The organism is Nonomuraea sp. NPDC050691 (assembly GCF_040654455.1).
In the GTDB taxonomy this organism is placed as follows: Bacteria; Actinomycetota; Actinomycetes; order Streptosporangiales; family Streptosporangiaceae; genus Nonomuraea.
The window spans coordinates 57,303-102,962 of sequence record NZ_JBFAIA010000016.1; the positions used below are offsets into that span (position 1 = coordinate 57,303).

51 protein-coding genes and 1 pseudogene (1 of these 52 cut by a window edge) are annotated in these 45,660 nt (G+C 69.9%); 31 read left to right on the plus strand and 21 right to left on the minus strand.

All coding sequences use genetic code 11. From position 1 onward, the window contains the following. Together AB0H81_RS09880 and AB0H81_RS09885 are read right to left on the minus strand one after the other, a co-directional pair. Positions 1 to 818 carry the 5' portion of a glycosyltransferase gene (locus AB0H81_RS09880; protein ID WP_358371770.1) on the minus strand. 394 nt of this gene lie to the left of the window's left edge, so the window shows 818 of its 1,212 coding nt (coding positions 1-818); the start codon lies at positions 816 to 818; the stop codon falls past the left edge of the window. A gap of 690 nt (positions 819 to 1,508) precedes the next feature. Next, positions 1,509 to 1,997: a MarR family winged helix-turn-helix transcriptional regulator gene (locus AB0H81_RS09885; protein ID WP_358371774.1), complete on the minus strand. Its 489-nt coding sequence runs from the start codon at positions 1,995 to 1,997 to the stop codon at positions 1,509 to 1,511. Positions 1,998 to 2,108: 111 nt separating this feature from the next. Here AB0H81_RS09885 and AB0H81_RS09890 point away from each other — a divergent pair, with 111 nt between their 5' ends. The 3 genes from AB0H81_RS09890 to AB0H81_RS09900 all read left to right on the plus strand — a co-directional run bounded on the left by AB0H81_RS09890 (position 2,109) and on the right by AB0H81_RS09900 (position 3,626). Next, positions 2,109 to 2,957, plus strand: a complete 849-nt coding sequence (locus AB0H81_RS09890; protein ID WP_358371777.1) for an alpha/beta hydrolase — start codon at positions 2,109 to 2,111, stop codon at positions 2,955 to 2,957. A gap of 142 nt (positions 2,958 to 3,099) precedes the next feature. After that, positions 3,100 to 3,234, plus strand: a complete 135-nt coding sequence (locus tag AB0H81_RS09895; RefSeq protein WP_358371780.1) for a hypothetical protein — start codon at positions 3,100 to 3,102, stop codon at positions 3,232 to 3,234. A gap of 14 nt (positions 3,235 to 3,248) precedes the next feature. Beyond that, a complete protein-coding gene (locus AB0H81_RS09900; RefSeq protein ID WP_358371783.1) occupies positions 3,249 to 3,626 on the plus strand; it encodes a DUF4267 domain-containing protein in 378 nt (125 codons plus the stop codon). Between the two features lie 547 nt (positions 3,627 to 4,173). Here the strand turns inward: AB0H81_RS09900 and rox are convergent. After that, positions 4,174 to 5,619, minus strand: coding sequence for a rifampin monooxygenase (rox, locus tag AB0H81_RS09905; RefSeq protein ID WP_358371786.1), 1,446 nt, complete (start codon positions 5,617 to 5,619; stop codon positions 4,174 to 4,176). 444 nt (positions 5,620 to 6,063) lie between these two features. Here rox and AB0H81_RS09910 point away from each other — a divergent pair, with 444 nt between their 5' ends. Further along, positions 6,064 to 7,335 carry an aldehyde dehydrogenase family protein gene (locus tag AB0H81_RS09910; protein WP_358371789.1) on the plus strand — a complete coding sequence of 424 codons (1,272 nt, stop codon included), beginning with the start codon at positions 6,064 to 6,066 and terminating at the stop codon, positions 7,333 to 7,335. A gap of 486 nt (positions 7,336 to 7,821) precedes the next feature. Here AB0H81_RS09910 and AB0H81_RS09915 read toward each other — a convergent pair whose 3' ends face one another. The 5 genes from AB0H81_RS09915 to AB0H81_RS09935 all read right to left on the minus strand — a co-directional run bounded on the left by AB0H81_RS09915 (position 7,822) and on the right by AB0H81_RS09935 (position 12,586). Then, positions 7,822 to 8,763: a site-specific integrase gene (locus AB0H81_RS09915; RefSeq protein ID WP_358371792.1), complete on the minus strand. Its 942-nt coding sequence runs from the start codon at positions 8,761 to 8,763 to the stop codon at positions 7,822 to 7,824. Positions 8,764 to 9,025: 262 nt separating this feature from the next. Beyond that, positions 9,026 to 10,204: an alpha/beta hydrolase gene (locus AB0H81_RS09920; protein WP_358371795.1), complete on the minus strand. Its 1,179-nt coding sequence runs from the start codon at positions 10,202 to 10,204 to the stop codon at positions 9,026 to 9,028. A gap of 54 nt (positions 10,205 to 10,258) precedes the next feature. Beyond that, the gene (locus tag AB0H81_RS09925; RefSeq protein ID WP_358371798.1) at positions 10,259 to 10,624 is read right to left on the minus strand and encodes a hypothetical protein; all 366 of its coding nucleotides are present in this window, start codon (positions 10,622 to 10,624) and stop codon (positions 10,259 to 10,261) included. 93 nt (positions 10,625 to 10,717) lie between these two features. Continuing rightward, the gene (locus AB0H81_RS09930) at positions 10,718 to 11,500 is read right to left on the minus strand and encodes a MerR family transcriptional regulator (protein ID WP_358371801.1); all 783 of its coding nucleotides are present in this window, start codon (positions 11,498 to 11,500) and stop codon (positions 10,718 to 10,720) included. A 162-nt stretch (positions 11,501 to 11,662) separates the two neighbouring features. Then, positions 11,663 to 12,586 carry a helix-turn-helix domain-containing protein gene (locus AB0H81_RS09935; protein ID WP_358371804.1) on the minus strand — a complete coding sequence of 308 codons (924 nt, stop codon included), beginning with the start codon at positions 12,584 to 12,586 and terminating at the stop codon, positions 11,663 to 11,665. A 76-nt stretch (positions 12,587 to 12,662) separates the two neighbouring features. Here AB0H81_RS09935 and AB0H81_RS09940 point away from each other — a divergent pair, with 76 nt between their 5' ends. The 6 genes from AB0H81_RS09940 (at position 12,663) to AB0H81_RS09965 (ending at position 18,760) form a co-directional block, all read left to right on the plus strand. Further along, entirely contained in the window at positions 12,663 to 13,511 is an 849-nt protein-coding gene (locus AB0H81_RS09940) for an alpha/beta fold hydrolase (RefSeq protein ID WP_358371806.1), read from the plus strand. 338 nt (positions 13,512 to 13,849) lie between these two features. Then, positions 13,850 to 14,242, plus strand: a complete 393-nt coding sequence (locus AB0H81_RS09945; RefSeq protein WP_358371808.1) for a GntR family transcriptional regulator — start codon at positions 13,850 to 13,852, stop codon at positions 14,240 to 14,242. Continuing rightward, positions 14,239 to 15,126, plus strand: coding sequence for an ABC transporter ATP-binding protein (locus AB0H81_RS09950; protein ID WP_358371811.1), 888 nt, complete (start codon positions 14,239 to 14,241; stop codon positions 15,124 to 15,126). Before AB0H81_RS09945 ends, AB0H81_RS09950 begins: the two co-directional genes overlap by 4 nt. Beyond that, a complete protein-coding gene (locus AB0H81_RS09955) occupies positions 15,123 to 16,175 on the plus strand; it encodes an ABC transporter permease (protein WP_358371813.1) in 1,053 nt (350 codons plus the stop codon). Before AB0H81_RS09950 ends, AB0H81_RS09955 begins: the two co-directional genes overlap by 4 nt. Continuing rightward, positions 16,172 to 17,590: a S41 family peptidase gene (locus AB0H81_RS09960; RefSeq protein ID WP_358371815.1), complete on the plus strand. Its 1,419-nt coding sequence runs from the start codon at positions 16,172 to 16,174 to the stop codon at positions 17,588 to 17,590. The genes AB0H81_RS09955 and AB0H81_RS09960 overlap by 4 nt, the downstream gene beginning before the upstream one ends. 12 nt (positions 17,591 to 17,602) lie before the next feature. After that, entirely contained in the window at positions 17,603 to 18,760 is a 1,158-nt protein-coding gene (locus AB0H81_RS09965; protein ID WP_358371817.1) for an alpha/beta hydrolase, read from the plus strand. 87 nt (positions 18,761 to 18,847) lie between these two features. On the opposite strand, the gene AB0H81_RS09970 is transcribed toward AB0H81_RS09965, so the two are convergent. Next, the gene (locus AB0H81_RS09970; protein ID WP_358371819.1) at positions 18,848 to 19,453 is read right to left on the minus strand and encodes an alpha/beta fold hydrolase; all 606 of its coding nucleotides are present in this window, start codon (positions 19,451 to 19,453) and stop codon (positions 18,848 to 18,850) included. Between the two features lie 513 nt (positions 19,454 to 19,966). Here AB0H81_RS09970 and AB0H81_RS09975 point away from each other — a divergent pair. Genes AB0H81_RS09975 through AB0H81_RS09985 form a run of 3 tightly spaced genes read left to right on the plus strand, consistent with a single transcriptional unit; the run spans position 19,967 to position 22,598 of the window. Continuing rightward, a complete protein-coding gene (locus AB0H81_RS09975; protein ID WP_358371822.1) occupies positions 19,967 to 20,788 on the plus strand; it encodes a type II CAAX endopeptidase family protein in 822 nt (273 codons plus the stop codon). Then, on the plus strand, positions 20,785 to 21,942 hold the full coding sequence (locus AB0H81_RS09980; protein WP_358371826.1) for a histidine kinase: 1,158 nt from the start codon (positions 20,785 to 20,787) through the stop codon (positions 21,940 to 21,942). The genes AB0H81_RS09975 and AB0H81_RS09980 overlap by 4 nt, the downstream gene beginning before the upstream one ends. Beyond that, on the plus strand, positions 21,939 to 22,598 hold the full coding sequence (locus AB0H81_RS09985) for a response regulator transcription factor (RefSeq protein WP_358371828.1): 660 nt from the start codon (positions 21,939 to 21,941) through the stop codon (positions 22,596 to 22,598). Before AB0H81_RS09980 ends, AB0H81_RS09985 begins: the two co-directional genes overlap by 4 nt. 76 nt (positions 22,599 to 22,674) lie before the next feature. Here AB0H81_RS09985 and AB0H81_RS09990 read toward each other — a convergent pair whose 3' ends face one another. Then, positions 22,675 to 23,301, minus strand: coding sequence for a TetR/AcrR family transcriptional regulator (locus AB0H81_RS09990; protein ID WP_358371831.1), 627 nt, complete (start codon positions 23,299 to 23,301; stop codon positions 22,675 to 22,677). Between the two features lie 121 nt (positions 23,302 to 23,422). On the opposite strand from AB0H81_RS09990, the gene AB0H81_RS09995 reads away from it, so the two are divergent. Beyond that, entirely contained in the window at positions 23,423 to 23,722 is a 300-nt protein-coding gene (locus AB0H81_RS09995) for a hypothetical protein (RefSeq protein ID WP_358371834.1), read from the plus strand. A gap of 32 nt (positions 23,723 to 23,754) precedes the next feature. Continuing rightward, entirely contained in the window at positions 23,755 to 24,372 is a 618-nt protein-coding gene (locus AB0H81_RS10000) for an NAD(P)H-dependent oxidoreductase (protein ID WP_358371837.1), read from the plus strand. Positions 24,373 to 24,884: 512 nt separating this feature from the next. Here the strand turns inward: AB0H81_RS10000 and AB0H81_RS10005 are convergent. Then, the gene (locus AB0H81_RS10005; protein WP_358371840.1) at positions 24,885 to 25,781 is read right to left on the minus strand and encodes a LysR substrate-binding domain-containing protein; all 897 of its coding nucleotides are present in this window, start codon (positions 25,779 to 25,781) and stop codon (positions 24,885 to 24,887) included. A gap of 212 nt (positions 25,782 to 25,993) precedes the next feature. Between AB0H81_RS10005 and AB0H81_RS10010 the strand changes: the two genes are divergently transcribed. Then, positions 25,994 to 26,257 carry a hypothetical protein gene (locus AB0H81_RS10010; protein ID WP_358371843.1) on the plus strand — a complete coding sequence of 88 codons (264 nt, stop codon included), beginning with the start codon at positions 25,994 to 25,996 and terminating at the stop codon, positions 26,255 to 26,257. Here the strand turns inward: AB0H81_RS10010 and AB0H81_RS10015 are convergent. After that, positions 26,226 to 26,684: a carboxymuconolactone decarboxylase family protein gene (locus AB0H81_RS10015; RefSeq protein ID WP_358371846.1), complete on the minus strand. Its 459-nt coding sequence runs from the start codon at positions 26,682 to 26,684 to the stop codon at positions 26,226 to 26,228. The genes AB0H81_RS10010 and AB0H81_RS10015 overlap by 32 nt on opposite strands. An 86-nt stretch (positions 26,685 to 26,770) precedes the next feature. Here AB0H81_RS10015 and AB0H81_RS10020 point away from each other — a divergent pair, with 86 nt between their 5' ends. Further along, complete coding sequence (locus AB0H81_RS10020; RefSeq protein ID WP_358371849.1) at positions 26,771 to 27,460, plus strand: sigma factor-like helix-turn-helix DNA-binding protein; 690 nt, start codon at positions 26,771 to 26,773, stop codon at positions 27,458 to 27,460. On the opposite strand, the gene AB0H81_RS10025 is transcribed toward AB0H81_RS10020, so the two are convergent. Continuing rightward, positions 27,435 to 27,722: a hypothetical protein gene (locus AB0H81_RS10025; protein ID WP_358371852.1), complete on the minus strand. Its 288-nt coding sequence runs from the start codon at positions 27,720 to 27,722 to the stop codon at positions 27,435 to 27,437. The two genes, AB0H81_RS10020 and AB0H81_RS10025, sit on opposite strands and share 26 nt — an antisense overlap. Before the next feature lie 39 nt (positions 27,723 to 27,761). On the opposite strand from AB0H81_RS10025, the gene AB0H81_RS10030 reads away from it, so the two are divergent. From AB0H81_RS10030 to AB0H81_RS10050, 5 genes are all read left to right on the plus strand, one after another. Continuing rightward, on the plus strand, positions 27,762 to 28,412 hold the full coding sequence (locus AB0H81_RS10030) for a response regulator transcription factor (RefSeq protein ID WP_358371855.1): 651 nt from the start codon (positions 27,762 to 27,764) through the stop codon (positions 28,410 to 28,412). Positions 28,413 to 28,701: 289 nt separating this feature from the next. Further along, a complete protein-coding gene (locus AB0H81_RS10035; RefSeq protein WP_358371858.1) occupies positions 28,702 to 29,670 on the plus strand; it encodes a DUF418 domain-containing protein in 969 nt (322 codons plus the stop codon). A 607-nt stretch (positions 29,671 to 30,277) separates the two neighbouring features. Next, positions 30,278 to 30,412 (plus strand): hypothetical protein, encoded by a 135-nt coding sequence (locus AB0H81_RS10040; protein ID WP_358371861.1) that lies wholly within the window; start codon positions 30,278 to 30,280, stop codon positions 30,410 to 30,412. Positions 30,413 to 30,692: 280 nt separating this feature from the next. Beyond that, entirely contained in the window at positions 30,693 to 31,460 is a 768-nt protein-coding gene (map, locus tag AB0H81_RS10045; protein ID WP_358371864.1) for a type I methionyl aminopeptidase, read from the plus strand. Between the two features lie 23 nt (positions 31,461 to 31,483). Beyond that, positions 31,484 to 31,687 carry a LuxR C-terminal-related transcriptional regulator gene (locus tag AB0H81_RS10050; RefSeq protein ID WP_358371866.1) on the plus strand — a complete coding sequence of 68 codons (204 nt, stop codon included), beginning with the start codon at positions 31,484 to 31,486 and terminating at the stop codon, positions 31,685 to 31,687. A 288-nt stretch (positions 31,688 to 31,975) separates the two neighbouring features. Here the strand turns inward: AB0H81_RS10050 and AB0H81_RS10055 are convergent, their stop codons facing one another. From AB0H81_RS10055 to AB0H81_RS10065, 3 genes are all read right to left on the minus strand, one after another. Beyond that, positions 31,976 to 32,245, minus strand: a complete 270-nt coding sequence (locus tag AB0H81_RS10055) for a helix-turn-helix domain-containing protein (RefSeq protein WP_358371869.1) — start codon at positions 32,243 to 32,245, stop codon at positions 31,976 to 31,978. Between the two features lie 193 nt (positions 32,246 to 32,438). Further along, positions 32,439 to 32,666, minus strand: coding sequence for a hypothetical protein (locus AB0H81_RS10060; RefSeq protein ID WP_358371872.1), 228 nt, complete (start codon positions 32,664 to 32,666; stop codon positions 32,439 to 32,441). A 151-nt stretch (positions 32,667 to 32,817) separates the two neighbouring features. Continuing rightward, complete coding sequence (locus AB0H81_RS10065; protein ID WP_358371875.1) at positions 32,818 to 32,967, minus strand: hypothetical protein; 150 nt, start codon at positions 32,965 to 32,967, stop codon at positions 32,818 to 32,820. Between the two features lie 150 nt (positions 32,968 to 33,117). On the opposite strand from AB0H81_RS10065, the gene AB0H81_RS10070 reads away from it, so the two are divergent. Beyond that, complete coding sequence (locus tag AB0H81_RS10070) at positions 33,118 to 34,284, plus strand: hypothetical protein (RefSeq protein WP_358371877.1); 1,167 nt, start codon at positions 33,118 to 33,120, stop codon at positions 34,282 to 34,284. A gap of 121 nt (positions 34,285 to 34,405) precedes the next feature. After that, positions 34,406 to 34,564, plus strand: a complete 159-nt coding sequence (locus AB0H81_RS10075) for a hypothetical protein (RefSeq protein ID WP_358371880.1) — start codon at positions 34,406 to 34,408, stop codon at positions 34,562 to 34,564. Between the two features lie 210 nt (positions 34,565 to 34,774). Here the strand turns inward: AB0H81_RS10075 and AB0H81_RS10080 are convergent. Beyond that, positions 34,775 to 35,021: pseudogene (locus AB0H81_RS10080) on the minus strand (VOC family protein); the annotation flags it as partial. 165 nt (positions 35,022 to 35,186) lie between these two features. Here AB0H81_RS10080 and AB0H81_RS10085 point away from each other — a divergent pair. Continuing rightward, positions 35,187 to 35,345: a hypothetical protein gene (locus AB0H81_RS10085; RefSeq protein ID WP_358371882.1), complete on the plus strand. Its 159-nt coding sequence runs from the start codon at positions 35,187 to 35,189 to the stop codon at positions 35,343 to 35,345. An 835-nt stretch (positions 35,346 to 36,180) separates the two neighbouring features. On the opposite strand, the gene AB0H81_RS10090 is transcribed toward AB0H81_RS10085, so the two are convergent. Continuing rightward, positions 36,181 to 37,110 (minus strand): hypothetical protein, encoded by a 930-nt coding sequence (locus tag AB0H81_RS10090; protein WP_358371884.1) that lies wholly within the window; start codon positions 37,108 to 37,110, stop codon positions 36,181 to 36,183. 426 nt (positions 37,111 to 37,536) lie between these two features. After that, positions 37,537 to 38,139, minus strand: a complete 603-nt coding sequence (locus AB0H81_RS10095; RefSeq protein ID WP_358371913.1) for a DsbA family protein — start codon at positions 38,137 to 38,139, stop codon at positions 37,537 to 37,539. 236 nt (positions 38,140 to 38,375) lie between these two features. Between AB0H81_RS10095 and AB0H81_RS10100 the strand changes: the two genes are divergently transcribed. After that, a complete protein-coding gene (locus AB0H81_RS10100) occupies positions 38,376 to 39,050 on the plus strand; it encodes a tyrosine-type recombinase/integrase (protein ID WP_358371887.1) in 675 nt (224 codons plus the stop codon). Between the two features lie 153 nt (positions 39,051 to 39,203). After that, positions 39,204 to 39,716 (plus strand): hypothetical protein, encoded by a 513-nt coding sequence (locus tag AB0H81_RS10105; protein ID WP_358371890.1) that lies wholly within the window; start codon positions 39,204 to 39,206, stop codon positions 39,714 to 39,716. Positions 39,717 to 39,759: 43 nt separating this feature from the next. Here the strand turns inward: AB0H81_RS10105 and AB0H81_RS10110 are convergent, their stop codons facing one another. Next, the gene (locus tag AB0H81_RS10110; protein WP_358371893.1) at positions 39,760 to 40,218 is read right to left on the minus strand and encodes a hypothetical protein; all 459 of its coding nucleotides are present in this window, start codon (positions 40,216 to 40,218) and stop codon (positions 39,760 to 39,762) included. 182 nt (positions 40,219 to 40,400) lie between these two features. Further along, on the minus strand, positions 40,401 to 40,583 hold the full coding sequence (locus AB0H81_RS10115) for a hypothetical protein (RefSeq protein ID WP_358371896.1): 183 nt from the start codon (positions 40,581 to 40,583) through the stop codon (positions 40,401 to 40,403). Between the two features lie 335 nt (positions 40,584 to 40,918). Between AB0H81_RS10115 and AB0H81_RS10120 the strand changes: the two genes are divergently transcribed. From AB0H81_RS10120 to AB0H81_RS10135, 4 genes are all read left to right on the plus strand, one after another. Further along, a complete protein-coding gene (locus AB0H81_RS10120; RefSeq protein WP_358371899.1) occupies positions 40,919 to 41,704 on the plus strand; it encodes a DUF4158 domain-containing protein in 786 nt (261 codons plus the stop codon). An 870-nt stretch (positions 41,705 to 42,574) separates the two neighbouring features. Then, complete coding sequence (locus AB0H81_RS10125) at positions 42,575 to 43,645, plus strand: hypothetical protein (protein WP_358371900.1); 1,071 nt, start codon at positions 42,575 to 42,577, stop codon at positions 43,643 to 43,645. A 293-nt stretch (positions 43,646 to 43,938) separates the two neighbouring features. Next, positions 43,939 to 44,763, plus strand: a complete 825-nt coding sequence (locus AB0H81_RS10130; RefSeq protein WP_358371903.1) for a hypothetical protein — start codon at positions 43,939 to 43,941, stop codon at positions 44,761 to 44,763. A gap of 365 nt (positions 44,764 to 45,128) precedes the next feature. Beyond that, positions 45,129 to 45,554, plus strand: a complete 426-nt coding sequence (locus tag AB0H81_RS10135; protein ID WP_358371905.1) for a hypothetical protein — start codon at positions 45,129 to 45,131, stop codon at positions 45,552 to 45,554. Positions 45,555 to 45,660: the final 106 nt, after the last annotated feature.

Consider the following 45,660-nt stretch of genomic DNA (forward strand, 5'->3'; position numbering starts at 1 on the left):
AGGTACGGGGCGGTGAGCACGCCGTCGGGCAGCGCGAGCTCCTCGGCGAGATCTCCTACCGCAGCGATCACCTGAGCGCCGGTCGCCGCCGCCCCGGTGATCACCGTGCGCAGCAGGTCCGGCCGCCGGTAGAAGATCGTGCCGAAGGAGACGTACACCAGCGGACGGTCGGGGGCGATCCGATCCAGGCCCGAGAAGGCGACCTCGTCGCCGCGGGTCCCCGCCGCACCCGGCAATCCCACCAGCTGGACACCGTCGTCGGTGACCGCGTCGTCCCCGACGAGAGCAGGAATCGTCGGCATCAGATTGAGAATCGGCGAACGCGCCGAATGGGTCCGGGTCGACCACAACACCCCGTGCCTGGTCAGATAGTCGCCGACCTGCTCGTCGTACGGCCAGCGACCTCGTCGATGCTCGCTCGGGCATACTCCCCCCAGGTTGGCCCAGATCATCCCGTACGGCACGCCGGACGCGTGCGCGCCGACCATGGCCGACGCCGTGACCGGCAGCGAATCGACGAGCACGAAGTCCGGCGCCGTCGCACGGAGCGCGTCAGCCGTCTGCTCTGCCACCGGCGACGACTGGAGCATCGGGCCGATCTTCGCCGGGTCGCCGCTCCACGGCGCCATCTCGACCTGCCCGATCGCGTGAACATGCGCCTTGCCCAAGGCCCGACGACGCTGCTCGTCGAGCGCGCCACCGTCCGCGGACAACAGCAGCAGCGCAACCTCACTGCCGGCAGTACGGAGCGCATTGACCACCGGGACATACGGGTTCAGGTGACCGTGCTGGGTCGTGGTGAGGAGGGCGACGCGCATCAGATCTCCGATTCATCGAAAGAAGACGACCAGGCCGACTCAAGATCTGGCTATGGATGCACCACAGCAGCCACGACTCGCGACACCCTCCTGCCTTCAGACCCCCTGCCTTCGGAAACGAGTCGAGACGGCGACGCGCGAACGGCAGGACTCCGCCCCCGGACAGGCGAGAACGCCCGCCGGCGAAAGGGACCGTCGACGTACAGGTACTGCTAGGAGGCTCTACGCATTCCCACCATCGCTGAGGGGACATATCGATCGACGCTACTCGGAACAGCCGCGAAACAACCGGGTTCACCACCCGCCCCCAGGCAGTTTCGCAAAGCCTGCCGGGATATGCAATCGGTGAAAGTCTGACCTCGGGAGTGGCATTGCTTCTGCTGTGGGGCCCTTATTCCCGGGAACCATCGCAGCGCCCACTCCCCTTCCTGGGCAGAGCGGCGGGCGGAGAGAAATCGGACCCTTTGCCGGCTGATCCGACGGTCGCAGGTTTCGAATTCTGCCGTTGATCGTGCCACATACGCGCGCCGATTCAGTACAGGAGTCCCTCCGCCCGTCAATCGGCACGCCGGGGCAAGATCCCGCGCGGTGGATTCCTTCCCACACGAGCATCCCGGGTGCAGGCGGTGTACAGCGCGCGATACAGCCCGCGCGACAACCACACCCACGCCCGGCGCCGTGCCGGCACGCCTACTGCGGAGGGGATGCGTCCGAGGTGCTACCCGCCTCGAGGGCGATGACCTGTTCCAGAGCGCGCCGCAGCATGGCGACCTGGTCCCTGCCGAGCAGCCGAGACCATCGCTGCTCGACGTCCGCGAGGATCCGGGCGGCTGCCGCCTGGGCCATCCTGCCCTGGTCGGTGAGCCGGATGATCTTCGCGCGGCGATCGGCGTCGTCGGCGATCCGCTCGAGGTAACCGTGGTTCTCCAGTTCGCCGACAAGCTCGCCGATCGCCTGCTTGGTGAGCCCGGAGCGTTCGGCGAGCGTGGTCAGCCGCGAACCTTCGGCGTCGATGTAGCGGAAGACCGAGCCGTGGACATACCGGATCCCCTCGAACCCCTCGTCGGCCAGCTGCCGGTGAAGTCCCTCGAGCGCGATATCCCTGACCTGTGTGAGCAGGGCGGGGAGCGGCACCTTCGGCTCCTGTCGCCGCTCCCCCGCTCCTGAACGCGTCGTCATAGTCGTGCGGTCCTTCTTTCGCCGAGTTCGTCAGGCTGCTTGACGATACCAGCCGGCACGATGGTAAGGTCGCCTGACTGTTAGGGAGCTTGACCAACTTGGGGGGACGAAATGCCCAACATTGCCGAACGACGCGAGCAGTTCGCGGCGATGTTCACCCGGCCCTTGCCTGCGGACGTCGACTCGTCGGCGACGACACTCGGCGGGCGACCGGCACTGGAGCTGCGGACCACGGCACCGGGCACGGCGGGCGAGGACGTGCTGCTGTATTTCCACGGCGGTGGGTTCGTGGTCGGGTCGGCGCGTGTCACCGCACACGTCTCCGCCGCGCTGCTGCGGCACCTGGACGGCCGGGCGGTCTCGCTCGACTACCGGCTGGCGCCCGAGCATGCGTTCCCGGCCGCGCCCGATGACTGCCTGGCGGCCTATCGCGAGCTGATGGACTCCGGTGTCGACCCGCAGCGGTTGGTGGTCGCGGGCGACTCGGCCGGTGCCGCTCTGGCTGTCGTCACCATGATCCGCGCCCGGGACGCGGGCCTGCCGATGCCGGCGGCGGCGGTCCTGTTCTCGCCGGCGGTCGATCTGACCCTCAGCGGCGCGAGCATGCGGTCCAAGGACGGGGTGGACCCGTTCTTCGCTCCGGCCGATCTCAAGTGGCTCTTCGATCGGTACGCCGCCGGCAGCGACAGGTCGGCGCCCGAGCTGAGCCCGGTCTTCGCCGATCTCACCGGACTGCCGCCCCTGCTGATCCAGGTCGGCTCGAGCGAGCTCCTGCTGGACGACGCCGTACGGCTGGCCGGACGTGCCGGGGCCGACGAGGTCGCGGTGACGTTGGAGGTGGTTCCGCGTCAACCGCACGTGTTCCAGCTCGACGACGGATCGGCCGAGGCGGCAGCGGCACTGGAGCGGGCCGGCCGGTTCCTGGCCACCCGGCTCGGCGGCGAGAAGGAGGGATCATGAACAGGCTGGCCGATCAGGCGGGTGGGCGCGGTCTCCCACACCCTCGGCGGACGGCCGCCTGCGGCACGTCACCCAGGACTCCGACCCGGACCTGTTCTGGGCGCTGCGCGGTGGCCGGGACAACTTCGGCGTGGTGACCGGAATGGAGATCGATCTGACGCCGGTCACCACGCTGTTCGGCGGGGCGCTGATCTTTCCCGCCGAGAAGGCGGCCGAGGTGAAACATCTTCCGTCTCAACCACAACATCCCGCCCGGCCGAGGCCGATCAATAATTGAGAGGACGACTCATCATGCTCAGCACTGTCGCCACTGCGCTCGCCGGACTGATCGGCGCAGGCACCATCTTCATGGGCGCCAGCGCCTTCTGGGCACCGCAGGGCGCGGTCGGCTTCGGGATCCCCGACACGCCGACCGAGGACCGGAGCTTCCACGCCTGGCTGTCCGTCAAGGGCGTGCGCGACATCGCCGCAGGGCTCTTCATCTTCATCGTGCTGGTCGGCGGGACAACCAGCCTGCTGGGCTGGTTCATGCTGGCCGCCGGCGCCATACCCGTCGGCGACGCGGTGATCGTGCTGCGCAGCAACGGGCCCAAGGCGGCCGCCTACGGCATCCACGGCGCCACCGCAGCGGTGATGCTGGTGGTCAGCGTGCTCCTGCTCATCGCGTGACCACTCGTCAAGCCGCCATGCTCGGGTATTCGGTCCGCTGACGGATCGGTGAGCGCGCTGCGGGGCGACTGGGGCCCGCTTCAGTGCCGGGGATCTTCGCCTCCAGCCAGTACGGCTCGAACCTGGGAAGCAGCGAGAGCCTGGCACGGACGCTCGCGGCTGACGGGGGCCCAGCGCGGCTGGAAGACGATCGTGGCCCTCGCTGGACGAACACGCCGGACGCCTCCCCACGACCGGGCCGGTGGCCATCGTCACCACCTCCTGCAACGGCACCCCGCCCGGCGCTTCCTCACCTGCCTCACCACGGCCGAAGCCGGCCGAAGCCCGCCTGAGCGGCGTCGGCTTCTTCGGCTGTCAAGATCCGGAAATGGGACGACCTCTACGCTGACGAGTTCGCCGAACGCGTAGAGGCCGGGCGTCTTGAGGCCCACCGAGCAGCCTCCCGGGTTGCCCCACGGCGACCTTCGCCACGTTCAGCACCGGCTGTGGGAACAGCGCGAACGCGTCCGCACCCTGATCGGCAGCGGGAGATGCGCAAGTCGGGACGCTACCCGACGGACGTGTACCGACCTCGGCCGGGCTTGCCGAACCAGCGGGAGAGGTGGTCGTCCAGGTCCTGCTGATCGTCGCCGATCCAGGCGACGTGACCGTCGGGACGTAGCAGGAGGCAAGGAACATCCAGTGCCGCAGTGGGATCCGCGAGGTAGTCGACCCGGTCTGACCAGCCGCCGGCGCTCAGGCGTTCCGTGCGGTCCAGCAGCAGCCCGCGGCCGCGATGCAGCAGATCGTAGAGGTGGCCCTGTTTCACGTCGATGTCGCGCAGGCGGCGGCCGAGCAGGTCGGGGCCTTCTCCGAAGTCGTAGCGGATGCCGATCGCGGTGATCTTCTCGATCAGATGGCGGTTCACCTCGTCGAAGTCCATCAGTTCGGTGAGCAGCCTGCGCACGGCCTGCGGGCCCGGTTCGGTGGACAGCAGTTCCATCTGGGCGCGGGTGTTGTCCAGCACGTCCTCGGCGACCGGGTGGCGTTCGGCCTCGTAGGTGTCCAGCAGTGGTTCGGGCGCCCAGCCGCGGATCTGTGCGGCCAGTTTCCAGCCGAGGTTGAACGCGTCCTGAACGCCCAGGTTGAGGCCCTGTCCGCCGATGGGTGGATGGATGTGTGCCGCGTCGCCGGCCAGCAGCACCCGCCCGACCCGATAACGATCGGCCAGCCTGGTGGCATCCCCGAAGCGGGACAACCAGCGCGGGGAGTGCACGCCGAAATCGGTTCCGGCGATGGCGCGCAGCGCTTGTCGGAAATCCTCGAGAGTGGGCGGTTCCGCGCGATCGCTGACTCCCCCGGCGGGGACGACGACGCTGAAGACTCCTTCGCCGAAGGGCTTGAGCCAGAACGGCTTGTGGGTCTCTCCGATCTCGGTCACCTTGGCGGCGATCTCCTCCTGTGGCACCCCCACTTCCATCTCGCCCATCAGCGTCTCGGTCCGCGAGGGCTCGCCGGGGAAGCCGACGCCGAGCAGTTTGCGTACCGTACTGCGGCCGCCGTCACAGCCGACGAGATAGCGCGACCGCAGCTGTTCCCCGTCGGCCAGCTCGACGGTCACACCCTCGTCGTCCTGCTCGAACCCGGCCACCGCGCAGCCACGCCGGACCTGCGCACCCAGTTCGATCGCATGCTCTTCGAGCAGGCGTTCGATGACCGGCTGCGGGATGCCCAGCAGATAGGCGTGCGCGGAATCCAGGCCCTTGGGCGCGGGCTTGTTGATGGCGGCGAAGAAACCGCCGGCCGGACGCTGTCTTCCGTGCTGGAGAATGCGCTCCAGCAGTCCGCGCATCGCCATCAGCTCGAGGCTGCGAATATGCAGGCCGACTATGCGGACGAACGACTTGGGCTCGGTTTCCTTCTCCAGAACGAGTACCCGCACGTTGTGCAGCCGCAGTTCGGCGGCCAGGATCGCGCCGGTCGGCCCGCACCCGGCAATGATCACGTCGAACATGGGCGCGCTGTCGTTGGACGGCGGCTCGGCGGGGAACTGCGGAGAGTTCATAGGTGTTGCCTTTCGGGAGTGCCTTGTTGTCGAGGCGCTCCCGGCGACACCTACGTCAATCGCCGGCCGTGACGGGAAGGGGGAGCACCCACATCGATACAGCGTTCATGGGGCTCACCTCCTCGGGCCGAGTCACGGTCAGCTGAAAGCTACAAGCCCGAGCGTCATCCCGTCCAATCATTTCCTGGCCCGGCGGAGACCGTGTCGCCTTGGAGAGGCGCCCGTGCCGTCGACCTCCTGCCGGCCGTCAGCGGCGCGGCGGGGGCCTGGAGCATGCGCTCGACCGGTACGTCCGATCAGCTCCGCCGCCCGATTCCTCCATCTGAAGATTGTTGAACGATGCTACGATCCTCTTGAACTTGCCCATGCGCCGGCTCGCAGAAGGACGCCCCCGTGACCAGCGACGACAACCGCCAGACCCGCTCCACCGAAGAAGCGGTGCGTGACTGCGCGATCCGGGCCAAGCGGAGCTGCGCGACCCTCCACAACGCGACGGACACGGCCATCGACACCGCGTTGCGCGCCATGGCGGACCGGTTGCGGGCAGCGCGGTCCACCCTCACGTCCGCCAACGAAGAAGACCTCGCAGCAGCCGTGTCCGCCGGGATGTCACCCGCCCTCCAGGACCGGCTGCGGTTGACCGGCCCACGTCTGGAGAGCATGGCCGCAGAGCTGCGCACGCTGGCGGACGTGGCGCACGAGCCTCGCGACAAGGCCCTCGAAGAGCGCCCGGACGGCCTCACCTTGCTGGAACGCCGCCGGCCGGTCGGCGTCATCGGCGCGAACTTCGAGGCACGTCCGAACGTCACCCTCGACATCGCCTCCCAGTTCCTCAAGTCCCGCAACGCCGGCGTGCTCCGCACCGGTTCGGCCGCACTCCGCTCGTCGCGGGCCCTCGTGGACCAGGTGATCGCACCGGCCCTCGGCGAAGCCGGCCTCGATCCGGACGCCATCCAGTTGGTTCCCAGCGAAGACCGCTCGGCGGCGTACGCGCTGGTGTCCCTGCCCGAGCTCATTCCGCTGGTCATCCTGCGCGGCAGCGGAGACAGCACCCGAGACCTCAGCCGCGAGGCCGCCCGCCACGGCGTGCGTACCCTGGCCCATGCCGACGGCGGCGGGGTCCTGTACGTGGATGCGGCCGCCGACGACAAGACCGCGCACCAGCTGATCGCCGACAGCCTGGACCGGCTGGGCGTGTGCAACCGGCTCAACCTGCTGCTCATCGACCGATCCGTGTACGCCGAGCGGCTGCCCGGCATTCTCCGGCTCCTGGAACGCCTCGGCGTCAACGCCTCCCTGCCCCCGCACCCCCACCCGCGCGGGTACGAGTGGTCGCTCGACCCGAAGCGTGCGGCCACCGTGACGGTCGACGCCGCCGACGGTCCACTGCACGCGGCCCGGATCGCCAATGACGAGACATCCGGGCTGGCCGCCGCGATCGCGACCGAGGATCCGGCCGCCGCCGCCCGGTTCATCGACGCGTACACCGGCTCCGGGGTCTTCTGGAACTCCACCACACGGCTCCTCGACGGTTTCAAGCTGTTGCGGCTGCCGGAAACCGGCATCAACATCGACCGGGTGCCCGGCCCGCGCGGCCCGGTGAGCTTCCGCGACCTGTACCTGCGGCAGTACCTGGTCGTGCCGAGCGGCCGGTTCACGTCCTGACCGGACCGTCATAGCTCCTCAGGCTCCGTGCTCGGGGGTGCTCAGCGGCTCCAGCGCCAGCCAAATCATCAGGGGGTTCTCGACGAACATGGCCGCCCGCACGTTGACGGTCGGGAGACCGGACCACTCCAGCACCCGCTCGGCGACCCAGAAACGACTGCTCGTACTCGGAGATGTTGACGAAGACCTCGATGCCGCCCTGCGCCCGCGCCGCCGCGGCCACCAGGCTGACGGCCTCGGTGTAGTACGGCGACAGGCTCATGCTGTCGCACTAACGCGCGCACCGGGTGCCCCTGTTGGGGGGGGCAGCCCACATAAGCCCAAAACCCACATGGGGATGATCTTGAGGCGAGCGGCTCGCTCGTCGGAGGAGACGGCACTGGCGCGGCAAGGGGTTGATGCAGGGAGGTAGAGCAAGTGGGCGGGCCTAGACCAAGTACGAGAGAAAGGGGCAGTGTCCTCGGCTCGCCTAGGAGAAGTCGCTGATCAGTGGGTGCGGCGGCGGGGTGCCAGGACCTCGGTGACCTTGGCGATGGCTTCGGCGCCGGGTTTGACGTAGCGCATGGCGGTGCGGGGGTTCTTGTGCCGGGTCTTGCCCATGATGAGCTGCAGCGGTACTTCGGCCTCGCCGAGGTGGGTGGCGGCGCTGTGGCGCAGCTGGTGCAGGTCGAGCCCGGCGTAGGTGTCCAGCAGGACGCGGGCGCGGTCGTAACCCAGGCGGGCACGGCCGGTGTGCGGGCAGATGTCGCCGGCGGCCGGGCGGCGGGCGGGGACGGGACGGCGTTCGGACAGGAACACCGGCCCGTGCGTGCGCGTGCTGCCGTCCGGAAGCCGGAGCAGGCGAGGCAGCAGGTGGGCAGTGCCACTGTCCCAGTACACCCACTCGACGGCGCCACCTTTGGACCGGACGGGGGCGCGGCGGTGCTCCAGGTCGAGGTCCTCGACGTTCAGCGCCAGGATCTCGGAGGCCCGGGCGGCGGTCTCATAAAGCATTCGCCACAGCGCCCGCTCCCGCAGGGGGATTTCGCGGCGCGACAGCAGCCGGTGAATGGTGGTTTTCGCGACCGCGCGGGTCTCGTCGGCGCTCTCCTTGCGGCGTTCGGCGTCAGCCGGGACCGACGGGGCGGCCCAGTGCTTCTTGGCGTGGCACCAGGACAGCCAGGAGGTGATGGCGGCGCGGTTGCGGTTCCAGGTCGCCGGCGCGCTCGCGTCCCACAACTCGGCGAGTGCGGCGCCGATCTCGGCGTCGGTGACGTCGGCGAGCGGCCGGTCGCGGCCGAGCAGCGCGGTGACGCGGTCGATGGCCGAGGCGTAGGCGCGGTGGGTGTTGGGGTTGGCGGTGCGCGGGGTGGCAAGGAAGGCGTCGGCGGCCGCGGCGAGGGTGATGTACCCGCCCCGCAGGGCGGCGACCTTCGGCGCCGAGCTCATGCCGGCCGCCCGGCGGTGAGCGCTGTTCCGGCCGGAGCGATGTACCGGATAACGTGCCGGAGTCGCGCAGCCGCCGACCAGGCGGATCGCCTGGTCGGCGGACGGCCATGATCGCTCATGTACGGGATAATAGATCATTATCGCGTACATGAGCACTGCTGGAGAACAGAGCGCCCTTCTCGCCACCGGGGCGCCGCAGTCGCCGGGTTAACGATCTTGCGGTGTCATGGATGATCATCGGCCTGGAGCGCAAGCGTTCACATCAGCAGTTCGTGGCCGCCGGTGCGCAGAATTGGACCTCGGGGTAGCGCGGGGAGGGCTTGTCCAGCAGGGGCTGCGGCTTGCCGCGCAGGTGCAGGTCGAAGAAGGCGGCGACGTACTGACGGGTGATGTCCATCGAGCGGGTTTCCTTCAGGCCGCCGCCGAGGTCCACGCCGAGCTGCTGGAGCAGCATGTCGTAGTCGGTGAAGGACGGATGCAGCGCCCCCTTCACCACCAGCCAGCGTTTCCACCCGGTCAGGTGCTCCCAGTCACGCTTCCAGGTGCCGTCACCCGAGGGGGCGCCCATCAACAGGAACGGTCGCGCCAGCCCGCTCTTGGGGATCGGGAGGAACAGGCTGCCGTCCAGGTTGACCCCGGCGCGGACCCGGACATCCTTCACCATGGTCTCCGGGGCGGCGGCCCCTCCGATGGACTGGCCCGCCATCGCGATCCGGGCAGGGTTGATCAGTGCGCTGCCCTTCCACTTGGGGCGCGGACCGGTCAACTGGTCGAGCACGAAGGGGATGTCGATCGCCCGGCTCCGGATCACCTTCTGGCCGAAGTCGTCGTCGTTGACATGCGCGCAGGCGGCGCAGGTGGCGACCCGCCCGTCAGGGAAGGTGGTGGCGAAGTTCTCGAAGGTGTGGTCGATGCCGGCCACCACATACCCTCTGCTCGCCAGGTCCTCGGCCAGACCGGTGAGGGAGCTGCGAGGCCAGGTGAAGCCGGGCGACAGCACCACGAGCGGCAGGCTTCGCCGGCGTCCCGACGGCTCGGCGTCGGTGAGGGCGTTCGTCCGCGTCCGGCTGAGCGCCTTGGGCGGTATGTTCTCCAGTTCCTTGATTCCCGAGCCCTTCAAGAGCAGTTCGGATTCCCTGGGGGTGACGTACGGCGCGCGCCGCCCGGCACGCGCCGCGGTCGGGTACCACAGGGAGACCATGAGTTCCCTGGTCTTGGCCGCGGGGACCCACGGGTCGGGGCGGGAGGTGTCGGTCAGGTGAAGAGAGGTCGTGCCGACCGGGTGGGGGCCGGTCGGCTTCGGGAGATACGGCGTGCCGAGTGCCGCGGCAGCTGCGGGGGCCGGCGCCGAGACGAGAGAGGCCGTGAGGGCGAGCAGTCCCGCGACGGCGGCCAGAAGTATCGGCCTTCTCCGCGCCGGGCAGGGGTTGTCGTGTGCCATGGAGTTGATCTTGCGGTTCCGGATCGGCGCCGGCATCGGCCGCGAGTCCTGACCTCATCGGCCGAACGGTTGATCTTTGGAGTTGCTGCCGTGGCTATGCGGGTTCTGATCGCCGACGACCAGCAGATGGTACGCACCGGCTTCCAGATGATCGTGGACGCCCAGCCGGACATGGAGGTGGTGGCCGCGGTCTCGGACGGAGCCGAGGCCGTCTCGGAGGCCAGACGCCTGCGACTTGACGTGTGTCGCCTTGACCCGGTGCGCCACCCGGCTCGCCGGGTGACTCTGATCCTTGAGCTCGATCTGCACCGCCAGGTACCGACAGCCTCGGAACTCGGGCGCCCCCGCCTGCGACTCCACCTGCTCGAAGACGTACAGGATCCGCTCCCGGGCCTTCGAGCGGGAGGTCGCCACCAACACCGTCGCCAGGATGCGGTCTGTCGTCCTGGTCGTTCGTCTTGTTGTGATGCCTGGCCGGGGTCGTGCCGGCCGGGCTGTCGGACGGGACGGCGGTCAGTGGGTGTCGGGTCTGGGGATATGGACGCCGGCGGCGCGGAGCTTGGTCTCGACGAGGGTGACACCCTGGGCCGCGGCCGATCCCTGCTCTTCGCCGTGGAGGGCGATCATGTTGTACCGGGTCGCGGCCTCGGTGCGGGCCTGCAGGCCGGTCACGATCTTCAGGTGTGCGGGGTTGGCGAGGAAGTGGTCGGCCATGGCGGTGGCGAGCTCGGCGATGCGCGGATCGTCCGGTTCCCAGGCCGCGGCTTCGGCGCCGCGCTTGATCAAGGCGACGAACCGGGGGTCGTCGAGGGCGTGCTCGAGATGGGTGAGGTAGTCGTCGAAGCCCTCGGGGACCAGGGCCCTGGCCAGCACCCAGCCCTCCCTTGCGGATGCCACCTCGTCCGCGGGGAAGCCGAGGCCGGACAGCCGCTGCAGCAGCGCCACAGCACGGTCGGGCAGCAGGGCCCGGTCGCCGTCGGTGAGCCGGCGCAGCATGTCACGCTGCGCGATCATCTCCTCGATCCGTTCGGTGAGCTGCCGCTCGACGTTGGCGAGCGCGGCGGTGAACAGCGCGGGGTCGGCGTCGAGCAGGGGCCCGATCTCGGCCAGGGGCACCCCGGCGGCGGCCAGCGTCCGGGCCTGCACCAGCCGCAACAGCTCGTCCGATCCGTATCTCCGGTAGCCGGAGCTGTCGCGTTCGGGCTCCTTGACCAGGCCGAGCTTGTGGTAGTGCCGCACCGTCTTCACCGTGACGCCGACGAATGCCGCCGCCTGCCCGATCGTGACTCCGTTCATCTGCCAGATTCTGCCTTGTGCTCGAGTTCGGCGACTGACCACGCCACTGCCGAGCATGTGGACGGGCCACGCCGAGCTCGTCGAGCTCGGCGTGGCCACGTTTCGCGTTCTGTCCGGTGCACGGCCGGAAGGGACCCCTTGAGGTGTACGGGGCATGGGTGCTCAGCCCGTCGGCCGTTTCACCTCCGGCCGTTTCACCTCCGGCCGGCGACCGAGCCGGAGATCCCCGCCGAGGTGAGGCTTGGCGGGTGTTCCGCGGCTGGGCCATGCGATGTCGTCGACGGCGAGAAACGGCTCGCCGGCCACGGTCGCGGGGGTCGCCCCGGTGAACGCCATGACGTCCCGATGCAGGTGGGACTGGTCGGCGTAGCCGGCGTCGGCCGCGACTCGGGCCGCGCCTTCACCCGCGACCAGGCGGTGGGCGGCATGGTCGAAGCGGACCAGCTTCACGGCGCCCTTGGGCCGCAGGCCGAGCTGCGACCGGAACCGGGACCACAGGCGCTTACGGCTCCATCCGACCTCGGCCGCGAGCCCGTCGACTCGGGCAAGGCCGCGGCTGCCGACGATCCGGTGCCAGACCCAGGCCACCTCCGGGTCCACCGGCGGCGGCCCCACCTCATGCCGGCGGGCGAGCAGCGCGTCCAGCAACGCGAAGCGTTCGTCCCACGACGAGACATCGCTCAGTCGCTCGCGGATCCGAGGCGCCTCCCGGCCCCACAGGTCGTCGAGGGCGATCACGGCGCCGTCGAGGTCGGCAGGAGAGACGCCCAGAACCGCGCGTGCTATCACCGGGGACAGGCGCACCTGCACGCACTCGACGTTCTCACCCCGCGCCCAGACCGCGCCTCCGGAGCCGATGCCGGGCCCGGCGACGACACTTCCCCGCTGCCGCCGCCCGGCGGCATCGTCCACGACGGGCGAACCGGCGCCGAAGTCCAGAAGGAGCGTCACGGCCGGGTGCGGGACCATCCGGAGCGCGTCCATGTCACGGACGCGGAACCCGGCCATGGTGACACCGGCCACCCGGCTGGGGCGCTGCGGGCATGCGACGTCCCACACAGTCGCACCGTGCATGAACGTCCGCACCGTCCCATGCTAGCGAGCCGGCGGAGGGGAACATTCGTCCAATCCACCGGCGCGTACCGGCGGCGACAGTGGGCTCATGACTGTTTCTGACAGCGGGTCGTACGTGAACGACGGCGCCGAGGGTTCGATCCTGCCCATGGACGACGGCGACATCTACGTGTGCCAGGACGGCCCCCGCGACGCCCCCGCACTCCTGCTCATGCACGGGTCCGCCTCCTCGACCCGTTCGTGGGACCCGATGGTTCCGCTGCTGACCGGATCTCACCGCGTCATCCGGATCGACCTGCTCGGGCACGGCCGGTCGGCCAAACCGGCCGACCGCAGCTACGCGCTCCCGGACCAGGCGCGCAGGGTCGGCGCGGCCCTGGACCGGCTCGGCGTCGAGCACGCCATCGTGGTCGGCCATTCCAGCGGCGGCGCGGTCGCCACCGCTCTCACCGAACAGCGCCCCGACCTGGTGACCGCGCTCGCGTTCATCAACACCGGCCCCAGCCTGGCCGCCTTCATCCCGCAGGAGTCCGCCGCGATCGGCCCCTCGCAGTGGCCGCCGACCGACGAGCAGATCCGCCAGTTCGCCAGCACCGGTTTCAGCCGCCCCGGCTACGAGATCCCGCGAGAGCTCCTGGACGAGGTGCGCGCCATGACGCACCACACGCTCACCGCGACGATGCAGGCCACCCGCCACTACATGGAGCAGCAGGCGCTCCCGGATCGGCTGACGGTCCTGGGCAAGCCGCTACTGGTGATCTTCGGCGAGGACGACCGCAGATGGCGATCCTCATCGGCCTCCGACTACCGCGCCGTTCCGGGCGCGAAGGTCGAGTTGCTGCCCGGTCTCGGGCACTCGCCCCTGCTCGAGGATCCGCCGCGGACGGCCGCCCCGCTGCTGGCCTTCACCGCGATGCACGCCGTACGGGTGGGCTGAATGACAGGCAGGGCTGCGATCCGGGTTCTCGTCTCCGGCGCCGGCGTCGCCGGTCCGGTGCTGGCCCACTGGCTCACCAGGCACGGCAGCGAGATGCGGTAGATGCGCGTGGAGGAGGCGGCGATCCCGGCCGAACGGAGATAGGTCTGGACGGCGTCGGCGTAGGTGACGGGGCGGCTCACCGCCGGCGTTGCGGATGGCTCGGGTGTCGGCCGCCTCGACCGCCTCGGAGGCGTCGAGCAGGATGCGGGCCGGGCGAGACCGGGACGCGATCCTTATGATCCCTTAACATGGAGGAGCCTATAGTACTAGGAAGGTAGATAAATGGAGGAACTTCGGTGATCGAGTTCTATCTGGACGGCAGGTCGGGGGTGTCGCCGTACCTGCAGCTGGTCCAGCAGGTACGGCATGCGCTGCGGCTCGGCGTGCTGCGTGAGGGCGATCAGCTGCCGACCGTGAAGGAGGTGGTGACGCATCTGGCGATCAACGCCAACACCGTCCTGAAGGCCTATCGGGAGCTCGAGCACGAGGGCCTGGTGGCCGCCCGGCCAGGGGTGGGGACGTTCGTGACGGCGACGCTCACCACCACCTCCCTGGCCGCGCACGGCCCGCTACGGATGGAACTGCAGCGCTGGCTGGCCAGGGCCCGCCGGGCCGGCCTCGACGACGAGAGCATCGAGGCCCTCTTCATGACCACCTTTCGGACCGCCGCTCAGGAGGACATAGCGTGAGTTCCGTCTTAGAGGCCCAGGGGCTGGGCAAGAAGTACGGCAAGCGCTGGGCGCTGCGCGACTTCACCATCGACATACCGGCGGGCCACGTCGTCGGGTTGGTGGGCCCCAACGGGGCCGGTAAGACCACGCTGCTGAAGCTGGCCGGCGGCCAGCTTCAGCCCACGACCGGCGGCATCACCGTGCTGGGCGGCCGGCCTGCCGAGAGTCCGGCGCAGTTGGCCAGGGTCGGGTTCGTCGCCCAGGACACCCCCACCTACGCCGGGCTGAGCATCGCCGATCACCTGCGGTTAGGCGCCCGGCTCAACCCCGGCTGGGACGACACGCTGGCACGGGAACGGATCGCGCGGATCGGCCTCGATCCCGGCCATCGGGCGGGCAAGCTGTCCGGCGGGCAGCGCGCTCAGCTCGCCCTCACCCTGGGTCTGGCCAAGCGGCCCGAGCTGCTGATCCTGGACGAGCCGGTCGCCTCGCTCGACCCGCTGGCCCGCCGCGAGTTCCTGCAGGGCCTGATGGAGGCCACGGCCGAGCACAAACTCAGCGTGCTGCTCTCCTCCCACCTGGTCTCCGACCTGGAACGGGTCTGCGACTTCCTGATCGTGCTCGTCGACTCCCGCGTCCAGGTCGCCGGGGAGGTCGACGAACTGCTGGCCACCCATCACCGGCTGGCCGGCCCACGCCGAGATCCCGACCGGCTGCCCGCCGGCCAGCACGTCATCTCCGCACGCCACACCGACCGGCAGAGCACGTACATCATCCGTACCGACGCCCCGATCCACGACCCCGCCTGGACGGTCACCCAGCTCACCCTGGAGGACCTCGTCCTCGCCTACATGGACAAGCGCACCGCCGAGAACCGAGTCGCCCTGGAGGTGCAGCGATGATCTGGCTGACCTGGCGCCAGCTCCGCGGCTCGGCCGCGATGACGGCCGCCCTGCTCGTCGTCCTCGCCATCGCCCTGGCCCTGACCGGCCCGGACCTGGCCTCCGACTACTCCACCGGTATCGCCGCCTGCACTCAGGACGACACCTGCCGCCGCTTCTACGACCGGTTCTTCGACGAGTACGACATGCCCTTCATGGCCGTCAGCCTCATCGTGCTGCTCCTGCCCGCTGTCGTCGGGCTCTTCTGGGGAGCACCGTTGATCACCCGCGAACTGGAGACCGGGACGCACCTGCTGGTGTGGAACCAGAGCATCACCCGCGGCCGCTGGCTGGCGGTCAAGCTCGGGTTCACCGGCCTGGTCGCCATGGCCGCCGCCTGCCTGTGCGGCCTCGCGGTGACCTGGTGGTCCGGTCCCCTGGACAAGTCGGCCCCGGGCGACTTGGCCTTGATGGCTCCCCTGGTGTTCGGCGCGCGCGGAATCGCCCCGATGGGGTATGCGGCGTTCGCCTTCGTCCTGGGCGTGACGGTGGGCATGCTGGTGCGCCGCACACTGCCCGCCATGGCCCTCACACTGGTCGTCTTCGCCGCGATCCAGCTCGCCATGCCGCTGCTGGTCCGGCCCCACCTCATCACCCCGGTCACCTCGACCTTCGAGCTCAGCGAGACGAACGTGGACGGCATCGGCATCAACCGGGACCAGGGCGGACGTGCGGAGATTCGCCTGAGGGCGACTGTTCCCGGCCACGCGGGCGCCTGGCTCCTGTCCAGCGATCTCGTCGATCCGTCCGGACGTCCGCTCGCCGGCCCCGCGCCCGGGACCGGGATCGTCCAGGTCTCGACGACGTCGGGACCCTGCGCACCGTCGTCGTCGGCGGGGATGGGCGCGTGCCCCGCGGAGATCAACCGGCTCGGCTACCGACAGAAGGCGACCTACCAGCCTCTTGAGCGCTTCTGGCCGTTCCAGTGGATCGAGACCGGGATCTACGCCCTGCTCACCCTCGGCCTGACGTGGTTGTCCTTCTGGTGGATCCGGAGGCGCCTGTCATGACCTTGATGAGAACCGCGGCCGCCGGGCTCGCCCTCCTCCTGGCGGCGGCCTGCACGGCGCCGACGCCGCCGCGCAGCGAGGGGAGCGCGGCGGCCGGTACGGCCTGCGTGCGGCCGCAGGGACCGGCCGGGGCGGAGACGGCCACCACGATCGAGGTCATCGAGCAGGCGTACTCCTGCATCCTCGGCACCTACTACAGCGGCGCCACCCTGGACGCCCGCGCGCTGCTGACCGCCGGATTCGTCGCCCTGACCCAGGAGCTCAACCGCAACGGGCACGACGTGCCCGAGGCCACCATGCCGGCGCTGACCGGCGACCGCGAAGCCGACTGGACCGCTTTCGAGACCGCCTTCAGGAAGACCACCGATCAGGTCCCCGACCTGCGGGAGAGGCTGGCCGTCGTCACTCTCGAGGCGATCGTGGCCGCCCTCGGCGACAATCACGCCCGCTGGGCGCACGACATCAGAAGGCCGCCTGACTACTACGACGGTGACGGCTACGGCCTGGGCCTCGAGGCGAACGTCAGCGGTCCGCAGGTGGACGGCAATCCCGGCGTCGCCCTCCCCCCGCTGTTCGTCACCGCTGTCCAGGGTGGCGCGGCGCAGGCCGCCGGACTGCGCCCGGGCGACATCATCGAATCGATCAACGCCTCGGTGCCCTTCATCGACGGGAAAGCCACCCCCGCGATCGCCGCCCTGTACCCGCGATACCCGCAAGCGCGTCCGGTCGGCCTGCGGCTGCTGCGGCCGAGCACCGGCCGCCGCTGGACCGTGACGCTCAAGCCCGGCCTGTTCCAACAGGATCTGGCCGGCCTGCACGTGGTGAGCTCGAAGCTGCTGGACGACAGCATCGCCTATGTGCGGATGCGCAGGTTCGCTCCCGACTCCGCGGACAGGGTGCTCAAGGCGATCACCAGGCTGCGCACCGGCCGTACCCTCACCGGCGTCATCCTGGACCTGCGCGGCAACGGCGGCGGCAGCCCCTTGGAGGCGACCCGGCTGGTGAGCGCGTTCGTCCACGGCAAGGTCACCGCCTACCAGTGCACCGTGGACGGCAGATGCGAGACCACGCGGACCGACGACACCGTTGAGCTGCTCAACCTGCCGCTGATGGTGCTCACCGACCGCAGTTGCGCCTCGGCGTGCGAGCACTTCAGCTCCGCGGTCAAGGACCTGCATGCCGGCGGGCTGGTCGGCACCAGGACCGCCGGGGTCATCTCCGGCCCGGCGCAGCCGTATCTGCTGCGCAACAACACCACTCTGAGCTTCCCCGTCAGGCACCACCTGGGGCCCGACCGCGAGGTGATCGACCGGATCGGCGTGCCCCCCGACCACTACGTGCCCCTGACCCCGAAGGACGCGGCCGCCGGGCGCGACCCCGCCCTGGCCAAGGCCCTGACCTTGCTGCACAAGTGAAGGGACCTCTCGATGAGACACCTCCTGACCGTCGCCGCGGGACTGGTCGTCCTCGCCGCCTCCGCCTGCTCCGCGCCCACGCCGCCGCGCTCCGCCGCCGGCCCGTCGGCCACGCCGACCGGCCCCGCCACCCTGCCCGCCCCCACCGGCCCCCATCCGGTCGGCACCACCGCCCTGTACCTCAAGGACACCTCCCGCCCCGATCCGTGGAACCGCGACGCCGACGCCAGGGAGCTCAAGGTCACCCTGTGGTATCCGGCCAAGCAGCGCGACGGGCGGCGGGCGCCGTACATGACGCCGAAGGAGTCAGAGCTCTTCCTGAAAGGCAAGCGGATCGCGGGCGTCCCGGACGACACGCTGAGCAAGACGCGCACGAACGCCATCAAAGACGCAGAAGCCACCGGCCGGGGGCTTCCGCTGGTGGTGCTCTCCCCCGGCTTCACCCATCCGATGAGCACGCTCACGTCCCTGGCCGAGGATCTGGCCAGCCGCGGGTACGTCGTGGCCGGCATCGACCACACCTACGAGAGCCACGCCACGACCCTCCCCGCCGGGCGCGTGGCCGAATGCCTCGCCTGCGACAGCGACACCGACCCGGGCTTCGGCACGGGGGTGGTCGCGGGCCGGGCGGCCGACGTCTCCTTCGTGCTCGACCAGCTGCCCTCGACATGGCACGGCTCCGACCGGATCGACCGCTCCCGCATCGCGATGGCCGGCCAGTCGATCGGCGGGGCCAGCGCCATGGCGACAATGGTGAAGGACTCCCGGGTACGGGCCGGGATCGACATGGACGGCACCGCCTACGCCCGCATCCCCAAGAACGGGTTCACCCGGCCGTTCATGTTCCTGGGTTCGCCACAGCACGTCCCCGGAGGCCGCGACACCTCCTGGGACCGCGACTGGAAGCTGCTCACCGGGTGGAAGCGATGGCTCGTGCTGACGGGCGCGGAACACCAGTCCTTCACCGACGCTCCTCTGATGGCCGCCGCCCTCGGCATCAAGCCCGCCTCCGGGGTTCTGCCCGCGGCGCGCGCCATCGAGCTCACCCGCACCTACGTGGCGGCCTTCCTCGATCAGCACCTGAAGTCGCAGCGGCAGCCCTTCCTGGACAAGCCGTCATCGCGCTACCCCGAGGTCAGGTTCTGCCCCGCGAGCTGCGGTCAATCCTGAGTTCGACAAGGGAGCCGCGCCGGCGCCGGATTCCGCCGAGGCCAGGGACCGCGATCGATGGTGCACCAGAAGGGCCGGGCCCGTTACTCACCATGCGCTTGACGGGCGGCCTGCGCGGTGACGCGCGATGGCCTGGACGGCGACATCGGGCTGGTCGACGTAGATGTAGTGCTCGCTGTCGGCGGCGGTGCTCAGCTCGCTGCGGCTGGACAGCGCGAGCCACTTGCGCTGTCCCGCGGACCACGCCTTCTCCAGACGTGACCCGTACTCGGGGACGGCCTGGAGGTACGGCTTCCCGTGCTGGATCACCTCCACCGGGATGTTCCCGGCGGAGCGGACCTTGCCGTCGGTGATGACGAGCTTCTCCGGGTTCTGGCCTTGGAAGAGCGCGAGGTTCTGCGCGCGCAACTCGGCCGCCGGGCCGGTGGCGGACTCCGGGATCGACTTCGCGATGTCAGCCGGCATCGTGGGCGGTGTGGCGTCCATCAGGACCAGCCCCTTGACCCGGTCCTGGTGGCCGAGGGCGTACCTGGCGGCGATCAGCCCGCCCAGCGAGTGACCGGCCAAGACGACCGGGTCGTCACCGGCGACCCGCTCGAGCACCCCCGTCAGGATCTTCCCCGTGCTGGAGAAGTTCTGAGGCCCTTCCGGCTGGTCGCTCGCGCCCGCGCCGAGCCGGTCATAGGAACACACCCGGGTTCTCCATCGCGTCCCCGTCGCAGCCGGCGGCCCCCGCGCCGAGCGCGGTGCAGCACAGCGCGGCCACAACGGATGCCTTGATCTTGCGGAGCATGGGGTCCTCCAGTGCGGGAGTCGACGCCGGGGGTGATGCGCACGGCGGTGCAGCGGGAAGCGGACGGAGCGTCCGTGGCTGCGTCGTAACGCTACGGATCGGACGATCAGGGATCGTCCCCGCACGGTGGACATTCGCCGGTAGCTCGTACGGGGGACACGTGCGGCCTTCGCCGGGAGCGGGCCGCGACCGCCGCGCTGTGTCATGCGGTCCGGACGCCGCCGGAGATGTGCGCCTCGTCGTACGACAAGGCGCATGGGTGCCTGTCCCCCGTGCGAGCTACTCCCGAATGTCCACCGCACGGGGACGATTCCAGGCCGCCGAATCCCTAACGTTTCTCGGCGTAGCGACGGCCTCCCGTCGCGCAGTCCCCCACCTCCAGCTCGCGCAAGCCCCTACGTAAGGAAGTCGTCATGCGGTTGTTGAAACAGCTCGTGCCCGTCGCGTTGGTCGCCTTCGCCGGCGCCACCATCGTGGGCGCGGTGCAGGGGAGCCCGCTGCTCACCCTGCTCCTCGGCGTCGCGACGGCCGTGCTCGCCGTACTCGTGTACGCCCGGGCGGTGCGGTGGTCCGAGCGTCGCGCACCGGTGGAGGTGGCGGCGCAAGGCGCCGCCCGCGCCCTCGCACGAGGGACGCTGATCGGTGTCGCGCTGTTCGCGGCCGTCATCGTGAACATCGCTCTCGTGGGCGGCTACCGGATCGACGGCCAGGGTTCGCCGGCGGGCGCGGCGGGGCTGTTCGGCTTCATGGCCGCCGCCGCGGTGACGGAGGAACTGCTGTTTCGCGGCATCCTGTTCAGGATCGTCGAGGAACGCACGGGGACATGGCTCGCGCTGGCGCTGACCGGCCTGCTGTTCGGCCTGTCGCACCTGTTCAACCCGCACGCCGACCTGTGGGGCGCGATCGCCATCGCGATCGAGGCGGGCGGCATGCTCGCCGCCGCCTACGCCGCCACCCGCACCCTGTGGGTGCCGATCGGCGTGCACTTCGGCTGGAACTTCGCGGCGGCCGGCATCTTCGGCACCGAGGTCTCGGGCAACGGTGCGACGCAGGGGCTGCTGCACGGCGTGACGTCGGGCCCCGCCCTGCTCACGGGCGGCGAGTTCGGGCCCGAGGCGAGCCCGTACGCGGTGGTGTTCGGGCTGCTGCTGACGGTCGCGTTCATGTGGCTGGCCCGCCGGCGCGGCAACGTGGTGCCGCGCCGTCGCGGCGCGACCGCTACCCTCGCCCAATGATCGATCCACGGCGGCTCACGGACCTGTGGCGGCGGTGCGACGTGGCGGTCCGCGATGCACCGTTCGGGCTGCTGCTGGCCGTCGCGTCGCTCCTGCCGGCGCTCCACGGCAAGGGGACGCAGGTCGGCGACCTGCCGGCCCGTCCCTTCGACGCGCTGGCGTTCGTGGTGATCGCCCTGGAGTGCCTTCCGCTCGCCGTGCGCCGGCGGTGGCCGGCCGTGTGTCTGGCTCTGGTGTCGCTCGGCTTCGTCCTCGACCAGTTCCGCGCCTATCACGTGTTCGCGAGCAACGCGATGCCCATCGCGCTCATCAGCGCGGGCGCCCACCTGGAGCGCCACCGGCGCGTCACCATGGTCCTCCTCTCCCTGGCGTACGTGCCGCTGGCGCTCACGCTCGCCCGGCTCGGCGCGACCGAGAGAGTGGAAGGTTACGTGGTGTTCTACCTGGCCCTGGCCCTGGCGTGGGGCATCGGGGGCTGGCTGCGCTCCACCCGCGCCGCCGAGGTGGAACGCCGCCGCCACGTCGCCGAGGCCACCCGCGCCGCCGAGCGCACCAGGATCGCCCGCGAACTGCACGACGTCGTGACGCACCACGTGACGGCGATGGTCGTGCAGGCCGAGGCCGCCCGCTACCTGACCGCCGTCCCCGACCGTCTCGACGCGACGCTGAGCGCCGTCACCGACACCGGCCGACGGGCCATCACCGACCTGCGGCACATGCTCGACCTGCTCAAAGCCGATCACGACGCCGACGTCGGCATGCCCTCCGCCGGCGAGCTGCACACGCTCGTGGAGCAGACCCGCCAGGCCGGGCAGCCGGTGGAGTTCGCCGAGGAGGGCAGTCCGGCGGAGTCGGCCGGCAGTGCCGAGTTCGTGACCTACCGGGTCGTGCAGGAGGCCCTGACGAACGCGCTGAAGTACGCCTGTGGCAGCCGCACCACGGTCCGGGTGCGCTACGGGGAGAAGGAGATCAGCGTCGCGGTGAGCACCGACGGTTCCGGCTTCCCGGCCGCCGACTCCCCCGGCGGGAGCGGGCGGGGCCTGGCCGGGCTCCGCGAGCGGGTGGACGCCCTGGGCGGCGAGTTCAGCGCCGACCGGCCGGCGGAGGGCGGCTTCGTGGTACGGGCCCGCATCCCCGCGGGGAGCCCGTCGTGACCGCGCCGCTCCGGGTCCTGGTCTGCGACGACCAGGCGCTGATCCGCACCGGTTTCGCGACGATCATCGACGCCCAGCCCGACCTGGAGGTGGTGGGCGAGTGCGGGGACGGCCGCGCCGCGGTGGATCTCGCCCGCCGGCTGAACCCCGACATCGTGGTGATGGACGTCCGGATGCCGGTGCTCGACGGTATCGCCGCGACCCGCCGGCTGGCCGGCGCCGGAGTGGCGGACCCCGTCAAGGTGCTCGTGGTGACGACGTTCAACCTGGACGAGTACGTCTACGAGGCGCTGCGGGCCGGCGCGAGCGGGTTCCTGCTCAAGGACGCCCCACCGGCGCAGCTCCTGCACGGCATCCGCACCGTCGCCTCGGGCGCCGCGCTGCTGGCCCCCGAGGTGACGCGAAAGCTCGTCGGCAGGTACGCGTCCCGGATCCGCCCCGTCAAGGACACGCCGGACGAGACCGCGCTGACGCCGCGTGAGCTGGAGGTGCTGCGCCTCATCGCCGACGGCCTGTCCAACAGCGAGATCGCCGCCACCCTGGTGATCAGCCAGGAGACCGTCAAGACGTACGTCTCGCGCATCCTCACCAAGCTCGGCCTGCGCGACCGCGTACAGGCGGTGGTCTACGCCTACCGTAGGGGCCTGGCGACCTGAGACGCACCGCCCAGGAACCTCGACGGGGCGGAGGCGCCCTGGTCGTGGGTCACGGCGTCAGCGCGGCCAGGCGCAGTCAAGTTCCGGGGCGGCACAGGGCGTGTTCGGCGGCGTCGGCCAGCAGGGTGGCGACGGTGTCGGCCGGCAGGGACCGTCCGCTGAACAGCAGGTCGAAGGCGTCGAAGCTGGTGTGGAGCCAGAGCAGGTGACCGGCGTGGTCGGCGGTGAGCTGGTCGCGTAGCGCGCCTTGATCGTGCAGGCGTTGGGCCAGGTCGTTCATGCCCCGGGCGCGGCCGTCCTCCAGACGGCGGACGGTGCCGCCGACGGCGTCGGCGTCGAGTTGCGCCATGGAGTACAAGGTGCGCAGCACGTCGCGGCGTGCGGCGTACATGTGCACGTTTCCGGTGATGCCTTCTCGAAGTCCGCGCCGGGCGTCGGGTTGCAGGACGGCGTTGACCATGTCGGTGAAGCCTCCGTGGTGGAGCAGGTCCATGCCGAGCGCGTCGAACAGGCCCGCACGCGATCCGAACACGGTGTAGATCGTCGAGCGGGACACCTCGGCGAGCTTGGCGACCTTGTCCATGCCGACCTGCTCGGAGGGCGTCTCGATCAGGCACTGGTAGACGGCGTCCAGGATGCGCCGCCGGGTCTGGTCGGCGGCCTTGGCCCTCAGCCGCTGCTCGTACTTGCGCGTGGGAGGCATACCCAGGAGCGTACCACTTCGCTTGACAAGTCGTCCGACGAAAGACAGCATGTGCATCGAAATACAGACTGTCCGACGAAAGACGGTCCGAGGCCGCCCTGCCCCCAAGGAGCACCCCGCCATGCGCGTGATGATCAGCTACACCGTCCGGCCGGAACTGATCGACCACAGCCTCGAGCTGCTGAACCAGGTCTATGCGGACCTGGAGCGCACCCGACCGCCACGGCTGCGTTACGAGACCTTCCGCCTGGAGGGCACCGGCCGGTTCATGGCCGTCATCGAGTCCGACGGCGGTCCGGCCGAGGCCGCCCACCATCACCTGCCCTCCTTCCAGCGCTACCGGGCCGCGCTGAACGAGATCTGCGCCCACCCGCCGACCGTGACCTACCTGGAACCGGCCGGGACCTACCGGTCCCGGTGAAACCGCTCGACCATCAGCCCAAGGAGACCTTGATGACCCGCATCGCCCTGATCGTCGGCAGCACCCGTCCCGGCCGCCGCGGCAGCGCCGTGGCCCGCTGGGTCCTGGACACCGCCGCCACCCACCCCGCCGTCGCCGCCGGCCGCGCCGTTCTCGACCTCCTCGACGTGGCCGACTTCGGCCTGCCGCTGCTGGACGAGCCGGTCCCGGCCGCCTTCGGCGCCTACACCCACCCGCACACCCACCGCTGGTCGGCGGCGGTCGCGGCGTTCGACGCGTACGTGTTCATCACCCCCGAGTACAACCACTCCTTCCCCGCCGCGCTGAAGAACGCCCTGGACTACCTGCACGCCGAATGGCAGGACAAGGCCGCCGGATTCATCAGCTACGGCACCAACGGCGGCACCCGCGCCGTCGAACAGCTCCGGCAGGTCATGGGGGAACTGAGAATCGCCGACGTGCCCACCCAGGTCGCGCTGTCGATGTTCACCGACTTCACCTTCACCGACCCGCGCGACCCCACCCAGCCGGGCACCTGCACGCCCGCCCCGCACCACGCCGACGCGCTGGACCGGATGCTCAAGGAGATCATCGCCTGGTCCGAGGCGCTGGCGCCGCTGCGCGCCCAAGCCCAGCCGCTGTCCGCCTGATCACCTTCAACCCACGGAGAGACTCCCCTGGCAGAGCGCCGCGCACGCCCAGATGAACTTCGTCAGGAGATCCCACGATCTTCAGTGACATGTCCCGATCCGCGAGGGGAAGGGCGTGGGAGCCTGGACAAAATGACCAGGGAGCGGTCCCGACAGGCGGTCCTGGAAGCGGTCACGACACGCTTGCTGCGTGCGGGCGCTGTGAAGGACGGCTTCTCCACCGTGGATGTCACGGCAGAGCCCGACGCCGTTGACCTCGCCGGATGAACGGGCGGCGGACTTCGCATTCCGCCTCAGGCTGGAACTCGATGGCGTACTGGTTCGCCGAAGCCGCCGGATGCCCACGAGAAGGCCTATTCCATTCTCGGGTCGCTGCCGGCATCGGTCTTGTCCAAGGTCGGCGCGGGGCCGGCCCGGGCAGGGATGGTGCCACCATTCCCAGACAGCTGATCGTCGAGGCCAGGCTGCAGGAGCGGGCGGCGCCGATGTCGCCGGCAGGGCGCCCGGCGTCCTCAGCGCTGCTCCTGCGGTTCGCCGGTGATCCAGTTCCAGTTGGCGATCGTGGTGCGCATCAGGCGGGCGGCGGTGGACAGGTGGCTTCCGGTGCCCCAGTACAAGGTCACCGCGCGTCGGCAGTCAGGGCTGTCGACGGGCACCCAGGCGGCGGGGACCCGTGTGGAGGCGGTCCAGGCGAAGGCGGGGACCAGACCGATGCCGAGCCCCGCGCTGATCAGGGCCGCGATGGCGCTGGGCTCGTCGACCTCGCAGACGATCTTGGGGGTATGCCCTCGTGCGGCGAAGAGCCGGTCCAGGAGGCGGCGTTGCCAGTGCCCTTTGCGGGCGCTGACGAAGGACTGGCCGGTGAGCTCGTCGATGCTCACCGACGTACGGCTCGCCAACGGATGGTCGAGCGGTGTGGCCACACCGACCGCCTCATCGAGCAGTTGGACCGCCTCCAGGCCGTCAGCGGAGATGGGCTGGGAGGCGACGCACAGGTCGACGTCCTGGGCCCGCAGGTGACGGCCCATGTCCTCGGCCGCCATCCACCGCAGTTCGACCTCAATGCTCGGATGAGCCCGCTTGAAGGCCGCCAGCGGCCCGGTGAGCGTGAGGAAGGTCTCCGACGCGAGCCGTACGGTGCCCATACCCTCGCTGACGGCCTCGGCGAGGGCTCGCCGCCCAGCATCCAGCTCCCCCAGGGAGCGTTCGACGTAATCGCGGAAGAGTTTGCCCGCGTCATTCAGCCGCAGCCGGCCGCTCCGGTCGAACAACGGCGTGCGCAACTCGCTCTCCAGCCGGGCGATGGTACGGCTCAGCGACGGCTGGGCGACGCGAAGCTCCTCGGCCGCGCCGCTGAGGTGCTCCAGCCGCGCCACCACCAGGAACTGCCTGAGCGAGTTCAACTCCATCACGCCTCCAGATGCATAGCACTACAGCGATATTTATCTTAGGGAAGATAACTCGTGGGCCATGATCTTCTGAGTCTGTCCGCCCACCGGGCGAGGAGGATCTCTCGATGGCGGGCATCTGGTGGGGCACCGCGCTGGTGCTCATCACCAGCTGGGACGGCACCCAGTACGACTGAAGCTCGCCGCAGATCCTCGGCCTGGCGGCGCTGGCTGTGGCCGGGTCCGTCGCCTTCATCTCGGGGTTCGCCATGTTCGGCGCCACGGTGGTCCTGGGCGCCGGCACCGGAGTGTCCACCTTCCTGCGCAACATGGGCAGCTCACTCGGCGTCTCCCTGCTCGGCGCCGTCCACACCAGGCGCAGCACGGGCTCGCCGGGAGATCGCCAGGATCTTCCGGCGAACCCGGTCACCACCGCGCGGTCAGCGGGCAAGAGCCACGCCGGGCTCAGCCCCAGGTCTTGCCGGCCGGCTCCTTGATGGTGCGGTTGATCCGGTTGAAGAAGTTGGTCAGCGCGATCTCCAGGTTGATCGCGCCGATCTGCTCCTCAGTGAAATGGGCGTTGACCTCGTCCCAGATCTCGTCGGTGACACCCTCCGCATCATCCTGCAACCGGGTGGCGGCCTCGGCCAGCGCCAGCGCCGCACGCTCGGCATCGGAGTAGAACGGCGCCTCACGCCACGCCGCCACGTTGTGCAGCCGCTCGTCCGTGTCACCGGCCTTCCTGCCTCCGGCGACACTGGCGTAGACGCACGCCGAGCAGCTGTTGATCTGGCTGGCGCGCAGGTGGACCAGCGCGAGCAGCTTCGGGTCGACGCCCCCGGCGGCGATCGCCTTCTGCAGGTGCTGGACCGCGGTCCACACATCGGGGTTGAGCGTGTTCTTGCTCTTGAGACGGTTCTCCATGGGAAAGTGCTCTCCTTCATCGGGTTACGTTGCGGGGCATGTGCCCGTCATCCCTATGACGGAGCAGCTTCCACGGAGGTAACACCATGCCAGGCACCCATCCCACGGATCCGATCGTGGACGCCTTCGAGTCCCAGCGTGACCGGCTCCGAGCGGTCGCCTACCGCCTGCTCGGATCACACGCCGACGACGCCCCCGCTCCCGAAGACCTCGTGGCACTCGGCGACTCCGTCGGCCTCGCGCTCCTGACGGTCCTCGACTCGCTGCGCCCGAACGAACGACTGGCGTTCGTGCTGCACGACGTGTTCGCCGTGCCCTACGAGGAGATCGGCACCATTCTCGGCAAGTCCGCCGACGCGACCAAAATGCTCACCAGCCGCGCCCGCAGGAGAGTACGAACCGCCCAGCAGCCGGCAAGCGCCGGACGACAACAACGCGAGGTGGTCCAAGCCTTCCTGGCCGCGGCCCGCGACGGTCAGTTCGAGCGGCTGCTGCAGGTTCTCCACCCCGAAGTGAAGTTCACCGTCCACACCCCGAACGGCCCGTTCGTCACGCTCGGAGCCACCGAAGTCGCCACCCGCGCCCGAGTGGCCGGCAGCGCGGCACGAGGACATGCGGCGACCGTCAACGGCCAACCCGGCGTCATCTCCTGGAACGAAGACGGCACCCCGCTGTCCGTCCTCGCCTTCACCGTCGCCGACGGCCGCATCACCGAGATCACCGCCGTGGTCGACCCGGCCCAGCTCGCGCTCATGGACCTGCCGGACCCGGCGTGACCTGCAGCGCCCCCTTCACCACCAGCCAGCGTTTCCACCCGGTCAGGTGCCCCCAGTCGCGCTTCCAGGTGCCGTCGTCCGAGGGGGCGCCCATACGCGCCGCCGTCGGGTACCACAGGGAGACCATGAGCTCCCTCGTCCTGGCCGCGGGGACCCACGGGTCGGGGCGGGAGGCGTCGCTCAGGTGCAGGGATGTGGTGCCGACCGGGTGGGCGCCGGCCGGCTTGGGCAGGTACGGCGTGCCGGATCGGCCCTGCCTCATGGCCGCCTCGGCCGGACGGTTGATCTCTAGAGTGGGGCCGTGACTATTCGGGTTCTCATCGCCGACGACCAGCAGATGGTACGCACCGGCTTCCAGATGATCGTGGACGCCCAGCCGGACATGGAGGTCGTGGCCGCGGTCGCGGACGGGGCCGAGGCCGTGGCGGAGGCCAGGCGGCTGCGCCCCGACGTGTGCCTGCTCGACATACGGATGCCCAAGCTCGACGGGCTGGAGGTGACCCGCGTTCTGGCCGGTCCCGGGGTGGACAACCCCTTGCGGGTGGTCATCGTCACCACGTTCGACCTGGACGAGTACGTCTACGGCGCGCTGCGCTCCGGCGCCACCGGTTTCCTGCTCAAGGACAGCGGTCCCACGCTGCTCATCGAGGCGGTCAGGGCGGCCGTGGCGGGCGACGCGCTGGTGTCGCCGTCGGTGACGGTAAGGCTGCTGCGGCACCTGGCCCAGCCCCGGCAGGCCCCGGCATCCCCCACGAACGACCCGCTGACCGACCGCGAGCTGGACGTCGTACGGCTGGTGGCCAGGGGGCGCTCCAACCAGGAGGTGGCCGCGGAGCTGTTCCTGTCGCTGTCGACGGTCAAGACGCACATGGGCAGCATCTTCGCCAAGCTCGGCGTCAAGAATCGGGTGGGGATCGCAGCCTGGGCGTGGGAATCCGGCGTGGTGAGCTGACCGACGGAGGGGGCCGGCGGATCACTGCCTCGGCGCATGGCCCGGGGACGACATCGTGTGCTGATCGTGTGCTGGAAGTACGCCGACCCCTTGGGCGGCCGGCGTCTACGCTGAATCGGCCCAAAGTACGGTCGCAGACCGCAACACCGTACTTGTGGTCGATGTCCGCATCGGGCCGCATCCGCAGGATGAGGCCCATGCTCTATGAAGATCACGATCCGGGACCGAACGCCGGACGCCCCGGCCTCCCCTTCGCCCCCGCCGAGGCGACGGCACTGGAGACCTCGCGATGACCTCCCCCGGCCGACCACGTATCGCCGCGCTCGACGTCCTGCGCGGGTTCACGCTGTGCGAGATCCTGCTCGCCAACATCCAGCTGATAGCCAACGACAGCACCGCCCTGGCGACACAACCCATGGGCGACTGGGACCCCTGGCTGGGCCTGCCGATCTTCTCCCTGCTGTTCGGGATCGGATTCTCGCTGCTGCACGACTCCGCCGCGCACCGTGTCCCCCGCCCCTGGCTGGTCCTGCTGCGCCGGCTTCTGGCGCTGCTCGCGGTCGGCCTGGTGCACATGCTGCTGTGGCCGGGCGAAATCCTGACCCGCTACGCCATTGCCGGCATACTGGCGCTGCTGCCCTCGACCTGGCTGCCGCGCTGGGCCGTGGCGGGCCTGTCCGCTCTGCTCGTGACGGCGGCGGTGATCAGCGGGGGCGGACCTCTGCTGATCGCCGGGCTGTTCCTGCTGGGCTCGGCACTGGTCCGCTACGGCGTGATCGAGAAGATCGAGACGTCCACCCGAGGGCCGCTCCTGCTGGGCCTGGTCTTCACGGCAGGGCTGGCCGCCACCTTGTGGGTACAGGCCGGCATGCGGGCCGTGGGGACCACGACGTACCTGCCCACCACGACCACCCTGGCCGACCTGCTGCTCGCCGGTATATACGTGTGCGTCCTGCTGACCCTGCTCAGAACGCCGCTGCGACCGGCGCTGCAGTTCGTCTTCGCGCCACTGGGCCGGATGGCACTGACCGACTATCTGACCGCCACACTCCTCGTACTGGCGGCCGGCCACCTCCTCGGCCTGCCGATCGGCCAGTCGTCGTCGGTGGCGTTCCAGACCGCGGGAGCCATCCTGGCGGCCCAGTGGCTGTTCTCCACCCTCTGGCTGCGCCGCTACCGCCAGGGCCCCCTCGAATGGCTCTGGCGCTGGGCCACCTGGGGCCACCGCTCAGCCCTGCGCGTCCCCGCTCGCCCATGACGTCTCCCTGCGCGCGGTGTGCCCGTTCACCAACCACATCACCGCCGCGCCAGTAACCTGCCCACTAAGCGTCCACCTGCACGAACGCCACAGGTGGCGGCTGGTGCGACCGACAGGACCGCCGGGATACGGGAGAAACCTGCCAAGTGCTCGGGCAGTGCCTGCTCAGGGACCGGCCGGTGCCGGCGAGCACGGCGAAGATGCACGGAGCCCGCGTGCACTTCGCCGCCGCGAGCGTGTCGAGCTGGCTTTGCAGCTCCTGCGCGGCCGTGGACCAGCGTGCGTAGCCGATCCGGATCGGCACCCCGTTCGTCTCCGGCGCCGCCGGAGCGACCTTCGGCCCTTGCGTCCATCTCTTGCCCGGCGCTCGGCCGGGACGGGCACGGTGAGTTCGCCGCGCAGCGACGCCACGAGGATGAACCGCACGGTGTGGCACTTCCCGGCGCGGGCGCGGCAGGCACAGCCGGCGGGGACATCGCACTGCGGGCAGGGGCGGCGCTTGGTGTGCGGCGGCATCTGTTCGCCCTCGCGGGCACCCCAGCCGGGCACAAGGACCGGGCCGAGCACTCATCACGGCTACGACCGGCGCTGCGACAGGTTGCCTCCCGTGCACATCCTGCTCGGCTCGGACGCGCTACGCCTGGTCACCGCCGGGCGCCAACGCGTCCAGGACGACTTCGACGCCTCGGAGGAACTCAGCCGCTCCACCGACTCCACCGAAGGCGGAGTAACAGTCGCCTGACACTGGACTCACCCGTCGCCGGTCCCCCGTCAGCCGACCGCGCCGGACTTCCCCTGCTCGCCGCGGGAACCGATCCCGAGGCCCACCTGCGCAGCGGCGCCTGGCGGTGAAGAAGGCCAGGGTCGGAGCCTCGCCGGTTTCGATCTTGCGCAAGGTCTCGGCGGAAACTCCTCCCGGCGCCGCGTAGGCGTTCCCACGGCGCCAACGAAGTCCCCACCGCGACCGTGATACTAATACCGGTATAAGTATTGGGTCCGATGAAGACGGGGAGTCACAGCGCATGGTGGAGATCAAGACCGATGCCGCGATGGACGCCATGCGGGAAGCCGGGCGCGTGGTCGCCCACGCGCTGGCCGCAGTGCGAGAAGCAGCCGGCGTAGGGGTGTCCTTGCGGGAACTCGACGAGGCGGCCCGCGCGGTTCTGGCCGAGGCAGGGGCCGATTCCCCCTTCCTCGGCTACCGCCCGCCTTTCGCCCCGGTCTCCTTCCCCGCCGTGATCTGCACCTCCATCAACGACGCCGTGTCGCACGGCATCCCCACCGGCTACCGGCTGCGAGACGGCGACCTGGTGAGCATCGACTGCGGCGCCCAGCTCGACGGCTGGGCCGGCGACGCGGCCATCACCTTCACCGTCGGAACTCCGCGCCCCGCAGACCTCGACCTGATCGACGCCACCCAACAAGCCCTCGACGCCGGCATCGCCGCCGCTCAGGTCGGCAGCCGCATCGGCGACATCTCCCACGCCATCGACACCGTCGCCCGCAAGGCGGCCTGCGGCATGCCCGCCGACTTCGGCGGCCACGGCATCGGCCGCCGCATGCACGAAGACCCTCACGTCCCCAACCGCGGACGCCCCGGCCGCGGCTTCCCCCTGCGCCACGGCCTGGTCCTCGCCATCGAACCCATGCTCATGGCCGGCGGGCAAGACACCTACCGCACCGGCGACGACGGCTGGACCCTGCGCACCACCGACGGCAGCCGGGCCGCCCACATCGAACACACCGTCGCCATCACCGACCAGGGCCCCCGCATCCTGACCCTGCCCTGACCTACGGTCTCGGTCCTGTCCAGGTGCCCGTACACCGCCGACTCCGGCACACCGAACATGTCAGCCTCATCGCCACCGGCCACCCCAACGGCGAGATCGCCCGCCACCTGGCCATCGCTCCGAAAACGGTCGCCAACCACATCTCCAGCATCTTCGCCAAGCTCCAGGTGGCCGACCGCGCCGCAGCCATCATCCGCGTCCGCGACCTCGACCTCGGCCGCCCCTGACCGGAGGTCTCCTTCCCCGCGGCGCCGCAGTCGAGTATGTGCACCGCCCCCGGTTCCTCACCAGGGCCGGAGGCTCGTCCAAAGATGGCGACCTGGATCGCGCACTTCTCCAACACCACCCGGCGGCACAGCACCAACGACGGCCCGGCGCCCATAACATCCGAGCGCCACATGATCGAGAAGAGGAAAGCTTCATCGGCCCTGCTGAGGACCGCTGTGGCAAACACCGTCTCCACGCTTCCAGGGGATTGACATCGCGGAATCCTCCGGTCTGCCGGCCGTAGCGAATCACGAGCGGGTCGCGGCGGCACCCCCTGGGGCCGATGAGCGCGAGAGGCCGGTCGGTACGTGACCGCCAGGCAGGGCGTAGGGCCGGTCGAGGAGGGCCAGACCGGTCTGGGTCGGATTGTGCAGGACGTTACCGTGATGCCGACGGGTCGTGATCAGCCCTGCTTCCCGCAGCACGGCAGTGTGCTGACTGACCGCCGCCGAGGAGATGCCCAGGCGGCGGGCCAGAGCGCCGGTGGTGGCCACACCGTCGGCGATGGCGGTGAGCACACCGACGCGCGGGTGCGCCCTAGGAGGTTGCCCAGCGCCCCCGCAGACGGCTCGCCCGTCCATACATGCGCGACCTGGCCGAGGCCGACCGCGGCAGGGTAGATCAGCATGCACTCGGCCGGATCGTTCGCGTCGTGCATCACCGCGGGGTTGCGCAGGAAGAAGGACGGCGTCAGCACCAGACCCCGTCCGTTCAAGGTGAAGTCACCGTCCACCGGATGGTCCGATGCAGGCTGGACAGGAGACCGTCGACACCACGGTCGAGCATGATCGTACCGCGCTGACCTCGTTCGGCGTCGAGGTGGGCGTGAATGCCTCTCCAATACGCGCCGACGGCGGCGTGGTGGTAGGCCGCCACGGTGGCCAGGACCGCGTGCCGGGCACTGAGGACGTCGGCAAGCCCGGCCAGCGCGGGCGGCACTCGGCCGTGGTAGCCGGCGTAGGAGTCCAGTTCCGCCCGGACGGCTTGGCGGGGACGGGCCAGGAAGGTCTCGGCGCTCTCGCGCAGGGCCCCGAACGTCGCCTCCTCTGCCCGACCGCGGCGACTACCCGGCGGGATCCCTCCCCGAGAGCTACTGCCGGGACTGGAAGTACGTGACGCCCAGCGGCGGCGCCGGCAGCGGCGGCTCCGTGAACCCGCCGTCGTCCGGCCCCGCGCCGGTGACCTCCGTCCACGGCCTGGCCGAAGGAACCGTCCTGGCCACCACGGACACGAGACGCATCTACAAGATCGTCGGCGGCGCCCCGGTCTGGCAGTCCACCTGCGCGGACGCATCTGCCTGCCCCAGTCCCGGCCGACGACGCAGGCCGTCATCGACGCCGGCCCGGCCACCCCGCGCAACGCCTCCACGGCGGTGGACCAGCGTGGCCGGGTGTACGTCTTCGTCGGCGGCGCCCCGCTGTGGCAGGAGAGCTGTGACGCCCCGGTGAGCTGCGGCACTCCGGTCAAGGTGCCGAACTGGTCAATCGACGCCCGCGACCACATGAACCGAGTGCCGGCGGACGGCAACCTGGTCCAGACCAAGGCCGGGACCGTCGACCTGCCGGTGGCGATGACGGTCGGCGGCGCGCTGATCCCCTTCGCCAGCCCACAGGAGGTGATCGACGTCGGCCAGGGCGGCGACTGGGGGCAGCGAGTCGTCGCGATCAGCGCGGGCAGCTACAACCTGCTCGGGTTCAGCCCCGCCGACGGCACGCTCGTGCACGGCACCGGTGGCGGCGTGTCCGGGCCCGTGGCCATGGCGGTGGGCGGCGCGTTCATCCCGTTCGCCAACGTGCAGGAACTGATCGACGTGGGCCAGGGCGACAACTGGGCCTCCAGGGTCCGCGCCATCCCCCTGCGGGCCTTCGACGCCCATCCCCGCGTCCCGTCGGACTCGGTCCTGTTCCAGGGAACCGGCGGCGGCGCGTCCGCCCCCGTGGCGGCGCTCGTCGGCGGCGCTCGGGTCAACTTCGCCAGCCCCCAGGAGATCATCGATTCCGGGTACGGCACCGACTGGCTGTCCAAGGTGCGGGCCATTCCCCTGCGAGCCTTCAGCGAGATCCGCGACGACCTGCCGATCGACGGCACGCTGGTACAGGCCCAGGGCACGCCGGTGGCAGCCGTCATCGGCAACGCCCGGGTGAACTTCGCCAACCCCCAGGAGGTGGTCGACAGCGGCTACAGCGCCGACTGGCAGCCGCTGGTGCGGATCATCCCCGCTCGCGTGTTCAACGCGATGCCGACCAAGATCGCGGACGGTACGCGGCTCAGGAAGGCGGGCTCGTCCAGCCAGAGCGGGATCATCGGCGGCGCGCGAGTGGACTTCCACAGCATGGCCGAGTTGGAGGCGGCCGGATACGGCCCGAGACCGACGCAGACCGTGCCGGCCCGCGTCTGGGACGGCCTGACCACCCGCATCGCCGACGGCACCTACGTCAAGTCGCCGGACTCGGCCCAGGTGTGGCTGGTCAGCGGCGGGAGCAGGACGCCGGCGAGCCAGTCGAGCGGGGTGCAGGTGATCCCCGCGCGCGTCCTGGAGGCGATCCCGCCGGCCTGACGCCGACCGCCTGACGCGCCCGGTCCCGCCCAGGGGCCGGGCGTGTCCGCGCGATCGAACACACGCGCCGTACTGCTGGCCGGCCTTGCCCTCATCACAGCGGCGCTCGCGCTGTTCGTCGGTGACCAGCACATCTGTCGCGTATCCGCCGTTCACGGGGGCGCGGGTCTTCGAGAACTTCAGCATCCTCACTCCGTCGGCCCAGCAGGAGGACGCCGTCATCGCCATGCTGGACCAGGTCGTCGCCTGGGGCCGCGCCCTGCGGCCCCTGCGCAAGTAGGCGTTCCCGAAGAGGGTCGCCGGGCCCCTCCCTCTCGATGACGCCAGCTCGGTGCTCTACGGCTCGCGGTTGTTGCTGGCGGATGGGCGAAGCCCATGCTTTCTTGGTTTGAAGACGGGTCTGTGATTTATTCTCAGCAACCGCCTTTACTTTGTAGATCATATGGCTGCCGCCACCCTCGGCAGCCGATCGGCCGCGTCAGCCACGTCCGAGGACGCAGAACTCGTCGCCCTCCGGGTCGGCCAGCACCTTCCACGGGGCATCGCCCTGGCCCACGTCGGCGGGCGTTACACCGAGCTCCTGCAGGTGCGCGACCAGCTCAGCCTGATGGATGGCAGAGGTGGTGGCGAGGTCGATGCACGCGGTACTTCACCGTTTCGGGGTCTGGGACGGTGACGAGACCGACGTAGAAGGCGTTGGGCTCCGGCCAGGCGAAGCCTTCGGGTTCGAGGTTGGTTCCTCACCTTTGACGTCACCGCCGCCTGCGCCTGACCGTCCGCTACTCGCGCCTCGGGTACTCCCCTCCCCCGAACCCGCCGCCCCGCCACCCGACATCTCCATCAACGACATGCCATCCCGGCGCGCCTGACTCCCCCGCTCCTCAAGGATTCACCAGCTCACGGTGATCGGTGAGTTTCACGAGAGTGGGGCCCATCCCGGCGCCTGGCCGGCCCCGGACGGCACGGTGCACGACGCAGTCGCGTACGCCATCCTGCGCCGCGACTGGCAGTCCGGCACCGTGCCCCTCCCCCAGTGGGACGACGAGCCCGCGCTGCCCTGAACGAGCGCCCCTCCACTCCCCGCTCCCCGGACGGCACGGCGAGGCCCTGTCACGGCGGGGCCGGATCACAGCGGGGCCGCCGCCGGCCTGGCGCAGCAGCCGGCGCTCGCGCTCGACCACCGCGTCGATCGCCGGCCGCCCCTCCTGCGTGAGCCGCATGGAGCGTGGATGCGAAGAACCCCCGGCCGAGGGAAAGGGGATGGGCCACCCCGCACCCCCGGCGCCCCGGGGGCTCCCGTGATCATCAACCGTTGCAGCGGCCCGCTCCTCAATCGCGTGTAGTCAGGAGGCTCGAACCATGCGTTCTGCTCGATTCCCGGCCGTGCTCGCCCGCGCAAAAGTCATGGCGCTCTGCGCCGCGCTGGCCGCCGCCCTCACCGTGCCCGTCCTCGCCGCCGCTCCCGCGCACGCCCAAGAACCGGCGGTTGCTGTGTGTGCGGACGCCGACAACGAGATCGACGTCAACTTCACCTCCGGCCACGCCCACGCCAACGCGACCGTGTGGAACGACTGCGCCTCGGTCGACTTCCCCACGCTCGTCATCGGCCGGGTCCAGCCCAGCGGTGTACCTACACCGGCCCTCTGTCCACCGGCATGGTCGCCTCGCCGTGGAAAGCACCATCGGCCAGGTCCTGGCCGGCACCGGCTCACGGGTCTGCCCCAACACCAACCAATGCACCTAGTACAACACCCTCAATGTCCAACTTGAGAATATTCCCGTCATTCTCGCCTAGGGTTCGCCACCGCTCGCAGATGGTCACGGTCGGTTCGGTGCACACCGCGCGTACCGGGCACAGCAGACGAAGAGCGAGATTCTGCGTGCCCGCCAGGGGCGTCACAACCAGCCGCGGTCCCTGGCCAGCAGAGCGGCCTGGAAGCGGGTGCTCGCACCGAGGCGGGCCATCAGATCGGCGACGTGGGCACGGAACTTGCGGACCGAGACGTTGATCGAACGGGCTGCCGCCTCGTCGGTGTCATGGCTGGTCAGCGCATGCAGGACCCGCTGTTCGACAGGGGACAGCGGCAGGTCGTCCAGGTCACGGGCGCGTGCCCACATGCCCTCGAAGACCTCCGCCAGCATCGCCACCGCGCCAGGTTGGCGGATCTGCAGCGCGCCTGCCTTCGGGTCAGCGGGATCGGCCTGGACGAACGCGACCGACCGGTTGACGACGGCCAGGTGCCGGAACGGCTCGGTGGTGACCCGGTGCAGGTCCCCCAGCGTGTGCCAGAACCGCGCGTACGGCTTCTGCTCGGGGTCCTCCAGGGCCTGCGCTGAGAACAGGGTGCGGCTGCGAAGACCGGCGGCCAGGAAGCCTTTGAACGGAGCGGCGGCGTACTCGGTCCCGCGGTACAGTGCCCGTTCCTTCATGTGCACGAACTCGCCCGGATCGTCGCCCAGCATCGCATACATGCGCCGGGTCACGGTCGGCCCGTCCGTCAGGTGCTCGACCATCTGCACATGCCGGCCGCTGCGATGCTCCTCCGTCAGTTCCTTGAGCACGTCCCAGACGACGGTCAGCTCGGTGAGCTGCCGCTGGGTCTGCTCCACCCGCCGCCGCACCAGCAGGTCCACGGCGGCGGTCGGGGTCACCACGGTCAGCGCCTCGTCCACCAGTCTCAGCGCGCGCAGCTCGGCGGCCACGCCGCGCCCGTCGGCCATGCCGAGCTCCACGCCGGCCGCATCCAGGTTGGCATGCGGTTTGCGCAGCAGGTAGCGGTAGAGGCGTTCCTGCTCTGTGGTCAGCCCGAGGCTGGCCAGGCTCATCATCACTCCTAGGTTTCGTGCTCAGCCCAGCAGCAGCTGCGGGTTGGCGATACACGTCGCCGCCGGCGGAGCCGTGCCTCCGGAGAACCTGCGAGGACGGCGATCCGCTTAAGGATCCGGTCGGGGGTGTTGACCGTGGCTTCTGGTTCCGACGCCCGGCATCGGAAGCTGCGGATTGAGCGCACCTGGCCTTGGGCGCTCAGGCGTTCGTCCTCGCCTGCCAGCGCCTTACCTGCCTACCGGCCCTCGCCTCGGGGATCAGACGGGGACACTCCCCAGGCCCGTGGAACCTGGTGCACAACAATCGACCCGCGGCACCGACATGCCGACGATCACGGTGAAGTACAGGGCCGACGTCGCGAAGAATGTGCCGTCGCCGATGGAGCTGCTCAACTCGGCGAGCCCGAGCGTGCGCTCGGAGGCTCATCAGTCCACTTGTGGCGAACGGGTACGACCGCGCTTGAGCTCGAAGAACCCGTCGGTCGCCGTAGTAAGGAGGATTCCGTCCCACAGCCGTCCCGCCGCCTCGCCGCGGGGCGCCGGGGTTACCACCGGCCCGAAGAAGGCGTTCACCGACCCGTCCGGGGTGGGGACGTGGATCACCGGTGTGCCGAGGTTCTCCCCGACAGGGTCCAGGCCCGCGCGGTGACTGGCGAGGAGCGCCTCGTCGTACTCTGCGGAGTCGGCGGCATCCGCCAGCCGTTCGGGCAGTCCCACCGCGACCAGCGCTTTCGTGAAGAGCTCCCGGCCGATAGGCATCTTGGCGTGATGGATCAAGTTGCCGAGTGCCGTGTAGAGATCACGGAGCACGCCGTTACCAAAGGCCTGCTCAGCTGCGATCGCAACCCGCACAGGAGCGCGGGTGTCACCCAGCCACTCCCGATACCAGTCCTCCAGATCATCGCGACGCTCGTTCAGAATGGCCAAGCTCATCACATGGAACCGGGTCTGAACGTCGCGAACCTGCTCCACCTCGAGCAGCCAGCGAGAGGCGTTCCACGCCCAAGGGCATTTCGGGTCGAACCACATGTCTATCTGCACAGCGGCATTCAATCTCAGCGCATTGACCCTAGAGAAGAGCCGATTCCTGGCAATCTGATTGGGCCAACCGCCACGCCCGCTGGTGCGCGACCACAGAGCTTGCCAGGCCCAGTCAGCCCGTGTCCACGAGATACTCATCCACGCGGTGGCGGAACCCGGGCAGTTGCTGGCCTCGGCTGCGGTGTCCCGCTCGACTCTGCCCCGACGTCATCGAGAACAACCCGATGGACCGGATCGACACCGTCAAGGTCCCGAAGGCCCTGCCCCGCCCGGCCGCGGCCGCCGACGTCGCCAAGGTCTTGGCCGCGATTTGCTCGCGGCGGCCGCGCAAGGACCTGCCACTGGACCGGCTGCGCGACCGGGTGCTGTTCGAGACCGCCTACGTCTGTGGCGCCCGCACCTCCGAAGTGTGCGGTCTCTACATGGAGGATCTCGATCTGCGCCTGGACGACGAACATGTCCGCATCCACGGCAAGGGCGGCAGCGTACGCACCGTCCTGCTGGACGACCGCGGCTACGTCACCCTGCTCAAGCTCTACCTGGCCCGCACCGGCTACACCGCCGGGCCGCTGTTCCGGGCCAGCATCAACGGCCGCGGCGGACCGCTGTCCTACGACGCCGCCCACCACCGCTGGCAGACCTACTGCACCGCCGCACGCGTCGAGATCGACATCCATCAGCTGCGCCACGCCTACGCCACCGAACTCATCAACGCCGGCGTCTCCATCGAGGCCGTCCGCCGCCGCCTCGGCCACGCCTCCACCGAAACCACCCAGCTGTACGCGCTGCTCAACGACAAGGTCGCCGACGCCGAGATCCGCGCCGCACGCCGACGCCGGACCAGGCAACGAGCTAAGGAAGCTTCGCAACCAAGAACAGCTTCAGCTCTCTGCACTTAAGATCCTTCTCAGCGCCAACGGCTGTCCGCCGGTTCCTCAACCCCGGGACCCTCCCCGTAGTGGTCGAGCGCGGAATCGCGGGCGTCCTCGGCATCATGTGGATAGCCGGCTGGGTGAAGCCTTCCTCCCCGCTCGTCACGGGGATGGTCGTGGGTGAACCGTTCGGTCCCCCTCATCATGCCGATCTGCCTGGGCCTCGGCGTCTTCGTGCTGGTCTACAGCGCCTCGTTGTATCGCAGGGTCAACTCGCCGCGAACGGCCTCCGCCACGGACCAGATCGTCCAGCGAACGGTCTGCGCGGCTCTCCTCCTGGTCCTGCTGTTGTGGTCGGTCACGGTCTACGCGCAGGGGCGGGGACGGGAGGCGGCCGAGCAGTTCCGGGCGCACCCGGAATGGCTACGGAGCACGGTGGTCTATGCGGCGCGGCGTCTGTACCTGGAGGGCCCCGGGATCAGGGAGACCACGCTGACGGACACGAACGCGATGTTCCGCTACCGATACACCGGCCTGCGTCTGCTGATCCATTCGAACCGGCGGTATTTTCTCCTGCCCGCCTGCTGGGCGACGAGCCCATGGGCCCGGGCGATAGCCCTTCCTGCCGACGACTCGCTGCGACTCGAGTTCTCCATGTACCGGGTGCCGCCGGAATGCCCACCTGGGCGATAAGGACATCGCATGGCCTGGCCGACCGCTCGACGGCACGGACCGCTCAGGCCATGGCCGAGATCTCGATACGGGTGTGGTCGGTGGAGGCCACCAGGCAGGGAAGCACGACGTTCCCCCGCTCCAGGCGTTCCCCCATGGACGCGGTAAGCCGGGCCGTGCGCTCGATCTCGTACGAGTTGCCGCTCTGAGGGGTCACGCGAAGCCGCAGCAGCCAGATGTAGCGGCCGTTGAGCTTGTTGGACGTCTCCTCGGCCTTGAGTACCTCCGCATCGCAGTGCAGCGCGGCCGCGCGCTCCTTCGGCGTGAAGGTCTGCAGCATGGCGGATTCCATGCTCGCGAACGAGAGGGAGCCCATGCCCAGCACCCCGGCGCCCAGGAAGAGGAACGTCGCGCTGACGTACGCCCCGACGCGGGTGTGCGGCTTCCGCCTCAGAACGAGGAACAGCACCGTGCCCACGATCAATGCGATCACGGCGAGTGTCCCGAAGACGATCGATGCCATCCTTCTTCCTCACGCTGAGGGGCGGAGCCTGCCGCGCCGGCCCTGTCTGTTCCGATGCCGGTAGTGGATCAGGGGTCGCTTGCGTGGCAACTGCAGCCCGCATGATCGCGCAGCTGCAGGAAATCGGACCGTCTGCATGCCCCCGCGGCCTGCCCCGCGCCGAACGGCTCGGACGGCCGCGATCACGCCGAGACGAACGGCTCCGTCAGGTGCGGTGTCGCCAGATGCAGCGTCGTGGCGGTGTCGCGGGCGAGCATGCATTCCCTTGAGTCCCTGGCCGCCTCAGGGTCGATCTCGTGCGAGTAGGCGAGCTCGGGGTGGAGCAGCTGGAGCGCGTGCACCAGGAGGTCACCGGTGACGAGCACCAGCTCGTGCCGCTGGTCTAAGCGTCGCCGTCCACCGTGCCGCCCGCTGATGGGACGGCCGCCTCGGTCACGACCGCCCATCCGACGTGGTCGGTGTGCAGATGCGTGAGCACCACGGTGTCGGCGGTCAGAGAGATTTGGAACGGAATCCGGCGTTAACGGGGTTCCCGCTGGTCAGCGAGCCAAGCGTTTCCCTGCCTCCGAACGCGGCCCGCGCCGGATTCCGTTCGGTTTCGCAGCGCGCAATTGATCTACCTGCGGTCACGTTAAGTAGCACTTGGTAACGGTTGTGTTGTTCTGATGACGCTGTGTCTGTTGGGTCATACGTTGCATGCATGCCTGTCGACTTCCTGAGCGACTCAGAAGCGGCGAAGTACGGCCGTTACGGCGGTCCGCCCTCCCGGGCAGAGATGGAGAAGATCTTCTTCCTCGACAACGAGGACATGGCCCTCATCAAGGGACATCGCGGCCGGCACATCCGATGCGGCTTCGCCCTCCAGCTCGTGACCGTTCGTTACCTGGGGTGCTTCCTGGCCGACCCGCTGGAGGTGCCGAACGAGGTCCTGAACGTCGTCGCCGCCCAACTGGGGATCGAGGATCCGTCCTGCGTGAAGCGTTACACCGAGCGGGACAAGACACGGCTGGAACACACCTGGGAGATCGCCAAGGCGTTCGGTCTGAAGGACTTCGCCTCGGCCGAGACCGAGCTGGCGGGCAAGGTACGGGCGCACGCCTGGAACACCGGCGACGGCCCGACCGCGCTGTTCCAGTACGCGGTGCGCTGGCTGCGGCAGAACGACGTGCTGCTGCCCGGGATCAGCACGCTGACCCGGCTGGTGGCGCGCGAGCGGGAACGCGCCACGCGGGAGCTGCCGACACCCTGGCCGCGCTGCTCAGCGCGCAGCAGCGGGCGGTGCTGGACCCGCTGCTGGAGGTGCCGCCGGGCAAGAAGGTCTCGGATCTGGAGCGCTGGCGGACCGGCCCGTCCAAGGCGTCCGGGCCGCAGATCGTCAAGTCGCTGGACCTGGTCGCCGAGATCGGCGGCACCGGGCTGGGCCGGCTGGAGCTGGACGCCGCGGTGCCGCAGCGGCGGCTGGATGAACTGGCCCGCTACGGCCTGACCGCGCACTCCGCGCAGCTGAAGAAGCACCCCGCCTCGCGGCGCCTGGCCACCCTGCTGGCCACCGTGCAGCGGCTGGAGACCAAGACCATCGACCACACGCTAGAGCTGCTGGACCTGCTCATGGTGACCGAGCTACTCGGCAAGGCGCACCGGGAGGCCGACAAGCAGAAGGTCGTCAAGCATCCGCGGCCGGCCAAGGCCTCGGCCTGGCTGGCCCAAGCGGTGGAGGTGCTGCTGGAGGCCGAGACGTGGAGCGAGGACGTGCGGTTGTTCGAGGTGTGGGAGATGATCGACGCGGTCGTGCCCCACGCTCAGCTGCGCTCGGCGGTGGCCACCGTGACCGGGCTGGTGCCGCCGCCGGACGCCGAGGACGACGGCGGCTGGCGGGCGGAGATGGCGAGCAAGTACGCGACCGTGTCCGGCTTCGTGAAGCTGCTGACCGCGGTGATCGCGTTCGAGGCCAACGCCGAGGGCCGGCAGGTGCTGGCCGCCATGCAAGCCCTGCCGGACGCGCTGGCCTACCGCTCGCGCCACCATCCGGTCACGGTGCTGCCGCTGCGGCTGATCGACTCGCTGGTGGTGAGTGGACCGTGGAGGCGGCTGGTGTTCGGCCATCCGGCCCGCACGGACGGGCTTGTCGATCGCAACGCGTACGTGTTCTGCGTGCTGGAGCAGTTCCACCGCCACCTCAAACGCCGAGATCCACGCGCCCGCCTCCAGCCGGTGGCGCGACCCGGACGCCCAGCTGCTGAAGGGCGCGGCGTGGACGGCGGTCAAGGACAGCGCGCTGACCGACCTGGGCCTGCCCGAAGACCCCGCGGAGCTGCTGGCCGAGCACGCCGAGCGGCTGGATCGTGCCTACCGGGTGGTGCGGGCCGGGCTGGCCGCGAACACGTCCGTCAGCATCGACGACGAAGGCAAGATCCACGTCGCGAGCGTGAAGGCGATCGATGAGCCGCCGTCCCTGATCGACCTGCGCAGGCGGGTGGAGGCGATGATGCCGCGGGTGGACATCTCCGAGGCGGTCGTGGAGGTGCTGGGCTGGTGCCCGAAGTTCATGGAGGCCTTCACCTCGATTGCCGGCACCGGCCCGCACCCGGACAACCTGGACATCTCGGTGGCGGCGTGCCTGACCGCGCAGGCGCTGAACATCACCTATGGGCCGATCGCGGTCAAGGGCGTGCCCGCGCTGGAGCGGCACCCTGCGCGCCTACAACTGCGCGACTCCCGCTGGCTCTTCCCTGACCGCCGAGCGGGCCAGCACTGCCGCCTCGATCATCTGTCCGCTCTCCTCAACGAGATCGGCCGAGGTTGTCCCTCCATCTCCCGATCTGTCACGCTTTCAGATATGAGCGCTCTGCTCGCGCAGTTACCTGCCCTGATCGGTGTCATCGTTGGCGCACTAGCGACGCTCCTCACCACCAGGGCGATGGATCGAGCGCGCTGGAAACAGACGCTATCGATCCGCTGGGACGATCATCGACTGCGGGCCTACATGGACTACGCCAGCGCGATCAAGGAGCAGCATGCGCTCGCCTTGCGCATAGCGGCCGCACAACATCCCAGCTCCACGACTGAGCCGTTCGACTGGGAGGAGGTCAAGCCGCTGCTGGAGCAAGCGGAAACCAATCGAACGAAGAAGTGGGAAGGAGTGTTGCTGCTCGGCGACGCGGCCACGATTGAGACGGCACGGGAGTGGCGGGCCAGCGTAACCTCGATCGGGCATTTCGCAGATGGTAGAAGCAAAGATTGGGAGCGCTGGGAGTCGACGGTTCGGCGCGTGGACGAGGCACGTGACGAGTTCTACCGCGCAGCGCGGGCGAGCCTGTCTCTTGGTGGCGGCGACGTCGCCCAGGCAGAGTGGCTCGGATCGAAATGGATCCCCCATGCCGCCCTCGACAAAACTACTCGAGCGGAAGGCAACCAGGACATGCACTGAGTCCGGCTTAGCTCTTCCGGGGGTGCCACCGGAAGAGGCCCGGCGCTCGGGTCGGTGCCACTAGGGGCAAGGTAGCTCAGAGTGAGGGATGCCCCGACAGAACGTGAGCTCTGTCGGGTCTCCCCAATCGCATTCGCCCAGGTCGGGGTGCCGTTAACCAACGTGACGCCAGCCGCCACCCCGGCGCTGCCCGGCAGAATCGACCGGAGTTGTCGGATCCTGGCCATGTTGCTCGTAGCTGGGGTGAGGAGCCGCCCACCAGGGCCCTGCCACGACTAAGGGAGATGCAAACGATGCCGCACCCTCAGGCCAAGGTCCACCGCATGTTCGAGCTCGTCGAGCCGATCGCCACCGTCACCTTCTCCGAGGTGGTGAACGAGGCGTTCCTGGCCCTCGGTATGCGCGACTACTGGGACGGGTATTTCGCGGGCCGGGCCGCGCCGCTGGGGCTGGTACCCGCCGGGGTGGTGCACGCGATCTTCTACAACTTCGCCGACGGCGAGGTGGCGCGCCACATCCCCTGGGTATGGGGCAAGATCACCCCCCAGGAGGCGATCGCCGTACGCGAGCGGAGCAGCGCCGCCGCCCTGCGGCAAAGGATCGGGGAGCTCGCCGGCTCCCCCGGTCTGGTGCGGGTCGCCGACCTCGCCACCCGAGCAGCGCTCAGCGCGCCGACTGAGGGCCGAGCGCTGTACGCCGGGCTCCGGGCGCTCGACGTGCCCGAGGAGCCGGTGGCCAAGCTCTGGCACGCGGCGACGCTCCTGCGAGAACACCGCGGGGACGGCCACAACGCCGCCCTCCTCGCCCACGGCATCGGCGGCACCGAGTCCCACGTCCTCATGGCTCTTTCCCTCGGGATGAGGGCGGAGGAGTTCGGTCGGATCCACCACCTGCCCAAGGCACAGCTGGCCGCTGTCGTCGACGGGCTGCGCGGCCGCGGCCTCGTGGACGCCGCCGGCGGGTTCACCGACGCCGGCCGGGAGACCAAGCAGCGGATCGAGGCGCTCACCGATGAGCTGGGTGCGCCGGCATACGACGTGCTCAGTGCGGACGAGCTCGACGAGCTGGTCGCGGGGCTCGAACCGATCGCCGCCGCGGCACACGCCGTCGACCAGTGAGCGGGCGCATCTCCGAGCCCGCCCCGACAGGCCGATCGACGACACGGGACCACGGGGCAGCCGTGGTCCCGTGTCACCCTCGGGCCTCAGCCCAGGCCCCCATGCTGCTGGTGCATGCACCGTGCACGGCTCGCGCGCGCCTGCACCGAGGGGCCGTGCACGGTGCACATGCACGATCCGGGAGTTTCGGGAGTCTCGACGCGCGGGCGCGGGCGCGCGGCGGGTGGTCCGGCCGGGCGTCGACACGGATGGCTTCAGGGCAGGGGCGCGGGCTGCCGCTGCTGCCGGCACAGGCAACAACGTCTGCGTCCCGTGGCCCCACCAGCCCTGTTTACTTTATGTAGTCTTCTAATTACTATCCGAATATGGATCGGATCACCCCCGCGGCCGTGGCCGCCGCCGCCGCCCTGCTCCCCCTGATCGCCGCGGTTCCTCCCGCCGTGGCCGCCGCCGCGTCCCCGACGCCCAGCGGCTCCGTCAAGGCGTATGAAATCTCCCAGGTCGGCCCGTACGAGGTGCAGGTGGGCGAATCAATCCGCTGCCTGTCCAACGACACCGTCACCTTGCAGATCTCGGTGCATCAGACCGTGAGCGCGCCCGACCAGCCCGCACCCTCGGGCCACACCACGGTCCAGACAGCGTGCACCCCCAGCATCGAGCGCCGGGCGTTCCGCGTGCCCATCACGAACGACGGGCCGCTCACTCCCCAGGCGGCCGTCGTCCTCACCGCGATGTACAACAGCGCGGGCACCAAGATCCACGACGACTCGATCATCTTGCCGCTCGGCTGACCGGCGCGCCCCGGCGCGGCCGGGAACACGTTCACGGGACCACGGGCAGGCCCGTGGTCCCGTGGCCTGTGCGGCACGACGGCCTCCCGCGAGCCCCCTGGCGGCC

Excerpts from the sequence above, each read along its gene's own strand:
- AB0H81_RS09885 (WP_358371774.1), bottom strand. The coding sequence starts at position 1,997 with ATGACGACGCGTTCAGGAGCGGGGGAGCGGCGACAGGAGCCGAAGGTG.
- AB0H81_RS09890 (WP_358371777.1), top strand. The coding sequence starts at position 2,109 with ATGCCCAACATTGCCGAACGACGCGAGCAGTTCGCGGCGATGTTCACC.
- AB0H81_RS09895 (WP_358371780.1), top strand. The coding sequence starts at position 3,100 with ATGGAGATCGATCTGACGCCGGTCACCACGCTGTTCGGCGGGGCGCTG.
- AB0H81_RS09900 (WP_358371783.1), top strand. The coding sequence starts at position 3,249 with ATGCTCAGCACTGTCGCCACTGCGCTCGCCGGACTGATCGGCGCAGGC.
- rox (WP_358371786.1), bottom strand. The coding sequence starts at position 5,619 with ATGTTCGACGTGATCATTGCCGGGTGCGGGCCGACCGGCGCGATCCTG.
- AB0H81_RS09915 (WP_358371792.1), bottom strand. The coding sequence starts at position 8,763 with ATGAGCTCGGCGCCGAAGGTCGCCGCCCTGCGGGGCGGGTACATCACC.
- AB0H81_RS09920 (WP_358371795.1), bottom strand. The coding sequence starts at position 10,204 with ATGGCACACGACAACCCCTGCCCGGCGCGGAGAAGGCCGATACTTCTG.
- AB0H81_RS09930 (WP_358371801.1), bottom strand. The coding sequence starts at position 11,500 with ATGAACGGAGTCACGATCGGGCAGGCGGCGGCATTCGTCGGCGTCACG.
- AB0H81_RS09940 (WP_358371806.1), top strand. The coding sequence starts at position 12,663 with ATGACTGTTTCTGACAGCGGGTCGTACGTGAACGACGGCGCCGAGGGT.
- AB0H81_RS09955 (WP_358371813.1), top strand. The coding sequence starts at position 15,123 with ATGATCTGGCTGACCTGGCGCCAGCTCCGCGGCTCGGCCGCGATGACG.
- AB0H81_RS09960 (WP_358371815.1), top strand. The coding sequence starts at position 16,172 with ATGACCTTGATGAGAACCGCGGCCGCCGGGCTCGCCCTCCTCCTGGCG.
- AB0H81_RS09965 (WP_358371817.1), top strand. The coding sequence starts at position 17,603 with ATGAGACACCTCCTGACCGTCGCCGCGGGACTGGTCGTCCTCGCCGCC.
- AB0H81_RS09975 (WP_358371822.1), top strand. The coding sequence starts at position 19,967 with ATGCGGTTGTTGAAACAGCTCGTGCCCGTCGCGTTGGTCGCCTTCGCC.
- AB0H81_RS09980 (WP_358371826.1), top strand. The coding sequence starts at position 20,785 with ATGATCGATCCACGGCGGCTCACGGACCTGTGGCGGCGGTGCGACGTG.
- AB0H81_RS09990 (WP_358371831.1), bottom strand. The coding sequence starts at position 23,301 with ATGCCTCCCACGCGCAAGTACGAGCAGCGGCTGAGGGCCAAGGCCGCC.
- AB0H81_RS09995 (WP_358371834.1), top strand. The coding sequence starts at position 23,423 with ATGCGCGTGATGATCAGCTACACCGTCCGGCCGGAACTGATCGACCAC.
- AB0H81_RS10000 (WP_358371837.1), top strand. The coding sequence starts at position 23,755 with ATGACCCGCATCGCCCTGATCGTCGGCAGCACCCGTCCCGGCCGCCGC.
- AB0H81_RS10005 (WP_358371840.1), bottom strand. The coding sequence starts at position 25,781 with ATGGAGTTGAACTCGCTCAGGCAGTTCCTGGTGGTGGCGCGGCTGGAG.
- AB0H81_RS10015 (WP_358371846.1), bottom strand. The coding sequence starts at position 26,684 with ATGGAGAACCGTCTCAAGAGCAAGAACACGCTCAACCCCGATGTGTGG.
- AB0H81_RS10020 (WP_358371849.1), top strand. The coding sequence starts at position 26,771 with ATGCCAGGCACCCATCCCACGGATCCGATCGTGGACGCCTTCGAGTCC.
- AB0H81_RS10025 (WP_358371852.1), bottom strand. The coding sequence starts at position 27,722 with ATGAGGCAGGGCCGATCCGGCACGCCGTACCTGCCCAAGCCGGCCGGC.
- AB0H81_RS10035 (WP_358371858.1), top strand. The coding sequence starts at position 28,702 with ATGACCTCCCCCGGCCGACCACGTATCGCCGCGCTCGACGTCCTGCGC.
- map (WP_358371864.1), top strand. The coding sequence starts at position 30,693 with ATGGTGGAGATCAAGACCGATGCCGCGATGGACGCCATGCGGGAAGCC.
- AB0H81_RS10065 (WP_358371875.1), bottom strand. The coding sequence starts at position 32,967 with ATGCGTCTCGTGTCCGTGGTGGCCAGGACGGTTCCTTCGGCCAGGCCG.
- AB0H81_RS10090 (WP_358371884.1), bottom strand. The coding sequence starts at position 37,110 with ATGAGCCTGGCCAGCCTCGGGCTGACCACAGAGCAGGAACGCCTCTAC.
- AB0H81_RS10095 (WP_358371913.1), bottom strand. The coding sequence starts at position 38,139 with ATGTGGTTCGACCCGAAATGCCCTTGGGCGTGGAACGCCTCTCGCTGG.
- AB0H81_RS10100 (WP_358371887.1), top strand. The coding sequence starts at position 38,376 with ATGGACCGGATCGACACCGTCAAGGTCCCGAAGGCCCTGCCCCGCCCG.
- AB0H81_RS10110 (WP_358371893.1), bottom strand. The coding sequence starts at position 40,218 with ATGGCATCGATCGTCTTCGGGACACTCGCCGTGATCGCATTGATCGTG.
- AB0H81_RS10120 (WP_358371899.1), top strand. The coding sequence starts at position 40,919 with ATGCCTGTCGACTTCCTGAGCGACTCAGAAGCGGCGAAGTACGGCCGT.
- AB0H81_RS10130 (WP_358371903.1), top strand. The coding sequence starts at position 43,939 with ATGCCGCACCCTCAGGCCAAGGTCCACCGCATGTTCGAGCTCGTCGAG.
- AB0H81_RS10135 (WP_358371905.1), top strand. The coding sequence starts at position 45,129 with ATGGATCGGATCACCCCCGCGGCCGTGGCCGCCGCCGCCGCCCTGCTC.